Genomic DNA, 54,856 nt, shown 5'->3' with positions numbered 1-54,856 from the left:
ACCCTCCTGCCCTCACACCGTCCCGCTCCCGCCTGCGCGCGGCGCTGTGGCTGTCGGCCTCCGCCCTGACGCTGCTGGCCCCCGCCGCCCAGGCGCAGCAGCAGACCCAGCAGGCCGCCACCCAGACCGCGCAGGCGACCACCGCGCCGCCCCCGACCATCCTCGACGCGGTGACGGTCTATGGCGAGCGCGGCCTGCGCAGCGTGGGCGAGAACACGGGCACGGTGTCGGTCATCCCCGATTACGAGCTTGAGAAGCGCGGCGTCCACCGCCTCCAGGACCTGCCGCGCTACGAACCCGGCGTGACGGTCAGCAACTCCCCGTCCCGCGCCGGGGCGGGCGGCTTCACCATCCGCGGCATCAGCAACAACCGCATCCTGATGCAGGTCGACGGCACGCGGCTTCCGGAATCGCCGGCCTCCGCCGCCCCCTCCGCCGGCTACAACCGCGACGTGGTCGATTTGGACTCGGTCAAGCAGGTGGAGATCGTGCGCGGCCCGGCCTCGGCGCTCTACGGATCGGACGCGCTGGGCGGCGTGGTGACCTATGTGACCAAGGACCCGGCCGATTACCTGCGGCCCGGCCGCGACAGCTTCGTGTCGCTGAAGACGACCTACGACAGCGTCGATTCCAGCCTGTCGGAGACCGGCACGGGGGTGCTGCGCTCCGGCGACTTCTCCCTGCTCGGCATCTACACGCGCCGCGACGGGGAGGAGTACAAGTCCAAGGACAAGGCCTACCGCAACCCGCAGGACTATGAGGGCAACAACGGCCTCGCCAAGCTGGTCTGGGACCACGGGCCGGACAAGGTGACGCTGACCGGCGAGTATTTCCACCGCCAAACCGACACGACGCTGCGCAACGACGTCGGCGGCAGCGCCAGCTACATCTTCTCCATGGCGCCGATGCGCATGACGCGCGGCGCCTTCACCGGCTCCACCGCCGACGACACCGCGACCCGCTGGCGCGTCAGCCTGGAGCATTCGCACGACGCGCCCATCGGCTTCATCGACCACATCGACTGGCGCCTCTACGGCACCCAGTTCGAGCGCGAGGAGAAGCGCACCCGCAACGCCCGCGTCGCCACCTCCACCAGCCCGCTGTTCGCCGCCGGCACCGCCCTGCGGGAATCCACCAGCAACGAATCCAAGCAGACGATCGTCGGCGCCGCCGTCAACCTGCGCTCCGACACCCAACTGTTCGGGCGGCCCAACAGCATCTCCTACGGCTTCGGCCTCGATTCCATCCGCACCGAGCGGATGCGCGACGTGACCCTGACCAACCTTGCGACCGGGGCCACCGCGAAGAGCTACAACGGCGACACCTACCCCAGCCGCACCTTCCCCAACACCGACACGCTGATGGCCTCGGCCTATGTGCAGGACGAGATCACCATCGACCGGCTGCGGCTGGTGCCGGCGCTGCGGCTCGACTATTACCGGATGGACCCGGACAAGGACGCCGCCTACTTCGCCGCCCGGCCGTCCACCCAGCCGGAAAAGCTGGACAAGCTGGCCCTGTCGCCGAAGTTCGGCGCCACCTATGACCTGACGAAGCAGTACGCGCTGTTCGGCCAGTACGCGCACGGCTTCCGCGCGCCGCCCTACGACGACGCCAACCTCGGCTTCTCCAACCCGACCTACGGCTACGAGGTGCTGCCCAACGCCGACCTGAAACCGGAGAGCAGCGACGGCGTCGAGGCCGGCCTGCGCGGCAAGTTCGGCGACGGGTCGAGCTTCCAGGTGTCCAGCTTCTACAACCGCTACAGCGATTTCATCCTGCAGAAGGCGGTCGGCACCGGCGCCGGCGGCATCCTGCGCTATCAGGCGCAGAACGTCTCGAAGGTCGAGATCTTCGGCGCCGAGGGCAAGGGCGAGTGGCGGTTCCGGCCGGGCTGGGCGCTGTTCGGCGCGGCGGCCTTCGCCCGCGGCTTCGACATCGACGCCGGCACCGCCATCGACGAGGTGGCGCCCTTCACCGTCAACGCCGGCCTGTCCTACACCGCGCCGGATGATTTCTGGGGCGCGCAGGTCGCCGCCACCCATGTGACGGCGAAGAAAGCCGATGACGTGAGCAACCCGACCTACCTGAAGGCTCCGGCCTACACCACGGTGGATCTGGCCGCCTACGTCAACCCGACGGAGAACATCAGCCTCGGCACCTCGGTCAACAACCTGTTCAACCAGGGCTATTACAACTACGTCAACGTCGTCGGCGTCAGCGAGACCTCGGCCGACCGCCGCCGCTATCTGGAGGCCGGGCGTTCCTTCCTGGTGCACGCCACGCTGAAATGGTGACAGTCCGATCTTGACCTTGGCGAGCCGCTCCGGGATCGGCCGGCGCGGCTCACGACATCCGGCTGATGGCCTTGCGGAAGCGCGCCAGCGACAGGCTGAACAGGGCCGCGCCGATCCCGACCAGCGCCAGGAATTGCGGCCAGACCACGTCGAGGCCGGCGCCGCGGTACAGGATGGCCTGGGCCAGCGCGACGAAATGCGTCGTCGGCGCGGCGAGCATCACGTCCTGGACGAGGGCGGGCATGCTCTCGCGCGGCGTCATGCCCCCCGACAGCATTTGCAACGGCACCATCACCAGGATCAGCAGCATGCCGAACTGCGGCATGCTGCGCGCCACCGTCCCCAGGAAGACGCCCATCGAGGTGGTGGCGAACAGGTGCAGGGCGGCCCCGGCGAGGAACAGGGCGACGGAGCCACCGATGGGAACCGCCAGCAGCCCCTGGACGACGAAAACCAGGGAGAAAGCGCAGGCGGCGAGCACGACCAGCGCCATCGACCAGATCTTGCCCACCATGATCTCGGCGGGCGTGACCGGCATCACCAGCAGATGCTCGATGGTGCCATGCTCGCGTTCCCGGATCAGGGCGGCGCCGGTCAGGATGATCGACAGCATCGTCACTTGGTTGATGACCTCGATCACCGATCCGAACCAGCCCTTGTTCATCTCGGGATTGAAGCGGACCCGCAGGGCGAGGTCGACCGGGAGGGTTTGCTCCCCCCGGTAGCGCTGAACGAAGGCGCCGACCTCCCCGCTGACGATCTGCTGGATGTAGCCGCTCCCCGAAAAGGCCTGGGTCATCCGGGTCGCATCGACGTTGAGCTGGATCGCCGGCTGGCGCCCGGCGAGAACGTCCCGCTGGAAGTTGGGCGGAATGTCGAGCGCGAAGGTGTCGAGCCCGGCGTCCATGCGGGCGTCCATCTCGGCGGGGGTGATCAGCACCGGCGGCAGGAAGTAGGGCGGGTAGAAGGCGCCGGCGATGCGGGCCGACAGGGGCGAGCGGTCCTCGTCGACGATGGCGATCGCCGCCTTGTTCAGCGTCTCCGGGATGGCGGTCGCCGCCGTGTAGATCGCCAGGGTGAAGGAATAGACGATGAGGACCAGCAGCATCGGGTCGCGGACGAGGCTGCGCAGTTCCTTGATGCCGAGGTTCAGGACGTTGGACGCCTGCATGGTTCAGCGCTCCTGCTTCTTCAGCAGCAACGCGCTGGCGCCGATCAGGACCGGAGCGGCGATCAGCAGCGCGACGAAGGCGGCGTGCAGATCGCCGAAGCCCAGGGCCTTGGAGAAGACGCCCCGCGACATGGTCAGGAAATGGGTGGTCGGGTAGACCTCCCCGATGAGCGCCGCGGCGCCCCCCAGGGAGGAGACCGGATCGATCATGCCGGAATACTGGGTCGCCGGGATCAGCGTGGCGATGGCGGTGCCGAAGATGGCGGCGATCTGGCTGCGCATGAAGCTGGACATCAGCAGCCCCATGGCCGTCGCCGAAAAGCTGTAGAGAACGGCGCCGGTGGACAGGGCCAGCAGGTTCCCGGTCAGCGGCACGCCGAAGGCGGTGACCGCCAGCCCCACCATCAGGAGGAAGTTGAGCATGGCCAGCCCGACATAGGGCAGCTGCTTGCCGAGCAGGAACTCCAGCTTGGTGACCGGCGTGACGTAGAGGTTGATGATCGAGCCGAGTTCCTTCTCCCGCACGACGCTGAGCGCGGCCAGCATCGCCGGAATCAGCAGCAGCAGGATCGGGATGACCGCCGGCACGATGGCCTTCAGGCTCTCGACGTCCGGATTGTAGCGGAAGCGCGTCTCGATGGTGGCGAGGCCGGGTGTCTGGCTTCGCGAGGCCAGCCATTGGCTGTGCATGCCCTGGACGTATCCGTTGACCGTCTCAGCCCGCGTCGGCATGGCGCCGTCGATCCACGCCCCGATCTGGACCGGACGCCCGCGGGCGACGTCGCGCCCGAAGCCCGGCGGGATTTCCAGCGCCAGCGACAGCTCGCCCGCCCGCATCCGCCGGTCGAGATCCTCGTAGTCCCTGATCGGCGCCTGTTCGACGAAGTAGCGGGAGCCGGAGAGGTTGAGCGTGTAGTCGCGGCTCACCGTCGTCTGGTCCCGGTCGAGGACGGCGAAGGACAGGTCCTCGACGTCCATGTTGATGCCGTAGCCCATGATGACCATCAGCAGAAGGCTGCCGACGAGGGCCAGCGTCGCCCGGATCGGATCGCGCCGCAACTCCAGCCCTTCCAGCAGCGTGTAGCTCAGCATCCGCCGCGGGTTGAAGAAGCGGCCACTCGCGCGTTCGCCAGAAGGAGCGGCGGCGGACGGGGCGGCGGCGGGCGGCGGGGACGGCCGGCGATCGTCGGGCACCGCCGCCGCATCGCTGTCCCGGCTCTCCGCCACGGCCTCCTCCAGATAGCCGATGAAGGCCTCCTCCAACGTCGCGGCGCCGCGCGTCGCGACGAGAGCGGCCGGCGTGTCGCTGACCAGCACGCGACCGGCGTGCATCAGCGAGATGCGGTCGCAGCGCTCGGCCTCGTTCATGAAATGGGTCGAGATGAAGATCGTCACCCCGTCCCGGCGCGCCAGCCCGATCATGATCTCCCAGAACGCGTCGCGCGCGATCGGGTCGACGCCCGACGTCGGCTCGTCCAGGATCAGCAGGGCCGGCTCATGGACCATCGCGACGGCGAGGGACAGGCGCTGGCGCTGGCCGAGCGGCAGCCGGTCCGGCAACGCCTCCATCGCGTCGGTCAAGCCGAAGCGCTCCGCCACCGCCGCGACCCGGCCGGGCAGGACGTCCTCGGGCACCTGGAACAGGCGGGCGTGCAGTTCCAGGTTCTGCCGGATGGTCAGCTCCGAATAGAGCGAGAAAGCCTGCGACATGTAGCAGACACGCCGCCGCGTCGCGATGTTGCGGGCGTCCACCGGCTGCCCGAACAGCCGGGCCTCGCCCTCGCTCGGCGGGAGCAGGCCGGTCAGCATCTTCATCGTCGTCGTCTTGCCGCAGCCGTTGGAGCCGAGGAAGCCGAAGATCTCGCCGCGCGGGATGCGGAAGCTGACATGGTCGACCGCCACGAAATCGCCGAAGCGCATGGTCAGGCCCTTCGCCTCGATGGCGATGTCGCTTGCGTCCCCCGTGCGCGGCACGATCGCCACGGCCTTGTGGCCGCGGCGCTTCTCCTCGGGCATCAGCGCGACGAAGGCCGCCTCCAGCGTCGCGGTCGCGGTGCGCTCCAGCAGCTCCCGCGGGCGGCCGGTGGCCAGCACGCGCCCCTCGTCCATGGCGACGAGCCAGTCGAAGCGCGCCGCCTCCTCCATGTAGGCCGTGGCGACCACCACGCTCATGCCGGGCCGGTCCGCCCTTATGCGGTCGATCAGCTCCCAGAACTGCCGCCGCGACAGCGGGTCCACGCCGGTGGTCGGCTCGTCGAGGATCAGCAGGTCCGGGTCGTGGATGAGCGCGCAGCACAGGCCGAGCTTCTGCTTCATGCCGCCGGACAGCTTGCCGGCGGGCCGGTCGAGGAACGGCGCCAGACCGGTGCTGCGCGTCAGGTCGGCGATGCGCCTCCGGCGTTCGTCGCCGCCCTGCCCGAACAGCCGTCCGAAGAAGTCGAGATTCTCGGCGATCGACAGCGTCGGGTAGAGGTTCTTGCCGAGGCCCTGCGGCATGTAGGCGATGCGCGGGCAGACGGCGTGGCGGTGGCGCGCCTCGGCCATGCTGCCGCCCAGCACCTCGACCGTTCCCTCCTGCAGGGCGCGCGCGCCCGACATCAGCGACAGCAGGCTCGACTTGCCGACGCCGTCGGGACCGATCAGGCCCACGACACAGCCCCCCGGAACGTCCAGGCTGACCCCGTCGATGGCCCGGACCTTTCCGTACATCAGACGGACGTCGCGCAGACGGGCGACGGGCGATGCTACGGGCGGCGTGGCGGAGCGGTCGGCGCCGCCGCTCATGGCACGAGGTTTTGCAGGTTTGCCGGCCATTCGGCGTCCGGATCGATCCGCACATAGGCCACCCCCGGCAAGCCGGTCTTCACGTCGCGGATGTATTTCCTGAGCAACGGAGGGGGGACCTGGGCCTTGATCCGGAACATCAGCTTCTGGCGTTCGCTGGCCGTCTCCACCGTCTTCGGGGTGAACTGGGCGACGTCGGCCACGAAGGTGGCCTTGGCGGGAATGACGTATTGCGGGAAGGCGTCGAGGGCGATGCGCACCTCCGTCCCGATCCTCACCCGTCCGGCGGCCTCCGTCGGCAGGAAGAAGGTCATGTAGACGTCGCTGAGATCGACCATGTTCAGCACCCGGCCACCGGCGCCCAGCACCTCGCCCGGCTGCGCCACCCGGAACTGCACCCGCCCGTCGCGCGGCGAGCGGAGCGTGCTGTCCCGGATGTCGGCCTGGATGCGCTCGATGGTGGCCGCAGCGGCGTCGACCGCCGCTTCGGCGTTGACGACCTGGGCCTCGGCGGTGGCGATGGCGGCGTCGGCCGCGGCGACCTGCGCCTTGGCCGCGCTGACGGCGGCGTTCGCGCTTTCGAAGCGGGCGCGGTCGGTGTCGAGCACCTGCCGCGACGTCGTGCCCCGTGCCTCCAGCTCCTCGGACCGGGCGAGCTGCTTCTGGGCGACGTCCCGCTCGGCCTCGCGCTGGGCGACCAGGGACAGCGCCGACTGCCGCTCGGCCTGGCGCTGGAGCACCTGATGGCGGGCGGTCTCGACGCCGATCACCGCCTGCTGCTTCTGCGCCTCGGCCTGCTTGGCCTGGGCCTGGAGCACGTCGGTGTCCATGCGGGCGAGCACCTGCCCGGCGGTGACGAAATCGCCCTCGTCGACCAGGATGTCCTCGACCCGCCCGGCGGTTTTCGTGGCGATGTCGATCTCGACCGCCTCGATCCGGCCGTTGCCGCTGGCCAGACCGGCGGGCAGTCCCCTGGGCTGCAGGAACGACCACATGGCATAGAGGACCACGACGACGGACAGCGCGGCTGCGGCCTTGAGCGGCCACCGGCTTGGCTTCTTCATCATCCACCAATCCATTCGCTTGCAGGCGACGCCTTCAAGGTCCTTCAGCCTATCAGGCCACCCGCGACCCGCCACCGGCTTTTCCGGCCGGACGTGGAAGGCGCTGCTTTTCGCCGCATCGGGATGGTCACTCAGTCTTCCTTGGCCGGGACGCCGCGGATGTGCCCGGCGTTCCCCCAATCGCCCGACGACGCTCCTCCGGCCGGGGCTCCTCCGGCCGGGGCTCGGTCGGACGCCTCGGCGTTCGGGTTGGGATGCTGGTTGACGGCCAGCGGCCCGCTGAACAGGCCGCGGACCACCGTGTAGAACACCGGTGTGAAGATCAGTCCGAACAGCGTGACCCCCAGCATTCCCATGAACACCGCGGTGCCCAGCGACTGGCGCATCTCCGCCCCGGCGCCCTGCGCGATCATCAGCGGCACGACGCCCAGGATGAAGGCGAAGGACGTCATCAGGATCGGGCGGAGCCGGGTGCGCGCCGCCGCGACCGCCGCCGCGAAGCGGTCCTTGCCCTCGAACAGTTCGTTCTGGCGGGCGAACTCGACGATGAGGATGGCGTTCTTGGCGGCCAGACCGACCAGCACCACGAACCCCACCTGCGCCAGGATGTCCACCGCCAGCCCGCGCATCAGCAGGCCGGTCACCGACGCCAGCAGGCACATCGGCACGATCAGGATGACCGACAGCGGCATCGCCCAGCTCTCGTACTGCGCCGCCAGCACCAGGAAGACGAAGACGACGGACAGCCCGAACACCAGCAGGCCGGTGTTGCCCGCGGCCTTTTCCTGATAGGCCAGCTCGGTCCATTCGAAGCCGAAGCCATCCGGCAGGGTGTCGGCCGCCGCCTTCTCCATCGCCGCCAGCGCGTAGCCGGTGGAGAATCCCGGCAGCGTGTTGCCCTGCAGCTCCGCCGCCGGATAGAGGTTGTAGCGGGCGACGCGGTAGGGTCCGGTGATGTTCTGGAACTCCGCCACCGCGCCGATCGGGACCATGTCGCCCTGCGCGTTGCGGGTCTTCAGGTTGGCGATGTCGCGCGGGGTCTGGCGGAACCGCCCGTCGGCCTGCGCGGTCACCCGATAGGTGCGGCCCAGCAGGTTGAACTCGTTGACGAAGGAGGAGCCGACATAGATCTGCAGCGCCTCGAACACCTGATCGGCGGTGACGCCCAGCATCTCGGCGCGCTGGCGGTCGATGTCGGCGAAGACCTTCGGCGTCTTGGTGTTGAACAGCGAGAACACCCCGACGAGGCCGGGAATGCGGTTCGCCGCGGCGGACAGTTCGGTCACCGCCTCCTCCAGCGCGGGCAGGCCGCGACCCCGCTTGTCCTCGACCATCATCTTGAAGCCGCCGGAATTGCCGATGCCGCGCACCGGCGGCGGCGGGATGGTGATGATGAAGGCGTCCTCGATGGCGCCCAGCCGGCTCCTCAGCTCGCCCAGCACGGACTCCGCGGTCTGGCCCTTCGGGATGCGGTCCGCGAAGGGGGCGAGGGTGACGAAGATCGCCCCGGCGTTCGGCGCGTTGGTGAAGGTGGCGCCGTCGAAACCGGCGAAGGGCACGGCGTGGATCACCCCCGGCGTCTTCAGCAGCGTGTCCACCGCGGTGCGCACCACCTCGTCCGTGCGGGCCAGCGACGAGCCGGGCGGCAGTTGCACCACCGTGATGAGATAGCCCTGGTCCTGGTTCGGGATGAATCCGGTCGGCGCCCGGCTGAACTGCCACGCCGTCAAAGCGAGCAGCACCCCGTAGACCGCCAGCACGATCACCGGAAGCCGCACCAGCCGCCCGGTCAGCCCGGCGTAGCCGTTGGACAGCCGGTCGAAGCCCCGGTTGAAGCCGCCGAAGAAGGCGTTGACCGGGCGCATCAGCGGCGACGGCTTGGCCGGGTGCTCCTCGTGCGGCTTGAACAGCAGCGCGCACAGCGCCGGGCTGAGGGTCAGCGACACCAGGCAGGAGATCACCGTGGCGGTGGCGATGGTCACCGCGAACTGGCGGAAGAACTGGCCGGAGATGCCGCTGACCAGGGCCGCCGGGATGAACACGGCGGTGAGCACCAGGGCGATGGCGATCAGCGCGCCGCCGACCTCGTTCATCGTCTCGTGCGCGGCGTCCTTGGGCTTCATGCCCTGGCGGATGAACCGCTCCACATTCTCCACGACGACGATGGCGTCGTCCACGACGATGCCGATGGCCAGCACAAGCCCGAACAGCGACAGCGTGTTCAGCGAATAGCCCAGCGCCGCCAGCACCGTGAAGGTGCCGATCAGCGAGACCGGGATCGCGGCGATCGGCACGATGGAGGCGCGCCACGTCTGAAGGAACAGGATGACGACGACGACGACCAGCGCCACGGCCTCGAAGATCGTCTTGTAGACCTCCTCCACCGACTGCGCGATGAACTCCGTCGGGTTGTAGACCACGTCGTAGCGCATCCCGCTGGGGAAGCCCTTGGACAGGTCCGCCATGGTCGCCAGGATGCGGTCGGCGGTTTCAAGCGCGTTGGAGCCCGGCCGCTGGAAGATGACCAGCGGCACCGCCTGCTGGCGGTCCAGATAGGCGTTCAGATTGTAGTCCTGCGCGCCCAGCTCGACCCGCGCCACGTCGCGCAGGCGGGTGACCGCGGACCCGTCGGTCTTGACGATGATGTTGGCGAATTCGCGCGGGTCGGTCAGGCGGCCCAGCGTCTCGACGTTGAGCTGGAAGGCACCCGGCGTCGGCACCGGCGGCTGGTTGATGACGCCGCCCGAAACCTGGACGTTCTGCGCCTGGATCGCCCGTACCACGTCGCCGGCGGTAAGGCCGCGCGCCGCCACCCGGTCAGGGTCGAGCCAGACGCGCATGGCGTAGTCGCGGGCGCCGAACACCTGGATGTCGCCCACCCCGTCCAGGCGCGCCAGCACGTCCTTGATCTGCAAGAGCGCGTAGTTGGACATGTAAAGCTGGTCGCGCGTTCCATCCGGCGAGTTCAGATGGATCACCATCAGCATGTCGGGCGAGTTCTTGCGCACCGTCACACCGATGCGCCGCACATCCTCGGGCAGGCGGGGCTCGGCCACGGCGAGGCGGTTCTGCACCAGCACCTGCGCGGTGTCCAGATCGGTGCCCAGCTTGAAGGTGATGGTGAGTTGGAGCCGTCCGTCGCTGGTCGCCTGCGAGGCCATGTAGAGCATGTCCTCGACGCCGTTGACCTCCTGCTCGATGGGGGCGGACACGGTGTCGGCGACCACCTGCGCCGACGCGCCGGGGTAGGTGGCGTTGACCACGATGGTCGGCGGCGCGATCTCCGGATATTGCGCGACCGGCAGGGTCAGATAGGCGAAAACCCCGATCAGCGTGATGAAGATGGACAGGACCGCCGCGAAGATCGGCCGGTTGATGAAGAAATGCGAGAGGTTCATGGCCCCGGCTCCGCTCAACCGGCCGGCGGCTTGGGTGGCTCGATCCGTCCGTCCTGCGGGGTCACCTTGGCGCCCGGCCGGGCCCGGACGAGGCCGTTGATGATGACCTTGTCCGTTTCCTCCAGCCCGGAGCGCACGACGCGCAAGCCGTCCTCGATGGGGCCGAGGCGCACCGGCTTGGGCACCACCGTGCCGTCGTTGCCGACCGTCAGGACGATCTTGTTGGCCTGATCGCTGACCACCGCCTGATCGGGAATCAGCGTGGCGGTGTAGCGGTCCGACCCCGGCAGGCGCAGCCGCCCGAACTGGCCGGGCGTCAGCAGCAGCGACGGGTTGGGAAAGACGGCGCGGGCGCGGATGGTGCCGGCGCCGGGGCTCACCTGGTTGTCGATGAAGTTGAGCGTCCCCTTCAAGGTCCAGCTCTGCTCGTCGAACAGGCGGCCTTCGACCGCGACGCCGCCGTCGCGTTGCGACTTCAACGCGCCGCGCGCTGCCGCCCGCTGGTAAGCGAGGTAATCGGACTCGCTCATGTCGAAGGTGAAGTAGATGGGGTCGAGCGAGACGATGGTGGTCAGCAAGGTTGTCGTGCCGGTGTCCCCGCCGACGATGAGGTTGCCGACGCTGACCTCGCGCCGGCTGATGCGCCCGGCGATCGGGGCGGCGATGCGGGTGAAGTTCGCGTTCAACTCCGCGGTCCGGACGGCGGCCTTCGCCACCTCGACCCCGGCGGCGTCGACGCGGACCTGCTGCTGGCGCTCGTCGAACACGCTGGCCGCGACGTTGTCGCTGCGCCGCAACTCCGCCGCGCGGGCGAGTTGGCGGTTCGACAGGTCCAGCTTGGCCTCGGCCTGCTGCTGCTCCGCCCGCGCCGAGGCCAGCGCCGCCTCGAACGGGCGCGGGTCGATGACGAACAGCGGATCGCCCTGCTTGACGAGCTGGCCGTCCTGGAAGGCGATGGAGTCGAGATAGCCGCTGACCCGCGCCCGGATCTCCACGAAGTCCACCGCCTGGAACTGGCCGGTGAACTCGTCCCACTCGACGATCTCCTTGCGCAGCGGCGGGCTGACCGTCACCGGCGGCGGCGGCGCGCTCTGGGCGGTCTCGGCGGCGCGGGCGCCGTCGCCGGGCGGGCTGGCCATCGACAGGACGGCGACCGCAGTGAGGGCGGCAATCAACAGCGCCAATCCGGCCATCACCCGACGAACGGATGCAGCCCTGCCCGTCCCAACCGCCGTCATGACCGTCTCCGTGCCCGTCTCCGGAGCCTGGATGGTTGCATGGAACAGCAAAGTATCACACGACGCGAAGGTTGCAACGGCTAACCCCTAAAAGGGGGAGAATCCCCGAATCCGTTCGCAAAATCGGCGTAACGAAGCGAGAATGGACGGTGCGGCATGGCGGCGCAACCGCGCAATCGCGCCTCGGGGCGGCACCACTCCCCCGCCGATCTGTTCCTGACCCTGTGTCACAGGCAGGAGGCCACCATGGCATCGCGCGCCGAGCGCTCCGACCCCGGTTTGTGGGAAAAGGTCAAGACAAGCATTCAACACGGCGACAAAGGCGGCGAGCCCGGGCAATGGTCCGCCCGCAAGGCCCAGATGGCCGTCCAGGAATACAAGCGGCGCGGCGGCGGCTACGAAGGGCCGAAGAGCGCCGACAACAGCCTGACGCAATGGACCGAGGAGGAGTGGGGCACGCGCTCCGGCAAGCCGAGCGGGGAAACCGGCGAACGCTACCTCCCCCGGCAGGCCCGCGACCACCTGTCCAAAGCCGACTACCAGCGCACCAGCGACAAGAAGCGCGCCGACACGAAGACGGGCAAGCAATTCTCCAAACAGCCGGACGACGTGGCCCGCAAGACGGCCCCCTACCGCCACCACGACGGCGGGGAATCGACCCGCGCCGCCCTCTACGAGGAGGCGAAGCAGCGGAACCTGCCCGGCCGCTCCCGCATGAGCAAGGAAGAGCTGCGAAAGGCGCTGTCCTGACCTTAAGCCGCCTGTGGGCTTGTACTTTTTGTCGACACCCTTGCCGGAAATTGGCGTTTGAGGTGAATCGCGACGCTGCCTAGCCTGCCATCTGTCCACGACGCGACGTGACCGCTCCACACCACATTGCGGGCTTGAATGATGAAGGAACATCCGGTGGCAGGCACCGATTCGATCGCCGATCTCGTGATTCACGGGGGTGAAATCGTCACCTCCGCGGCGCGCTTCCCGGCCAGCATCGCCATCAGCAACGGCCGGATCGCCGCCATCGGCGCGCCGGAGACGATGCCGCCGGCGGCCGAAACGCTGGACGCGACCGGCCTCGCCATCCTGCCCGGCGGGATCGACGTCCATGTGCATTTCCGCGATCCCGGCTACACCCACAAGGAGGACTGGGCCAGCGGCACCAGCGCCGCGGCGTTCGGCGGCGTGACCACCGTCTTCGACATGCCCAACACCATCCCGACCGTGGCCACGCCGGAGATCCTGGCCGCCAAGCACGCCATCGCGGACGAGAAGGCCTTCGTCGATTACGGCCTCTACGCGGTGCTGGGCGAGGAGTCGCTCGACCACGTCGAAGCGCTGGCCGAGGGCGGCGTCATCGGCTTCAAGCTCTACATGGGCAACACCTTTGGCCGCATCCCGTCGCCGGACACCGGCGCCATGCTCGAACTGTTCGAGCGCGTCGCGCCGACCGGCAAGCGCGTCAGCCTGCACGCCGAAACCAACACCATCATGGAGCGGCGGGAGAAGCGCCTGCGCGAGGCCGGCCGCAACGACCCGCTCGCCCACCTCGACTCCCGCCCGGCCGTCGTGGCGGTGGAGGCGGTGGAGCGCGCCGCGACCCTGGCCGAATGGACCGGCGCGCGCATCCACATCCTGCACATCTCCTCCAAGGAGGAACTCCGGCCGCTCGCCGAGGCGAAGGCCCGCGGCGTCGACATCACCGGCGAGACCGGCCCGCACTACCTGATGCTGAGCACCGACGACTACGCGCGCTGCAAGGGCGTCATCCGCGTCAACCCGCCGGTGCGCGAGGCCGACTGCCACGAACCGCTGTGGAACGCCCTGAAGGACGGCACGATCGACATGATCGCCACCGACCACGCGCCCCACACGCCGGAGGAGAAGACCCGGTCGGTGATCTGGAACTGCGACTGCGGCTTCCCCGGGGTCGAGACGCAGATGCCGCTGATGCTGACCGCCGTCGCGGAAGGCCGCATGGACCTCCGCGACTATGTCCGCGCCAGCTCGGAAGCCCCGGCCAAGAGCTTCGGCCTCTACCCGCAGAAGGGCGCCATCCTGCCCGGCGCTGACGCCGACCTCGCGCTCTTCGACCTGTCCGAGGAATGGGTGATCGACGACTTCAAGCTGCACTCGCTGTCGCGCATCTCCCCCTGGCACGGGCGCAAGGTGAAGGGAAAGCTGAAGCACACGCTGGTCCGCGGGGCCTTCGTGGTGCGCGACGGCGCCCTGGTCGAGACCATGAGGGGCCACGGCCGCTCCGTCCACACCATCCAGCGCATGCCGCCGGCCGAGCCGCGCAACACCCACAAGACCATCGCGGCGGTCACCGCCGCCACGCCCGAGGCGTGACATGAGCGACCTCCTCATCACCGCCGGCCCCTTCCGTTTCGAAGCGCGCTTCGAGACGGACGGGGCGCCGAAGACGGTGGCCGCGCTCCGCGCGCGGCTTCCCTTCCGCAGCCGGATCGTCCATGTCCGCTGGAGCGGCGAGGGCGTGTGGGTGCCGCTGGGGGCGACGGACTTTGCCGTCCCCTATGAGAACCACACCAGCCATCCGGCGCCGGGGCAGATCATCCTGTACCCCGGCGGCCTCAGCGAGACGGAAATCCTGCTGGCCTACGGCGGCGTCAGCTTTTCCAGCAAGGTCGGCCAGCTCGCCGGCAACCACGTCATCACCCTGACCTCCGGGCTGGAAAACCTGCCGGAGCTGGGTCGCTTGGTCCTGTGGGAAGGGGCCAAGGACTTCGAGATCGCCCTGCGCTGACCGCGCCGCCCTCTCCTCCTCCGGCGGGGAGAGGGCGCGCCGGCGGGCTCAGGGCGCGCCGTGCAGCGCCCAGCGCGGCAGCAGGGCGTGGATGCCCTTGTGCCGGTTCACCAACTGCGTCACCCGCAGATCGGCGGCGACGCTGCACAGGCGATAGGCCTGCTCGGCGGACAGGCCGGTGCGGCCGGAAATCAGCGCGATCATGGCCCGAAGCGCGATCCGCGCCGCCTCGTCGAGGTCCGGGTCGAACCCCATGGTGATGACGTGGTCCGCCGTCTCCGCCCACGGGCCGGCCAGACCGGCCCTCTTCACAAGCTCAATGCGGAAGCGCCCGGTCAGGCCGGTTTCGACCGCCGTCAGGCAGACCTCGCCGTCGCCCTGCGCGGCGTGGCCGTCACCGACGGACAGCCGCGCGCCGGCGGTCCACACCGGCAGGTGAAGCACCGCGCCAGCCGTCAACTCCTTGTTGTCGATGTTGCCGCCGAAGGCGCCGGGCACGATGGACGTCAGCCGCCCGTCGGCGGTCGGCGGCGCCGTCCCGATGACGCCGAAGAAGGGGCGAGCGGGAATCTCCAGACCCCAGGGCATCCGGATCACGCCGCGCGCGCGGTCGATGGGCAGGTGGATGCGCCCTCCCCCTGGCGCCGGATCGGGCACCAGATCGGGCAGAGCGCCGGCGCCGGGACGGATCAGGTTGAAGCCCCAGTCGTCGCGCAGCGACACCTCCAGGATCTCCACCCGCAGCGCGTCCCCCGGCTCCGCGCCGCGGACGGCGATCGGCCCGGTCATGATGTGCGGTCCCGGCCCCGGCTCCACGGCGGCGAGGATGCGCCGGTGCTCGGGCCGGACGGTCATGCCGCTCCCCTCCGGCGGCAGATCCTCCGTCCCGCCGCTGACGGTGTGGATCGTCATGACGTCGCCGCTGGCGATCTCGGCGACCGGCGGCAGCGTTCCGTCGAAGAAGCCCCAATGCACGCAGTCGGGGGTCGGGACAAGGTCGAGCGGCATGGGAGCTTCCTGGAAGGGTGTGGTCAGCAGCAGGGTGCGGCGGCGTAGTAGCGCCGCATGGCGTCCTCCAGCGCCGGCAGGGCGGCCTGGAGCGCGGCGCTTCCGGCCATGCCGTGGCGCAGCCGGGCCAGCAGTTCCGCCTGCACCGCCGGGTGGTCGATGCCGGTGACGTGGCCCCGCCGCACGACGGTCCGCCCGGCCACCAGAAGCTCGGCGATGTGGCCGGCCCCGGCGCGGGCGAACAGCAGGTCGCGCAGGCACAGCCCATCAAGCAGCCGGTCGGAATCGAGCGCGCCGGCGTCGAGCAGAAGCAGGTCGGCCGGCTGGCCAGGAGCGATGACGCCACCCTCCTCCCGTCCGGTGACCGACGCGCGCCCGTTGGCCAGCGCGATGCGCAGCATTTGCGCCTCGTCGACCGCGCCGTCGAAGCCCCATCCACGGTGCAGCGCGTTGGCGAGCCGCATTTCGCCCAGCGCGTCGTCGTCCTCGTTCAAGGTCAGCCCGTCGAGGCCGAGCGCCACCCGGCAGCCCCGCGCCACCATCTCGGCCAGCGGCGCGATGCCCGACCGCAGGCCGAGGTTGGAGCCGGTGTTCACCGACACGGTCACGCCCGTCTCGGCGAGGATGTCCATCTCCTCCGGCCGGATCCAGGTGCAGTGGGCCAGCGTGAGGCGCGGCGACAGCAGGCCGATCCGCTTCAGATACGGGAACAGGCCGTCGGGAAACTGGCGGTCCGCCCACTCGCGCTGGTACCGCGTTTCCAGGCCGTGCATGTGGACGCGCCGTCCCGTGCGGGCGGAGGCGTCGGCCACCGCCCGCAACAGCTCCGGCGAGCACCACTGCACGCCGGTCGGGCCGTATTGCACGTCCACCAGTTCGCCCGCCGCCGCGGCCGCCACCTCCTCCACCAGCCGGATCTGCTCGGCGGGGGATGGCGGCGGCGCGGCGGTGCGGCGGGCGAACTCCCGCCGCGCCTCGTCGGGCAGCAGGGCCAGCAGCTCCTCGGACGGGCCGTAGACCAGCGGGTTGCGGTCCTTCAGCGCCACCGCGAAGGCGATCCGCAGCCCCACGTCGCGGGCGGCGCGGGCGACCTCCGCCGCTTCCTGCGGCAAGGCGGTCAGCCCCTGGGTGCGGGTGTAATGCACCATGACCGCTCCGGCGCCGCCGAGCGCGCTGCGCCCCAGCGACGCGGCGGCGGCCAGATAGGGATCGACCGCCGGCAGCAGGGCCAGATAGTGCAGCCAGACCTCCAGCGGCTTGCCCGCCGCCCCGAAGGAGCTGGAGCGGACCGGCCGGCCATGGTCGTGCGCGTTGACGGGCGCCGGCAGGACGAACAGCGGCTCCGCGGCCTCCCCGACCCCATCCAGCGCCTCCACCGCCGCGATCCGCCCGTCGCGGAGCGTCAGCCGCCCCGGTCCCCGCGGCGTGTAGCCGGGCCCGTCGAGCCAAGCGGTGCAGGCGATGGAACGGACCGTCATGGCAACCTCATCCGGCGTTGGGAACGATGCGCCGCTCCGTCTGGGGCGGCAGGAAGGAACGGTCGAAGATCCGGCCGGGCGCCGGCTGGTTGGGCAGCTTGTAGGCCGCGGCCATCACGTCGATGGAGCGCGCCAGCCGGTCGTCCGACAGGTCGCCCAGCCCGATCTCGCGCGATTCCGGGGTGATCATCATGGCGTCGAAGGCGAACCGCAAGCGGCGCTGCTCGCTGCCGGCGTCGATCAGCGGCTCGACCTTGACCAGCGTCTTCACGGCGGCGGCGGGATCGGCCATCACGTCCTGGACGGCGCGGTTGATGGCGCGCACCAGCCCCTTCACCGCCTGCGGCTTGTCGCGGGCCAGCGCCTGGGACACCATCACGCCGTTGGAATAGAGGTCGAGGCCGTGGTCGGCGTAGCTGATCCAGCGGAAGCCGGTGTCGGGATTCTGCCCCTGCTGGATCAGATTGACGTAGCTGGTGACGTTGAAGACCAGCGAGGCGGCGACCTCGCCGCGGATCAGCATCTGCTCCTGCAGGTTGGGCTGCATGTTCAGCACCTCGACGCCGGACGGGTCCAGGCCGTTGCGCTCCAGCAGGGCGGGCAGCAGGCGGGTGGCGGCGCTGCCCGCCGGGCCGCCGACCTTCTTGCCGACGAGGTCCTTCAGCCCGGTGATGCCGCTGTCCGCCTTGGTCAGCACCGCGAAAGGCGGCTTGTTGTAGATGTGGTAGACCATCACCGGCGCCTCGGCGGGCTTCTGGGCCGCCTGCTGGATCACCGCGTTGATGTCGCCGAAGCCGGCGTCGTAGGCGCCCGACATGATGCGCGTGACGGTGGCGGAGGAGCCTTCGCCCTGGTCGATGGTGACGTCCAGCCCCTCCTCGCGGAAGTAGCCCTTCTCCTGGGCGACGAAGTACCAGGCGTGGATGCCCTGATACTTCCAGTCCAGCGTGAAGCGGATCGGCGTGCGCTCCTGCGCGACGGCCGGGGCGAACGGAAGAGCCAGGGAGAGGCCGAGCCCGGCCAGAAGCGCGGCGCGGCGGGTGATGGTGAACATGCCTGTCTCCATACCGAGGATGTTTTTGGTTATGACCGGAAGCGGGCTGGACCGGTCACCCGCCCGCGAACTCCGTCTTGCGGTTGGCCCAGCCGGTGACGCGGCGCTCGATCAGCGAGAAGACCACGTAGAGGGCGACGCCCAGCCCGGCCAGGATGAACAGGCCGGCGAAGACCAGCGGGACGTTGAAGTTGGAGGAGGCGATCAGCATCATGTTGCCGACGCCGCGGTTGGAGGCCACCGTCTCCGAAATCACCGTCCCGACGAAGGACAGGGTGACCGCCACCTTCAGCGACGCGAAGAAGTAGGGCATGGCGCGGGGCAGCCCGACGTTCAGCAGGATGTCGCGCTTCGACGCCTTCAGGGTGCGCAGCACGTCCTCCAGCTCCGGCTCGGTCGTGGCGAGGCCGGTCGCCATGTTCACCACCACCGGGAAGACGCAGATGATCGCCGAGGTCAGCACCGCCGGCACCGTGCCCGAGCCGAACCACAGCACGAAGATCGGCACCACCGCCACCTTGGGGATGGAGGAGAAGCCGACCAGCAGCGGGAAGGCGACGTTGTAGGCGAGGCGGGAGGAGCCGATCAGCAGCCCGATCACCACCCCGGCCCCGACACCCAGCGCGAAGCCGACCAGCGTGGTGTAGAGCGTCTGCACGGCGTGCGGCATCAGCGCCGGCCAGCGGTCGATGAGCGTGGCGATGATCTGGCTGGGCCGCGGCAGGATGATCTCGCTGATGCCGAAGACCAGGCAGGAGACCTCCCACAGGACGAAGACGCCGACGATGAGGGCGGCGGAGGCGAGCTTTTCGCGGTTCACGGCTCTCATGACGGCGCTCCTGCGCCGCTCCGCGCGGCGACGATGAGGCTGCGCAGCGTGTGCGTCAGGCTGGTGAATTCCGGCTGGTAGGTGGTGTCGAGCGTGCGCGGCCGTGCGAAGTCCACCTGCTCGTCCACCAGGATGCGGCCGGGACGCGCGCTCATCACCATGATACGGTTGGCCAGAAAGGCGCTTTCCCGCAGGTCGTGGGTGACCAGGAGAACGGTCGGCCGGCGCTCCATCCACAGGGTCTGCAGGGTGGCCCACAGCTCCTCACGCGTGAACTGGTCGAGCGCGCCGAAGGGCTCGTCGAGCAGGAGCAGCGTCGGGTCGTGGATCAAGGCGCGGCACAGCGAGGCGCGCTGCTGCATGCCGCCGGACAGTTGCCAGGGGAACTTGTTGGCGAAATCCTGAAGCCCGACCTTGGCGAGCAGGGCGTCGGCGCGGTCGCGGTACTCGGTCTTGCGCTTCTGCCGCCACTCCTCGCGGAAGGGCCGCGCGATCTTCAGCGGCAGCATCACGTTGTCGCGGATGCTGAGCCAGGGCAGCAGCGTCGGATTCTGGAAGGCCATGCCGATGCGCACGTCCTCCGCCCCGACCTCGCGCCGGGCGACGAAGACATGGCCGCTGGACGCCGTCAACAGCCCGCCCACCAGCTTCAGGATCGTCGATTTGCCGCAGCCGGAGGGGCCGACCAGGGCGATGAAGTCGCCGTGGTCGATGCGGAAGGTGCTTTCGGCGAGCGCCTGTGTCGCCGCGGCGTCCCGCCCGTAGGAGACGGTGACGCGCTCGAACTCGATGATGGGCCGCGCCCCGCCCGGCGGCTTGAGGCCGGTCGGCGTGGTCAGCTCGGCCGTTTCGGCCGGTGTGGCGTTCTGCAGGAACATCGTTTGCCCTTCCGTCTTCGGACCCGCCGGCGGCGCGGTCACAGCGCCGCCCATCCGCCGTCGACCGGAAGGTCCACGCCGGTGATCTGCCGCGAGGCGTCGCTCGCCAGGAACAGGCAGGCGTTGGCCACGTCCTCGCCCGTGGAGACGCGGCGCAGGGCGTAGTCGGCGGCGTGGCGCTCGGCGGCGGCCTCCTCGCTGATGCCCAGGCGGCGGGCCATCTCCGGCACGACCTTGCCGCGGAAGCGCGGCCCCTCGACCATGCCGGGAGCGACGCAGTTGACGTTGACGTTGAAGGGGCCGGCCTCCAGCGCGAAGGACTTGGTGATGCCGCGCAACCCCCACTTGGACGCCGAATAGGCCATCCGGCCCGCCCGCCCGCGCATCCCGAAGGTGCCGCCGACGTTGACGATCTTGCCGTAGCGCTGGGCGGCGAAGGTCGGCATGACGGCGCGCATGGTGTTGAAGCAGCCGGTCATGTTGAGGGTGACGATCTCGTTGAACTCGTCCTGGCTGGTCTCCCACCCCGTCTTGCCGATGGGGCCGGAGCCGCCGGCGACGTTGACCAGCACGTCGATCCGGCCGTAGGCCGCCAGCGTGCGCTCCGCCGCGCCCTGGCACTGCCGCTCGTCGGTGATGTCGCAGGGGATGACGATGGCCTCGCCGCCCGCCGCGCGGACCCGCGCCGCGACCGGTTCGATGGCGGTGGTGTCGCGCCCGACCAGCGCCAGCCGGCAGCCCTCGTCAGCGAAGGCCATCGTCACCGCCTCGCCCATGCCCTTCGCCGGGCCGGTGATCAGGACGACCCGCCCCTTCAGTTCCAGATTCATCGTCATTGCTCGTCGTCTTGCTGTTGGGGCCGTGTTGCCTGTTGGAGCCGTGTTACGGGACGACCCGGCTCGGCCGGTCGGCGCGGGGCGGCAGGTAGGCGTCGGTGAAGACCTCCGACGCCTTCGGCGTCCGCTCCAGCCCGTTGGCCTTGACCACGATCTCGATGGAGCGCTGGAAGCGCTCCGGATCGACGTCGCCCAGGCCGATCCGCGCGATCTCGGGATGGTTCATCTCCTGCCGGAGGGTGGCCTCGGTCCGCTCGATCTCGACCGCCTCGTTCAGCAGCGGTTCGCGCTTCATCACCGAGCCCACCGACTTCGCCGGTTCGGCGATCATGTCCTTGGTGGCGCGGTTGATGGCGCGCAGCAGGCCCTTCACCGCCTCGCCGTTCTCCTTCGCGAAGGCGCGCGAGACGACGATGGCGTTGGAGTAGAGGTCCATGCCGTAGTCGCCGTACTTGATGAAGCGGAAATCCTTGTCGGGATTCATCCCGGCGGCCTTGGCGCCGAAGGTGATGGTGTTGACGTAGCCCAGCACGCCGTCCACCTGCCCGCGCATCAGCATCTGCTCGCGCAGGTTCGCCTGCATGTTGGTCAGCGTCACCTTGCCGGCGTCGATGCCGGCCATGGTGGCGAAGGCGGGGAACAGCTTCAGCGCGCCGTCGCTGGCCGGGCTGCCGATGGTCTTGCCCTCCAGGTCCTTGGGCGTGCGGATCGGTCCGTCCGCCTTCACGGCGACGGTGAAGGGCGGCGTGTTGTACATCATGTAGACGGCGATCGGCGCCTCGTCCGGCGACTTGGCGGCAAGCGTGATCAGCGAATTGATGTCCCCGAAGCCGACGTCGTAGGAGCCGGTCGCCACCTTGGTGATCGACGCGCCGGAGCCCTCGCCCTGGTCGATGGTGACCTTCAGCCCTTCCGCCTTGAAGTAGCCGTTGTCCTCGGCCAGCAGGATCAGCGCCTGGGGACCCTGATACTTCCAGTTCAGCACCAGCTTGACCGGGGTCTCGGCCATCGCGGCGGTGGAGCCGCCGGCCAGGCCGAGAAGAACGCCCGCCAACGCCGCGGACCAGGTGTGCAACCGCTTGTCCATGAGGCCGTCAACTCCCGTAAGGTGTGACAGGAAGCCCGTCGCCCCCGCCGGTCCGGCATGGCGCTTCCTGGTGACGGGAGGAGGCTAAGCGGGCGCGAACAGCACCTCAAACGCTGTTTTTCTGCTAGGGTGATGACGAAAAGTATACACCGGGGGATCGGCGGCATGCGGCACATGCGGATTTGGCGCTACGTGGACGAGGCGGCCCGCTTCGGGTCCCTGCGCAAGGCGGCGGAGCATCTGAACATCACGCCCTCCGCCCTGCAGCGGCGCATCCAGGACGTGGAGGAGGATCTGGGAGCGACGATCTTCGAGCGGTCGGCCCAGGGCATCCGCCTGACGGCGGCCGGCGAAAGCTTCATCCGCTGGGTGCGCGCCCAGTCCGCCGACCTGGAGCGCGTGCGGTCGCAGATCGAGGACCTGTCGGGCATGCGGCGCGGCCAGGTGCGGATCGCCTGCAGCCAGGCGCTGGTCAGCTCCTTCCTGGCGGAGGAGATCACGTCCTTCCGCGAGAGCTTCCCGCTGGTCAGCTTCGAGATCCTGGTGGTCGACCAGGGCACGGCGCTGAAGATGCTCGCCGACTTCGAGGCCGACATCGCCATCATCTTCAGCCCGCGCCGGACGGCGGAGTTCCAGCCCCTGATGACGCTCGGCCAACGGGTCGTCGCCATCATGGCCGCCGACCATCCCCTGGCGGGACGGCCGAGCCTGCGCCTGCGGGACTGCGCGCCCTACCCGATCGCCCTGCCGGACGCCAGTTTCGGGACCCGCAACATCCTGGACAAGGTGCTGGCGGTCAGCTCGACGAAACTGTCGGTCGAGCTGGAGTCGAACTCCTTCGAGATGCTGCGCAACCTCGCCCGCATGAGCCAGGTGGTGACCTTCCAGATCGAAATCGGGGCGCCCTCGCCGACCCTGGAGCCGGGCCTTGCGGTGATTGCCCTGAGCGACGTCGATCTCGCCCACGGCCCGCTGGTGCTTGGGCAGCAGAAGGGCCGCACCCTGCCGGTCGCCGCCGCCAAGTTCGCCGAGCAGATTTCCCGCCGCCTCGACGAGATGCGCCGGACGCCGCAGCTCGCCTGAATTCGCCTCGAGTCCGCTGGCCGTCCGGCCGGGAACGCGGCGCGCTCAGCCGCGCGCCGCCAGCTCCTCGTGGGTGATGCGCTGAAGCCCGCCCTCGGTGCCGACGACATAGACCTCGTCGGCGTTGCGGATGGTCGCCAGCCGGTGGGCGATGACCAGGGTGGTCCGCCCCTCCGCCAGCTCGGTCAGCGACTTCTGGATTTCCCGCTCGGTCTGGGTGTCGAGCGCCGAGGTCGCCTCGTCGAGGATCAGGATCGGCGGGTTCTTCAGGAACATGCGGGCGATGGTCAGGCGCTGCTTCTGCCCACCGGACAGCTTCACGCCGCGCTCCCCGATGATCGTGTCCAGCCCCTCCGGCAGGGAGGCGATCAGCCCGTCGAGATGGGCCCGCCGCGCCGCCTCCATGATCTCCGCGTCGCCGGCGCCGAGACGGCCATAGGCGATGTTTTCGCGGATCGTGCCGCCGAACAGGAACACGTCCTGCTGGACGATGCCGATCTGCCGGCGCAGCGAGGCCAGTGTCATGGACCGGATGTCCAGCCCGTCGATCGTGATCCGCCCGGCCATGACCTCGTAGAAGCGCGGCAGCAGCGAGCAGATCGTCGTCTTGCCGGCGCCCGACGGCCCGACGAAGGCGACGGTGGAGCCAGCCTTGATCGACAGGTCGATGCCCTTTAGCACCGGGCGCGCCGGGTCGTAGCCGAAGGACACGCCCTCGTAGCGGATGTCGCCCTTCAGCGCCGGCGCCGCGATGGCGCCGGGCGCGTCGGCGATGTCCGGCTGGGTGTCGAGGAGCTGGGTGTAGCGGCGGAAGCCGGCGATGCCGCGGGGGTAGGTCTCGATGACCGCGTTGATCTTCTCGATCGGGCGGAAGAAGGTGTTGACCAGCAGCAGGAAGGCGAAGAACCCGCCCTGGGTCAGCTCGCCCACCAGCACGAAATGGGCGCCGGTCAGCATGACCACGATCAGGATCAGCCGCATGCTCATGTAGCTGAGCGTCGTCGAGGCCGCCATGATCTTGTAGGCGGCGAGCTTGGTCGTGCGGTAGCGGTCGTTGTCCTCGGCGAACAGCTTGCGCTCGTGATCCTCGTTGGTGAAGGCCTGGACCACGCGCATGCCGCCGACATTCTCCTCGATGCGGACGTTGAAGTCGCCGACGCGGGAATAGAGCGACTGCCAGTTCTTCGTCATCCGCCCGCCGTAGCGGCTGGTCACGAAGGCGATCACCGGCACGATGGCGGCGGTGATCAGCGCCAGCGGCAGATGCACGACGGCCATGAGTGTGAAGGCGCCGACGAAGGTCATCACCGCGATCAGCAGATCCTCGGGGCCGTGGTGCGCCACCTCGCCGATCTCGTCCAGGTCGCGGGTGACCCGCCCGACGAGATGGCCCGTCTTGTTGTTGTCGTAGAAGCTGAAGGAGAGCTTCTGCAGATGGTCGAAGCTCTTGCGGCGCATCTCCGTCTCGATGTTCACGCCGAGCATGTGGCCCCAGTAGGTCACGATGGCCATCAGACCGCCGTTCGCCATGTAGATCGCCAGCAGCCCCACCGTGGCGGCGACGATCAGCGGCCAGTCCTGGGTCGGCAGGAGCTGGTCCACGAAGGCGCGCACGGCCATCGGGAACCCCAGCTCCAGCAGGCCCGACAGGACGGCGCAGACGATGTCGAGGACCAGCAGGCCGGTGAAGGGGCGGTAGTAGGAGAGGAAACGGCGGAGCATGGCTCTTCTCATTGCGGAACGGCAGAGGGGTGAACGGCAGAGGGGTGAACGGGATGGATCACCGGCTGCGCGCTTCGGACCGGCCGAGCAGCCAGACCAGATAGGGGCCGGCGAGCAGAGCGGCGAACAGGCCCAGCGGCAATTGATAGGGGAAAGCGACGGTGCGGGCCAGCCAGTCCGACACCACCATCAGGCCGGCGCCGATCAGAACGGCCCCGATCCCCTGCTGAAGCGGGCGGCCCAGCCCGGCCAGCCGGGCGAGGTGCGGGGCGATCAGCCCGATGAAGCTCAGCGGCCCGACGAACAGCGCCGCCGCCGCGGTCAGCAGCCCGGCCAGCAGCACCAGCAGGACACGGCAGCGCCGCACCGGCAACCCGACGGCCCGCGCCGTCACGTCGCCCAGCGGCAGGATCTCCAGCCACTTGGCGGTCAGCGGCAGGGTTGCCAATAGGAGCATCGCCACACCGATACAGAACCAGGCGTCGCCCGGACCGGCCTCGTTGGTCGAACCGCTCAACCAGCGCAGCAGGGCGAAGGCCTGCGGTGAACCGGTGGCGATGACCGCGGTCAGCACGGCGCTGCACAGGGCGCTCATGGCGATCCCCGCCAGCAGAAGCCGCTCCGGCCCAAAGCCGGCGCGCAGCGACAGGGCGAGCATGGCGGCCAGCGTCAGCACAGCCCCCGCCGCCGACGCGGCAAGCTGCACGCCGAAGCCGGGGGCCGTGACGAGGAACAGCGCGGCGGTCAGGCCGACCCCGGCCCCGGTGCCGACGCCAAGGATCTCCGGGCTGGCCAGCGGGTTGGCGGTCACCCTCTGCAACAGCATCCCGGCGGCGGCCAGCATCGCCCCCGCCGCCGCCGCGACCGCCACACGCGGCCCGCGCCAGCCCAGCAGCGTGTCGAGCAGCGGGCCGGTGGACAGCGTCCAGCCGCCCGGCCCGGTGCCGACCGTGAGCGCGAGGCCCACGGCAACGGCGCCGAGGACGGCGAACAGGGCGATCAGCCGGTAAGGGTGCGGGCTGCGGCGCGACGGCGCGGGACGGCTGTTCAGCGACGGCCATTCGAACATGCGCAGGCGCGGCAGCAGCCAGAGCAGAAGCGGGCCGCCGAGCAGCGCCGTCGCCGCCCCGGTCGGCACCCGCTCCCCGTCCACCCCGGCCAGGAGTTGCACCAGCCCGTCGGTCAGCCAGAGCAGGAGCGCGCCGATCAGCGGGGCGGCGACCAGCCTCTGGCCCTGGGTCCGCGCACCGCTCAGATGCGCCAGCGCCGGGGCGGCCAGACCGACGAAGCCGATCACCCCGACCTCCGCCGTCACGCTGGCCGCCAGCCAGACCGCGACCCCGATGACCCCGAAGCGCGTGGCGTTGAGGGCGACGCCGAGGCTGCGGGCGCTGGCGTCGTCCAGCCCGAGGATGGCCAGCGGGCGCATCAGCAGGAACGCGGCGCCGGCGCCGATCAGCAGCCGGAGGGCGATGGTCAGGGTCGGCCCCCAGCTCTGCTGGGCCAGCGCGCCGCCGCCCCAGAGGAAGATGGAGAAGAGGTATTCGCCGTTGGCGAGGATCAGCGCGGCGCTGCCCATGGTCGCGGTCAGGGCGACCATCATCCCGGCCAGCACGACGGCCACCGGCTCCAACCCGCGCCGCCACGTCATGGCGAGGATCAGCCCGACCGCCGCCAGCCCGCCGGCCAGCGCCATCCCCTCCCGCGCGTGATCCATCAGGGCGGGGGCGTAGAGCATCCCCAGCGTCAGGGCGAGCTGGGCGCCCGCCGACACGCCGAGCGTCGAGGGCTCGGCCAGCGGGTTGCGCAGCACGCGCTGGAGCAGCAGCCCCGACAGGCCGAGCGCCGCCCCGGCGACCAGCGCCACCGCGATGCGCGGCAACACGCTGTGATAGAGGATGACGCCGTCCAGCGCCGCCACGTCCGGCGGCAGGGGTATGGCGGGGGCGGCGTGCCCGGCGATCTGCCGGATCGACAAGAGGGCAGCGGCCAGCGCCAGCCCGCTCCACAGCAGGATGCGGTTGACTCCCACGCGCTCAGCCATGGCGGACACTCTCCGGCCGCAGCAGGGCGGCGGTGACGAGGCGGGCGAAGCGCAGGGCGGCCGGAAGCCCGCCGAAATGGTTGACCGGCTCGATCACGCTCACCCGCTTTTCCCGCACCATCGGCAGGGCCTGCCACAGGGCGCTGTCGTCCAGTCCCCGCACCACGTCGGACGGCAGCGGCGGAACGACGATGGCGATGGCGTCCGGCATGCGCGCCAGCGCCTCGATCCCCAGCGGCGCCGCGGCGCTGTAGCTCGATTGCGACGCCCAGGCGTTGCGCAGCCCCAACCGCTGGAGCACCGCGCCGAACATGCTGTCGTCGCCAAAGGCGCGGACATGGCGGGCGTCGCCGAAGTTGATCGCCAGCACCGGGCGGCGGACGGCGCCGCTCAGGGACTCGCCCAGCCGGGCGATCTCCGCGCCGGCCCCGGCGACGACGGCGCGGGCCTCCGCCTCCCGGTCCAGCGCCCGGCCGAGGGTCAGCGCGGCTTCCGCCGCCAACCTGTAAGGCGGCACGCCCGGCCGGTAGATCGGCAGGGACAGGGTGTCCGCCACCCGCTCCAGGCTGGCCCGCTGCCCCTCGTAATAGTTGGAGGTGAGGATGAGGTCGGGCTCGGCCAGCGTCAGCGCCTCGTAATTGGGGGAGCCGCGCAGGCCGAGGTCGATCACCGAGTCCGGAACCTCCGGCTCGACGACGGTCTTGCGGAACTGGATCAGTTCGGTCGCGGCGACCGGCACGATGCCCAGCGCCAGCGCCGTCTCCAGCCCAGCCCAGTCGATGGCGGCGACCCGCCGCCCGGACTCGGCGCGCCCGAGGCGGGGCAGCAGCGCCGAGCCGGCGGCCAGCCCCAGCACGCGGCGGCGGGTGATCGTCGCCCGCCCCGTCACAGCACGCAACCGATCGGCTTGCCGGTCACCGGGTGCGGGACGGTCGTCATGGCGAGGCGGTAGATGGCCCCCAGCGTCTCGCCGGTCATGATGGCGTCCGGCGTGCCCTGGGCGATCAGCGCGCCGTTGCGCATCGCCAGGATCTCGTCGCAGACACTAGCCGCCATGTTGATGTCGTGCAGCACGATGACCGCGCCGATGCCGCGCGCCCGGCTCAGCCGGCGCACCAGCCCCAGCAGCTCCACCTGGCTGGCGATGTCCAGCGCCGAGGTCGGCTCGTCGAGCAGCAGGCAGCGCGTGTCCTGGGCCAGCATCATCGCCAGCCAGACGCGCTGCCGCTCGCCGCCCGACAGGCTGTCGACCAGCCGGTCGGCGAAGGCGTCCAGGTGGGTTTCGGCGATGGCCTCCGCCACCTTGGCGGCGTCTTCCGCCCCGAAGCGGCCGAGCGCGCCGTGCCAGGGAAAGCGGCCGAGCGCCACCAGCTCCCGCACCGTCATGCCCTCGGCGGGCGGGGTGAATTGTGGCATGTAGGCGACGGAGCGCGCGAAGTCGCGGTCGCCGATCCGCGCGAGGTCCGTCCCCAGGCAGCGGATGGCGCCACCGCTTGGCGGCTGCTGGCGGGCCAGCAGGCGGATCAGCGTGCTCTTGCCCGATCCGTTGGGGCCGACCAGCCCATAGATCCGCCCCGGATCCAGCCGGAGCGACAGTCCCGACAGGATCGCCCGTCCGGCAACGGAGAAACTCACGCCGTCAAGGTCGTAGAGGGGTTGGGTCTGGTCCGGGCTGGTCATCGGTCTTCACACGTGTATCCCTCTCCCCTCCGGGGAGAGGGAGGGGACCCGCGCCGCAGGCGTGGGGAGGGTGAGGGGGATGTCCGTAGCGGCACGTTCGGCAAAAGCGCAACCCCCTCACCCTAACCCTCTCCCCAGAGGGGAGAGGGGATTAAACTTAGTCACCACGTCATGTTGACGGTCAGCAAAGCCGTCCGACCCTCGGCGTAGCCGCAGGAGAACTGGGTCTGGCAGCTCGCCACATACTCCTTGTCGAACAGGTTGGTGACGGCGAGATTCACGCCCCAGGCGGCGGGCTTGTAGCCGATCCGCGCGTCGAAGACGGTGGCGGCGGGGACCTTCAGCGTGTTCTCGTTGTCGGCCCAGGACGAGCCGACGTAGCGCACGCCGCCGCCCACCGACACGCCGTCCAGCGCGCTCTCCCGGAAGGTGTAGTCGAGGAAGGCCGAGCCCTGGACCTGCGGCACGATGTAGGGGGTCTTGCCGATCAGCGCCGGGTTGGCGTCCTTCTTGATGTCGAGGTCGAGCGCCGTGAAGGAGGCGACCGCCTTCAGGTTCGGCGTGATGTTGGCCTTGGCCTCGAGCTCGATGCCGCGCGAGTTGACCTCGCCCAGCTGCGTCTCGGCGTTGAAGGCGCCGGTCACCACGTTGGTGCGCGTCAGGTCGAACAGGGCCGCGGTGAAGATGGCGTCCATCCAGGCCGGGCGGTACTTCACGCCGACCTCGTATTGCTGGCCGGTCTCCGGCTTGAACACGCCGGCCACCGCCGACGATCCCAGCACCGGGTTGAAGAAGGTGGAGGCGCTGACATAAGGCGTCACGCCGTTGGCGAACTCGTAGGCCAAGCCGGCGCGCCCGCTGAACTTCCCGTCCTTGCCGTCGTAGGCGGGCGTGCCGTCGGCGTCGGTCGAGGCGATGTCGTAGCGCCCGTTCAACGTCACCAGGAAACCCTGGCCAAACCGCATCTGGTCCTGCAGATAGACGCCGAGCTGACCCATCGTCAGCTTCTGGTCGATGTAGGAGAAGCGCTGGCCCTGAGCGGCGCCGTAGACCGGGTTGGTGGCGCTGATCGGCGTGGCCGAGCCGGACGCCTGCACCTGATCCATCTTGAAATACTTGTAGTCGACGCCGACCAGCGCCGTGTGGGCGACCGGCCCGGTCTGCCACTTGGATTCGAGCTGGTTGTCGATCAGGAAGGTGTTGACCTTGGTCGTGTGCTCGAAATTGATGCGCGACAGACGGTTGTCCGGGTCGGTCGGCACCGCCGAGAAGCCGTTGTAGCCGAAGGGATAGACCGAGACCTCGTGGACCCGGCTGTAGCCGTAGCGGGCGTTCTGGCGGAAGGTCAGGTCGTTGTCGAAGCGGTGCTCGAACTCGTAGCCGATGGAGGCCTGACGGCGCCGGTAGGTGTCGATGTCCGGCTCGGTGAAGTTGGACTTGCGGTCGATGCGCCCGAAGGCGGCCGGCTTCACCGTGCCGACATAGGGCAGGAAGGCGCCGCCGTTGTGCGTCTCGTCGATGTCGGTGTAGTTGCTCAGCACCGTCAGCGTGCTGCGCTCGTTCGGCGACCACTTGACGCTGGGAGAGATGGTGCCGCGGAAGCCGTCGGCGAAGTCGGTGTAGCTGTCGCCACCGGCGATCCGGCCGGTCAGCCGGTAGCTCAGCGTCGGGTCGATGGCGCCGCCGACGTCCAGCCCGAGATGGGCGGTGCCGTGCTGGTTGATTCCCGCCTCGACCGAACGCACCGGCGTGTCGCCGGGCCGCTTGGTGACGTAATTCACCAGACCGCCGGGGTTGCTGCCGCCGTAGAGGACGGAGGAGGCGCCGCGCAGCACCTCGATCCGCTCCAGCGTGTAGCTGTCCACGAACTGGCCGCCGAAGCCGTAGCTGTAAAGCTGGAGCCCGTCCTGGTAGACGCCGGTCTGCGTCGCCTGGAAGCCGCGGATGAAGATCCAGTCGGTGTCGCTGTCCGAGCCGAAAGGCTGGCTGAAGACGCCGGCGGTGTAGCGCAGCGCCTCGTCCACCTTCTGCGCGCCGCGGTCGTCCATCTCCTCGCGCCCGATCACCGAGACGGACTGCGGAACCGCCTCCAGCGGGATATCGGTCTTGGACCCCGTGGCCGAGCGGCCGGGCACATAGCCGCGGACCGGGCTGGTCGCGGTGTCGGCGCCCCGGCTGCCCTCCACGGTCACCGGAGCCAGAACCGCCGGGGCGGTCGCGTCCTGCGCCTGGGCGAGCGCCGGCACCAGCAGGGCGGCGAGCGCCGTGCCGTTCAAGAGGAAGCGGGTCCGTCGCTTGTCGGACAGTCGCTTGTTGGAAATATCACTCATCGCAATCGGCCTCGGACTGTATGCGGCATCCGCGAAACGCCTTCGTTGTTGCGAATGATTAGCATGCGCATGCAGGGTGCGATTGAACGGTCTTTGGACGGGTTGGACGATCTTCCGGCATTCGTCGGTCCCAGGATGCGTTGGGCGATGCGGGCTCAGCCGCACTGGTTGCGCAGCCACGCGGCGGGCGTGGTGCCGACGATCTGGCGGAAGACGCGCGTCAGGTGCGCCTGATCGGAGAAGCCCGCCATCACCGCCGCCGCCGCCAGCGTCGTGTCCGATCCGGTCAGCAGGCTCTTGGCCCGTTCCACGCGGACCCGCATCTGCCATTTGTGGGGCGGCAGGCCGGTCGATGCCTTGAAGGCGGTGCAGAAATGGGTGGTGGACAGGCCGGTCAGCTCGGCCAGCTCCTGCAAACGGATGGGACGGCCGCAATGCTCCTCGATGTAGTCGGTGACGCGCTTCAACTGGCGCGGCGGCAGCTGCCCCCGCTTGCGCTCGGCGACGGGTTCCGCCTGCGCGAGGCCGACGAACAGCGCGGCCATCAGGCTCTCGCCGTAGAGGTCGTGCAGATTCGCCGATGTCCGGCATTCCGCCGCGATCAGGCGGGCCAGCGCGAACAGGCGGTCGTCCGCGAAATTCAACCGCGGCCGGTCCATGCCGCGGAGGTCCAGCCCCTCCGCGACGCGGCTCCCCAGCACGGACATGTCGAAATGGAGGTCGAGATGGGTGAGCCGGCGCACGTTGAGCGTGCGCGACCACACCCGCAGCCCGGCGGGCACATAACTCAGCGGCTCGCGCCGGCCGAGCCGGCCGGACTCGCCGCGGCCGGGCGCGGCCGTGACCTGCAATCCGCCCTCACCCACCTGATCGAGGACCACCACCAGCCGCGGCGCCTCGGACACATACTCGCCCTGCCCGTTCCGGTCGCAGGCGACGTTCCAGATGTCGGCGATCATCCCGTTCCAGGCGCGCCACTGAAGGTCGCCGAGAATGGTGATCCCTTCCGTGCTGCTTTGCATTCTGGGATGGAACGGCATGGATCGGCCTCCCAGCCACCGGATTGAACGGACCCCCGGAATCCTTCCCCGAGCCGCCAGACCTATAGGGCAAAAGGCAATTGCGAACAAGTCGCATTCTTATTTGCCGACCGCCCGACCAGCTGGGCGGTCTTGCGCTGGAGCACAGCGCGTCGGTGCTGCCCAGAACGATGCCGTTGACGATCGGCCGCGCGACCGGAGTCACGCTGTTCCCATTGTCGATGTGGATTTCCGATCCGGTTCGACGGGCTGGACATCCGGATCGTCGAGTTCACCGAATGCATCCAGCCGAACACCGCGCTGGCCGCCGGCGGCCTGACGCCAACTCCTACCGGCATCTGCCCTTCCTGAAGGCGCGGATCGACACCCGCAACTCACACCAGCCGGTGGAGCAGATCACCGGGAGACCGCCGCGATATTGAACAAACAAGAAATGCTGTTTGTCCGAGAATCACACTTATTGTGGAAGAGTCGAGTGGGATCGCCTATCCTTGCGGCACAGCCTTCCGTTCCCATCGCCAGCCGGGTGTATCCATCATGCTCGACATCGGAAGAAAGTTGCAGGATCTGCGCGAGGCGCACGGCCTGTCGCAGCGCGCCCTGGCGCGCCGGGCGGGCATCAGCAACGCCTTGATCTCGCTGATCGAAAAGGAGAAGACCAGCCCGTCCGTCGCGTCGCTGAAGAAAATCCTCGACAGCTTCCCCGTCGAACTGTCCGACTTCTTCGCGCCGCGCAAGGAAGGCCCGTCCCACCGCAAGGCCGGGACGGGCCGGAGCAATTCCTGCGGCCAATGACGAAAACGATCGGTCGCTCTGGTGGGCTGCTCTGGGGGACACCGCCCAGGCCGCGCGGACCGTCGGCGCGGTGGGAGCCGGTCCAGGAGACGGCTCAGCGGGCGGCGGCCGGCGGCGAGCGTCCCGCCCCGTGCAGGAACAGGGTCCAGGCCCGATCGAAGAACCGGTCCCGGGCCTCTGGGGACGCGTAGGTCTCGCGACCCAGCATGGCGTCGTTCGACGGTCCCAGCACGATGGAGTGCAGCAGGTGGGCGGCGATCATGCGGGGGTCGTCGCCGCCCAGCATGCCGTCCCACTGCGCGGCGGCGACCAGGGCGACCAGCCGGTCGGTGATCGGGTCGCTCTCCCACGGGTCACGCCGGCCCTCGCCGAGGAGGATCGCCTCGCTCAGGGCGATCCGGTTCAGCGCGATCCTGTCCGGTTCGAAGGCGACGGCAAGAAACCAGCGGGCGACCCGTTTCAACCGCGACAGCGCGTCGCCGTCGCCGCCGCCGTCGATCTCGGCCTGGAGGCCGTCCAAGGTCCGCGTGCGCATGCGCTCGACCACCGCGGCGAAGAGCGCGCCCTTCGACGGAAAGCGCCGATGGATCGTGTCCTTCCCCACGCCGCAGGCGGACGCGACCTGCTCGATCGAGGTCGCCGCGAAGCCCTGGGCCGCGAAAAGCCGCGCCGCCGTGTCGATGATCCGGTTGAAGGCAGGCGATTCCGTCATCATGACTGTGCCTGCACCGCCCGACCATGGACAGGCCGATCACGGACCGGCCGACCATCAACACATGAAAGGCCTTGGTCTTTCGTGAGGTTACCTGAGGACACGCGCTCCCCGCCCTTCGCATTCCCGTCAACCGCGACCGGTGGCCGCGCCCGCCTTCCTTAGCAGACGGGCGCCGCCCCGCCCACACCCAAAGCGGGCAGAACCAAACTGCCGCAGCGCGGCGCGAGCCGCCGGCCGACCCGCACAGGACAACTGGGCGGACCGTCGCGCTTTCGGCAAGGGCGTTGGCGTTTTCATCAACGCCACACCGCTGTTTGGCGCCGGACGCCGTGCCGGCGCGACGACGGGCGGGCCCCCTGTCCGGCGCGGCATCCCCGGAATCGCTCATGAAAGAATAAAATTTCATAAAACCATCATGACAACGTTGTCATCCAACCAAAACGACGATATGATAACGTTGTCATTAGCGATCACGTTCATCGCCTTGCCCTCATCTGGCCGGTCAGGATTGCCCCATGAGCCTGTTTCTCGATGCCCTGCTCGACAGCCCTTTGGACGACAGCATCCGGGGGGTACCGCCCGGAAGGGCGCCGCTGCGGCTGCGCGATGTCGGCGCCCTGGGCTGGAGGCCGGCCGCCGGTGACATGGCGCTCCCGGTGCTGACGCTCGACGAGGAGGCCTTCGCCGCCAACCGCGACCTGATCTTTGCCTACGCGCGCCGTCACGGTGTGGCTCTGGCCCCGCATGCCAAGACGCCGATGGCCCCGCAGATCGCCTCCGCCCTGGTGGAGGCCGGGGCCTGGGGCGCCACCGTCGCCAACCTGCAACAGGCCGCCGTTCTGCTGCGCGCCGGCGTGACCCGGCTGATCCTCGCCAACGAGATCGGCGGCCGGGCCAGCGGCGAGCGGCTGGGCGCGCTGCTCGCCGCCCACCCCGACGCCGACCTGCGCGCCTTCGCCGACTCCCCCGCCGCGGTCGAGACGCTCGCCGCCGCGGCGCGGGCCGCCGGGCGGCGGCTGCCGGTCCTGGTCGAGGTCGGCGCCGGCCGCGCCGGTGCCCGCGACCGGGCGGCGGTGGACGCGATCCTCGCCGCGGTCGTCCGCCATCCCGGCCTTCTCGTCCTCGACGGCGTCGCCACCTACGAAGGGGCGGTCGCCACCGCCGATCCGGCCGAGACCGCCGCCAACATCGCCGCCCTGATGGACCGGACGGCGGAGACCTTCGCCCTGGTACGCGCGCTGGCCCCGGAGCGGCCGCTGCTGCTCACCGCCGGCGGCTCCGCCTTCTTCGACATGGTGGTGACCGGTCTGGCACCGGTCGCCGAAGCCGATGGCAACGCCACGCTGGTGCTGCGCAGCGGCGCCATCTTCTTCCACGACCACGGCGTCTACGAACGCGCGCTCGGCGCGCTCGACGCCCGGCAAGGGTTCGCCTGCGGCGGCGCCACGGCGGCCGATTTCCGCCCGGCCCTGCGCCTGTGGGCGGAGGTGCTGACCCGGCCGGAGCCGGAACTGGCCATCTGCGGCTTCGGCATGCGCGACGCCTCCTTCGACCAGGGCCTGCCCCGCCCCCTGCGGGTCCACCGCGACGGCGCCGCGCTCTCCGCGGAGGGCCTGCGGGTGACCCGGCTGAACGACCAGCACGCCTTCGTCGCCGTGCCGGGCGGCCACGGTCTCACGGTCGGCGACATCGTCGAATTCGGAATCTCCCACCCCTGCACCTGCATCGACCGCTGGCGGGTGCTGTTCGGCCTCGGCGCCGATGGGCGGGTCCGCAGCGCCTACCGCACCTTCTTCGGCTGATCCAAGGCGGTCCGACACGCCATGCAGACATTGAATTTCCAGCAGCTCCTGCGCTACCAGGACCAGCTGATCGACGGCACGCTGCACACGCTGCTGCTGACCCTGGTCGCCGCGCTGATCGGCACCGCCATCGGCGTCGCCGGGGCGGCGGCGGTGCGCGGCGGGCCGCGCCCGGTGCGCTGGGCGATCCGCGGCTACGTCGAGCTGATCCGCAACACGCCGTCGCTGATCCAGCTCTTCGTGGTCTTCTTCGTGCTGCCCGGCTTCGGCCTGCGGATGGGCGCCTTCGAGGCGGCGGCGATCGCGCTCGGCCTCTATTTCGGCGCCTACTGCACCGAGATCGTCCGGGCCGGGCTCGACGCCATTCCCGGCAGCCAGGTCGAGGCCGGGCAGTGCCTGGGGCTCACCCGCTGGCAGGTGTTCCGCCACGTCGTGCTGCCGCCCGCCCTGCGCAGCGTCTATCCCGCCTTCACCAGCCAGTTCGTCCTGCTGCTGCTCGGCACCTCGCTGGCCTCGCAGATCTCGGCGGAGGAGCTGTTCCACACCGGCGGCTTCATCGAGACGCGCACCTACCGCAGCTTCGAGGTCTATGCCGTGATCTGCGGCATCTACTTCGCCCTGGTGATGATCTTCAAACTGCTGTTCGCCGCGGTGGGGCACCTCGCCTTCCGCTGGCCGGTGCGGCGCTGACGGAGACACCGGCCATGCGTTCCTTTTCCCTCGCCGACTTCCTGTCGCTGCTCAGCGCGCTGCAATGGACGGGCGTCCTCGTCCTCATCGCGCTCGCCTTCGGCGCTCCGCTGGCGTTGGGGCTGGCCCTGATGCGGACCAGCGCCCGCCGCGCGCTGCGCTGGACCGCCACCGCCTTTCTCCAGCTTGTCCAGGGCGTCCCGCTGCTCGGCCTGCTGATGTTCTTCTACTTCGGCATGCCGGTCTTCCTCGGGGTGGAGATGCCGCCGCTGGTCGCCGTCGGCATCGCCATGACCGTCTACACCGCCTCCTTCCTCGGCGAGATCTGGCGCGGCGGCATCGAGGCGGTGAAGCACGAGCAATGGGAGGCCGCCGCCTGCCTCGGCCTGTCGACCTGGCACCAGTTCCGCTACGTCATCGCCCCGCAGGCCTTCCGCATGGCGCTGCCGCCGACCGTCGGCTTCCTGGTCCAGCTCATCAAGGGCACGTCGCTGGCCTCCATCGTCGGCTTCGTCGAACTCGCCCGCGCCGGCCAGCTGGTCAGCGCCGCCACCTTCCAGCCCCTGCTGGTCTACTCGATCGTCGCGGCGATCTACTTCGCCGCCTGCCTGCCGCTCACCCTGTGGGCGCGTTCCCTGGAGGCCCGTCTCAATGGCGCTCGTTGACATCAAGAACGTTACCAAGAGCTACGGTTCCATCGAGGTGCTCAAGGGGGTTTCGCTCAGCATCGACGAGGGCGAGATCGTAACCATCATCGGCAAGTCGGGCTCCGGCAAATCGACCCTGCTGCGCTGCATCAACGCGCTGGAGCGCATCGACGGCGGCGAGATCACGGTGGAGGGCCAGCCGGTGCGCACCGACATGCCGAACCTGCGCGGCTTCCGCCAGCGCGTCGGCATCGTCTTCCAGGCCTTCAACCTGTTCCCGCACATGACGGTGGAGCGCAACATCACGCTCGCCCCGATCCTCAACAAGCGGATCGCCAAGGCGGAGGGCCGGGCGCTGGCGCTGGACGTGCTGGCCCGCGTCGGGCTGGCCGACAAGATCGACGCCTATCCGGCCCAGCTCTCGGGCGGGCAGCAGCAGCGCGTCGCCATCGCCCGCTGCCTCGCCATGGGGCCGCAGCTGATGCTGTTCGACGAGGTGACCTCGGCCCTCGACCCGGAGCTGGTCGGCGAGGTTCTGAAGGTGATGGAGGACATGGCGCGCCAGGGCATGACGATGGTCCTGGTCACCCACGAGATGGGCTTCGCCCGCAACGTCGCCTCCAAGATCGTCTTCATGCACCAGGGCCGCGTCTGGGAGGAGGGGCCGCCGGCGGACCTCTTCGCCAACCCCCGCACCCCCGAACTGCGGAGCTTCATCGCCTCCGCGCGCTGAGGCGCGCCGAACCGACCACCGGTTCCTCCCGAAAACCGGACAACCACCAGAACAGAGGAGCAATGTCGTGAGACTCTTCCGGACCCTTGCCGCCGCCGTGGCGGTCTGCGCCACCGTCGCCCTGTCCGCCGCCCTGCCGTCCGCCGCGAAGGCGGATGCCCTGCAGAACGCGCTGTCGGCCGGCAAGCTGCGCGTCGGCGTGCTGATGGACGCCGCCCCCTGGGGCTTCAAGGACGCCAAGGGCGAGGCCGCCGGCCTCGACATCGACCTCGCCAAGCTGATGGCCGCCGACATGGGCGTGAAGCTGGAGCTGGTCCAGGTGACCGGCGCCAACCGCATCCCCAGCCTGCTCGCCAACAAGGTGGACGTGCTGATCGCCGCCGCCGGCGCGACGCCGGAGCGCGCCCAGCAGGTGACATTCTCCCAGCCCTACGCGGCGGTCAATCTCGGCGTCTACGGGCCGAAGTCGATGGCCACCGCCACCGACCCGGAGGGTCTGAAGGGCCGCAGCATCGGCGTCGCCAAGGGCTCGACGCTCGACATCTGGCTGACCGACAACGTCCCCGGCGCCAAGCTGGTCCGCTTCGAGGACACCCCCGGCGCCATCGCCGCCTATCTGGCCGGGCAGGTCGAGACCTTCGCCGAGAACAGCGCCATCGCACTGAAGGTCGCGCAGGACAATCCCGGCAAGGAGGTCGAGCAGAAGTTCCTGATCCGCCAGTCGCCGGCCCATGTGGCCGTCCGCCACGGCGAGCAGGACTTGGTCAACTGGATCAACACCTTCCTGTTCTACAACCGCCTGAACGGCAAGCTGGGCGCCCTGCAGATGACGTGGTTCAAGGAAAAGCAGACGCTCCCGCAGATGTAACCCGCCGTTCGGCACCGCAAGAGAGGTTTCATTCGATGATCACGAGGTTCCAGGTCGGCTCGCGCATGAGCCAGGCCGTCGTCTGCCAGGGCATGGTCCACATCGCGGGTCAGGTCGCCAACAACCGCAAGGGTTCGATCGGGGAGCAGACCCGGGACGTGCTGGCGAAGATCGACGCCCTGCTGGAGGAGGCCGGCACCGACAAGTCGAAGCTGGTCGCCGTCAACGTCTTCCTGCCGCACATCACCGACTTTGACGCCATGAACGAGGTCTACGACGCCTGGATCGACCCGGCCAACCCGCCGGCCCGCGCCTGCACCGAGGCGCGGCTGGCCGACCCGGACCTGCGCGTCGAGATGACGGCGCTGGCCTCGCTGTAAGCGGGCTTTTTCGGCGAACCGGAGAAGGCGCCCGGCAAACGCTGCCAGGGCGCCCCTCCGCCAGAAGGTTTTTGGAATGCACACTGGCCTCTACCACGCGCTCGATTTCGCCGCCGACGGCAAGTCGCTGGATTTCCTCAGCATCCCGTTCTCGGTGGACCGCTCCCCCTATTATCAGGTGAAGGTCCCGGTCTGCCGCGTGCGCAACGGGGCTGGTCCGCGCGTGCTGCTGATGGCGGGCAACCATGGCGACGAGTACGAAGGCGAATTGCTGCTGGGCCGCCTGTTCCGCCGGCTCGACCCCGCGCGCATCCGCGGCGAGGTGACGATCCTGCCGGCCACCAACGCGCCGGCCGTGATGGCGGCGCGGCGCCGCTCGCCGCTGGACGAGGGCAACCTCAATCGCGCCTTCCCCGGCGATCCCGCCGGGTCTCCGACCTTCCGGCTGGCGCATTTCCTGGAGCACGAGCTGTTTCCGCGCCACGACGTGGTGTTCGACCTCCATTCCGGTGGCACCTCGATGGCCCACCTGCCGTGCGCCCTGATCGAGCGGCAGGGCACGCCCGAGCGGTTGGGCCGCGCCCTGGATCTGATGCGGGCGCTCGGCATGCCCTACGGCTTCGTGGCGGAGAACGGCGCGACGGCGCCGACCTCGATGGCGGCGGCGGCGCGGGCCGGGGTCATCGGCATCAGCGGCGAGTTCGGCGGCGGCGGCACGGTGACGCCGGAGACCATGGCCTACACCGCCCGCGCCATCGACAACCTGCTGATCGCCGTCGGCGTGACCGATGCGCCGGTCCTCGCGGCGTCCGGGCCTGCCCCGGCCTCCATGCAGTTGCCCATGCAACTGCTTCAGCTTGACAGCCACCGGCAGGCCATCTACGCGCTGCGGCGCGGCTGGTTCGAGCCGGCGGTCGATGTCGGGGCGCGGGTCGCCGCCGGCGACCTCGCCGGCTGGTTCCACGACCTGACGCGGCTCGACCAGCCGGAGGAGGAACTGCGCTTCCAGGAGGCGGGCATCGTCATCTCGCGGCGCCTGCACAGCGACAGCGAGGCCGGCGACTGCCTGATCCAGGTGGCGCGTCCGGTCGAGGAGGCGGGCATCCTGACGCGGGCGGCCTGACCGCGGATTCACAACCGCGGACCAACAGACGGGAGACGGGCGGCATGAGTGACACCGGTGCGGCAAAGCGGCCGCCGACCATCGACGACGTCCTCCGCCTGCGGGCAGCGGAACCGCTTCCTTCACGCGACGGGAACCCGGTCGAAGGGGTGCCCCGCGACGGGGCGGCTCCGCCGCGCATCGTCGAGATCGCCCGGCTTGCCGGGGTCTCGCCGATCACCGTCTCGCGCGCCCTGCGCCATCCGGAAAAGGTTGCCGAGGCCAAGCGCCGCAAGATCCTGGAGATCGTGGAGCGCACCGGCTACGCCACCAACCCCCACGCCCGCGCGCTGAGGTCCGGCCAGTCGAACATCGTCGCCGCCTTCGTCTCGAACCTGCAGAGCGAGCAGTTCTGCCTCGCGGTTCAGGGCTGCGGCGAGGTCCTGGAGCCGCAGGGCTACCAGCTGATGATCGGGCAGACCTCCTACTCCTACGCCAAGGAGACGACGATGATCCAGTCGCTGCGCGAGATGCGCCCGGCGGCGGTCATGTTCACCGGCGTCATCGAGATCGAGGAGAACCGGCGGGCTCTGCGGGCGCTGGGAATCCCGATCATGGAGACTTGGGCCTATCCCCGCGACCCGATCGACATGCTGGTCGGCTTCTCGAACATCGACAGCGGCCGCCAGGCGGCCGAGCATTTCGCCGAGCGCGGCTACCGCCGCGTCGGCTTCATCGGCCGCCGCAGCGGCCGCGGCGCCCTTCGCCTCACCGGTTTCCGCGAGGGCGCCCGCGCCGCCGGGCTCGACATCGTCGCCGAACTGTCGGTCGACGGGGTCAGCAGCATGGTCGACGGCCGCCGCGCGCTCGGCGACCTTCTGTCGCGCAACGCGGCGGTCGAGGCGGTGTTCTGCGCCAACGACCTGCTGGCCACCGGCGCGCTGCTGGAGGCGCGCCGGCTGGGCATGCGTCTGCCCGACGACATCGCCATTCTCGGCTTCGGCCACAACGACGTCGCCGAAGAGCTGCCGCCCGGCCTGACCACCATCGGGATCGACAGCCGCGACCTCGGCCGCCAGGCCGGATCGATGATCCTGCAGCGGATGCGCGGCGAGATGCCGTCGGAACCGATCTGCGCCGTCGAACTGACCCTGACCCGGCGCGGCAGCAGCTGAGGGGCCGTCCCCCGGTTGGACCTCGCCTTACGCGCGGCCGATACGCCCCGGATTCCCGCTTTCGCGGGAATGACGGAACTGGCGGGTATTCCCGGCACGAAAGCGTTTCCGGACGGCTCTCACAATCTCACCCCTCTGGTGGGTCACGACGTTTGCAACTCGTTTGCGTCCACGCGACGGCGCGTCACGCAAAACTCAGGCCCGTCTATTTCACGGAGAGTGCCTTCAGCGACGGCAAACCACGAACCGTCTTGCCGAAAAGGAGGCTTGGCCGAAAAAGAAGCTTGGATCGGCTGCGATGATGGCCGCAGTCAATGCGAAGAGAAGCCCCGTCTGGATCACCTTGGTGTCCGGATGGGTTTGAAAAACTTCGTTGAACAGACCGGCGCTCAGATGAAATACAATGGCGACAAGGATGCTGCGGTTGGAACGGTAATAGAGCCAGTTCATGATCAGCACGAACGGAAACAGGCTCAGCGCGAAATTCAGCGTGTGGATCCATCCACTTTCAGCGACTTGCGCCTGATAATAATGAGCGACCATGCCGAGTGGCGCATGCCAGACCGTCCAATAGAGGGCAAAGACGATCGAGGTCCAGAACAGCGTCATGTGACGCCTCAGGCAGTCGGTCCCATAGGAATGCCAGCTCAGCTCCTCGATGATCGGCGCCAGAACCAACGGGAACCAGCCCGGCAGGATGCCGGCGGAAAAGGAGGCATGGGCCGCAAAGCGGAATTGTTCGGTGCTGTAGCCGAGCAGCAGGGACAGGGCCTGCGCCAGAAGGATGCTGCCGAGCATGATGCCCGCGCCCAGAGTCGCAAGGCCCAGTTGCCGCCGGTCGGGCCGGGCCAGACGGCGGTGCAGGTCGTCGCGCAGAACCGGGTCGCGTCGCGTCAACCGCCAAGCGGTGAGGAAGGGAAAAAGCAGCCCCAGCAACAGAAGCGCGGCCACGATCGTCAGGCCGGCAGGCCCGATTCCGTCCCGATGGCTCAGCCATACCGCGCCTCCCCAGGCCATCCATGAGCCCAGCGTGGCAAGGGCGTAGAACGTCCAAGGACGGTCGTAGCGTTGAATGATCCGATCCTCGGTCATGATTGCGGCCGCCCCGCTTCGGCGGACCCCGGCGCCGCTCCGGCCAGAACGGCCAGAAATGCCGAGACGAGACTGCCCGGGCGCGCGCCGAGGGCGCGTTCGGTCAGGCGCAGCGTCGCCATCAGCCGCGCGCCCTGCTCGTCCTGCGACCAGCCGAACCGGGGATTCCCGAGCAGGAAGGCCTGTCCGGCGAGAATGAACTGAATGGTCGACAGCGGGTCCTCGACGGCGAAGTCCCCGGTTTCGCGGCCGCGCTCGATCACGTTGGCGAACAGGGGGCCGATCTTGAGGACCAGCGCAATGTTGGCCCGTTCCTGCAGTTCGACATTGTCCGGGTGATCGAGCGCCTGGGTCAGCGGCGCATGATCCGATTCCACCGCCTTCAGCGCGGTCAAAGCGAGGACCAGCGTTTCGTATGGCGCGCCTTCGGACGTTGCGATGACCCGCTCCACGTTCTCGGCCATGGCAGTCACCGTCGCCTCCGCCATGCGCGCCAGCAGGTCCCGCATGGACTGGAAGTAAAGATAGAAGGTGCCCTTTGCGATACCGGCCTCGCGAGCGATCTGATCGATCGACACGGCGCTGGCGCCGTGCTGGCGGAACAGCCGTGCGGCTGCGCTCAGGATTTCGGCGGATCGGACATCGGCAGGTTTGCTGGTGCGTGGCATGACATGCGCCCCAAATATGACTGACCGTCAGTCATTACACCGGGTGCGTTCCGTCCGGCAAGCTGTTGTTGAGGACTTTGGGGCAAAAAATTGGCAATGGGGGTGTCGCGGGGATGGCCGAACGCCAAGCGCAGCATCAGCCCGCTCTCAATGGCAACCGTCGCGCAGCGTCGCGGACCGCGCCTCGTCGCATTGTCGGCGGCGGTGTCCACGACGCGGTCGCCACCGGTTCACCCTTTCTCCACCAACGTCCCGCAGAGGTGATCGAGGAAGGCTTCGGCCAGCGGCGGGAGGGACCGCCCCGTCTTGCGGATGACCCTGAGGGGACGGGAAAATGCGAGCATGTCGATGGGGCGCGAGCGCAAGGTCGGCTCCGCGGCGATCTCGCGGGCGGAGCCCGGCAGGATCGTCAGGCCCAGCCCCGCCCGCACCATGGCGATCGCCGTCATCATGTAGGTCGCCTCGCAAACCGGCTTGGCGATCCGTCCGGCGGACAGGAACGCCTCGTCGACGATCTCGCGGACGCTGGTCGCCGGGTCCATCAGCACCAGCGGCACCTCGGCCAGCGTCTCGATGGTCACCCGCGGAAGATCGCCGACGGCATGGCCCTGCGGGAAGACGATGTGCATCCGGTCGCGCACCTCCAGCACCGTGTCGATGTCCTGTCCCTTCACCTCGCCCCCCGTAACCCCGAGATCCACCTCCTCCGACCGGACGAGCCCGAGCACGCGGCTGGCGATGACGTCCTTCAGAACGAAGGTCACGCCGGGGTGACGCTCGCGGAAGGACTGGATGGCGTCGGGCAGCACGCCCGCCGCGATGGTCGGCAGCGCCGCCACGCGCACCACCCCGCGCCGCATCGCGGCGATCTCATGGGTGTCGACCACCACGGCGTCCAGGTCGTGGACCATGCGCTGGAACACCGGCAGCAGTTCCCTGCCGATGCGGGTCAGCTCGACGGATCGCGTGTTGCGGTCGAACAGCTTGACCGCCAGGGCCTCCTCCAGCCGCCGGATCTGCACGGTCAGGGTCGGCTGGGCGACGTGCAGCGACTCCGCCGCCCGCGTGAAGCTGCGGGTCTGCGCGGCGGCGAGGAAGGCGCGTATCTGGCGGAGGCTGAGATCCATAGCTCAACTCTATTACTGGCATTGAATCAATTCAATTGTTTGCGCGAACAATCTCGATAAGGATGATCTGCATACAGCGGAATTCATCCCCGTCGGCGCGACGCGCCGCGGCGGAGGAACCGGAACGAAGAAGAACGCAAGGGGGGAGACCATGCCAGCCTCGATCACCGGCGGCGCCCAGACCGCCATGGGAGTCGCCATGGGCGCCGCCATCGGCGCCGCCGCGCCCCACCCCGTCCCGTCGCCGCGCTGAGGACCGTCGATGCAGCGCATCAGGATCGGGTCCGGCGCCGGCTATTCCGGCGACCGCATCGAGCCGGCCATCGATCTCGCCGAACGGGGCGGCCTCGACTACCTCGTCTTCGAATGCCTGGCCGAGCGGACGATCGCCCTGGCCCAGCAGGCGCGGCAGCGCGACCCGGCCGGGGGCTACGACCCGCTGCTGACGGTCCGCATGGCCGCCGTGCTCGGCGCCTGCCGGCGCCACGGGGTGCGGCTGATCACCAACATGGGGGCGGCCAACCCGCTCGGCGCCGCCGAGGCGACGCGGGCCGTCGCCCGCTCCCTGGGGCTGGACGGGCTGCGGATCGCCGCCGTGACCGGGGACGACGTGCTGGCGGTCGCCCGCGAACTCGACGTCGCCCTGGAGGACGGCGGCACCCTGCGCGGGCTCGGCGACCGCGTGATTTCGGCCAACGCCTACATCGGCGCCGGCCCCATCGTCGAGGCGCTGGCCGCTGGCGCCGACGTGGTCATCACCGGACGGGCCGCCGACCCGGCGCTGTTCCTCGCTCCGATGGTCCATGAATTCGGCTGGCGGATGGACGATTGGGACGCGCTGGGGCGCGGCACCATGGCCGGCCATCTGCTGGAATGCGCCGGGCAGGTGACCGGCGGCTATTTCGCGGACCCCGGTGTCAAGGACGTGCCGGCGCTCGCCCGGCTGGGCTTTCCCATCGGCGAAATCCACGCGGACGGCACCCTGGAGGTGACCAAGCTGCCCGGCACCGGCGGCTGCGTCACGCCGGCCACCGTGAAGGAGCAACTCCTCTACGAGATTCACGACCCGGCGCGCTATTACCAACCGGACGTGGTCGCCGACTTCTCCGCCGCCCGCGTCGAAGGCGACGGGCCGGACCGGGTGCGCGTCCATGGCGGGCGCGGCGCCGCGCGGACCGGGCTTCTGAAGCTGTCCATCGGCTACATCGACAGCTGCATCGGCGAGGGGCAGATCTCCTACGCCGGACCGGGAGCGGTCGAGCGCGGGCGGCTCGCGCTGGAGATCGTCCGCGAGCGGCTGGCCCTGACCGGCGTGCGGACCCAGGAATTGCGGTTCGACCTGATCGGCCTCGACGCGCTGCACGGCGACCGGCTGTCGCGCGGCCACGCGCCCTACGAGGTCCGCCTGCGGGTGGCCGGGCGGACGGCCACGCTGGAGGAGGCCGCCCGGATCGGGAACGAGGTCGAAACCCTCTACACCAACGGCCCGGCGGGCGGCGGCGGCGCCTGGAAATCGGCGCGTGAGATCGTCGCCGTCGCCTCCGCCCTGCTGCCGGAAAGCGCGGTGCGCACCACGGTCACCCTGCTGGAGGCGTAAGCCATGAAACTCCGGGACATCGCGCACGCCCGCTCCGGCGACAAGGGCAACATCTCCAACATCTCGGTCATCGCGCTGGACGAGACCGACTACCCGTTCCTGGCGGAGCATCTGACGGCCCAGAGCGTCGCCACGCATTTCCAGGGAATCGTGACCGGAACGGTGACCCGCTACGAGCTGCCGACCCTGGGGGCGCTCAACTTCGTGCTGACCGGGGCGCTCGGCGGCGGGGTCACCCGCTCGCTCGCCCTGGACGCCCACGGCAAGGCGCTGAGTTCCGCCCTGCTCGATCTCGAACTGCCGAGCCGCAACCGGCAGAACAACAACCAATATGGAGGGGAACGCCCATGACCAAGACGAAGACAGCGTCCACGAATACGGCGCCCGCGCGCCCGCGCCTGACGGCGCTCCTGGGCGCCGCCGCCGCCGTCCTGATGACCGCGTCGGTCCAGGCCCAGGCCGCCGATCCGATCAAGATCGCCTACAACGGCGACATCTCCGGCTCGCCGTCGGCGGAATCGGGGCAGATCGGCGTGCTCGGCATCGGCGCCGCCGTGGAGGACATCAACAAGCGCGGCGGCGTTCTCGGCCGCCCCCTGGAATTCCTGGTGCGCGACGACCTGGGCCAACCGCCCAAGGCGATCCAGAACATGACCGACCTGATCGACCGCGAGAAGGTCTCGGTCGTCTTCGGCCCGACCAATTCCGGCAACGCCCTGGCCTGGAAGCACATCGCCAACCAGAAGCGCATGCCGGTGCTGGTCTCCAGCGCGTCGAGCACGGCGATCACCGAGGGGCCGTCCAGCGGCAACTACCTGTTCCGCGTCTCCATGGTGGACCGCGAGCAGGCCGCCGCCCTGCTGGCCTATGTGAAGAAGAATCCGGAGGCGAAGGCGGTCGGCTTCTTCGTGGAGACGACCGGCTACGGACAGGCAGGGCTGAAGGATCTGGAGCAGATCGCGGCGCTGCACGGCATGAAGCCGGTCTCCATCGAAAAGTTCGACGCCCGCGACACCGACATGACCTCGCAGCTCAGCAAGGCCAAGGCGGCGGGTGCGGACACGCTGGTGGTCTGGGCGCAGGCGGCCCCGCTCGGTCATCTCGTGCGCAGCATGGAGAAGCTGGACTATTTCCCGAAGGTCTTCACCACCTGGGCGGCGTCCTTCAGCGGCTTCCCCGAGGTGGCCGGGCCGAAGCTGATGGAATGGCCGGTCTTCCTGACCACCTCCAGCGAGCGCAAGTCGGCGGAGGCGGACTCGCTGTTCGCGCGGATCGGGCCGAAGCTGGCCAACCCCTCGATGTTCTGGGCGGCCTCGCAGGCCTACGACACGGTCCTGCTGTGGGCCGCGGCGGCCGAGCAGGCCGGCGACACCAAGGGCGAGGCGGTGCGCGCCGCGCTGGAATCCCTGAACAAGCCGGTCGCCGGCATGGTCAAGACCTACGACAAGCCCTTCTCCGCGACCCAGCACGAGGGGCTGACGGCGGCGGACTACCACTGGTCGCGCTGGAAGGACGGCAAGGTCGTCGATTTCAACGACCCGGTGCTGGCCGGGCTGCAACCGGCGGACTTCAAGAAGTGACGCGGCCCGCCAACCGTCACGGAGGGTGACCCCATGCTGCAAGCCATCATCGGCGGGCTGACGCTGGGCAGCGTCTACGCCCTGATCGCCCTCGGCTTCAACCTGACCTACACCACCACGCGGACGCTGAACTTCGCGCAGGGTGACTTCGTGTCGGTCGGCGCCTTCGTCGGGCTGGGAACGGTGGGGGTGCTCACCGCGGCGCTGGGGGCCGACGCGGTCGGCTATGTCTGGCTCTACGCGCTGGCGGCGGTCGCCGCGGCGCTGGTGATGGGGGTGCTGGGCCTGCCGCTGTATCTGGCGGCGATCCGGCCCTTCGCCGGCAAGCCGGGCATGTCCTGGGTGGTCAGCACGATCGGCTTCGGCATCGTCCTGCAAAGCGCCGCCCTGTCGGTGTGGGGGCTGGGGGCGCGGATGCTGCCCGCCCCCTTCGGCGACGAGGTGTTCCGCATCGGCGAGGCCGGCTTCCGCTCGCAGGAGCTGGTGGTGCTGGTCCTCGCCGTCGCGATCCTGGGGGCGTTCGACGTCGCCATGCGGCGCACGGCCATCGGCCGCTGCATGCGGGCGGTGGCGCTGAACCGCGACGCCGCCGCCCTGATGGGCATCGACGTGCCCCGCGTCATGGCGATGGCCTTCCTCGCCAGCTCGGCGCTGGCCGGGCTGAGCGGCGTGCTGGTCGCGCCGATCCTGTCGGCCTCCCTCTTCATGGGGGTCATCATCGCCCTGAAGGGCTTCTCCGCGGCGATCATCGGCGGCCTGACCAACCCGCGCGGCTGCATGGCCGGCGGCCTGCTGATCGGCCTCGTGGAGTCCCTGACGGCCCTGTGGAGCGCGCAATGGCGGGAAATCATGGTCTTTCTCCTGGTCATCCTGGTGCTGGCCATGGCGCCCAACGGCCTGTTCGGCCGGAAGCTGGTGGAAAAGGTATGATGGAGGCCTCCGTACTCCGGCCGGCGGTCCGCCGTTCCGCCCTGCTGCGGGCGGCCCCGGCCCTGGGCATCGGCGCGGCGCTGGTGGCGCTCGCCCTGACGCTGAGCAACGATTTCTACCTCTACGTCGCCTTCATGGCCGGCGTTTACTACATCTGCGCCTCCGGCATGAACGTGCTGGCCGGCTATGCCGGGCAGAAGTCGCTCGGGCAGGCCGGGCTGTTCGCGGCGGGGGCCTACACGGTGGCCCTGCTGACGACCCGGCTGGAGGTCCCGCCGGCGCTGGCGCTGGCCGCAGCACCGCTGGTGGCCGCCGCGGTGGGCGTGCTGATCGCCCTGCCCTCGCTGCGGGTGAAGGGACCCAGCCTCGCCCTGGTCACGCTGGCCTTCGGGCTGGTGGTGGAGAAGCTGGTCACCGAATGGACCGACCTGTTCGGCGGCGCCCAGGGCGTCTACGGCATCGCCCCGTTGACGTGGGGCGACGAGCCCTTCGCGCTGAAGCACTGGGTGGTCCTGGTGATCGTTCTGGGCGTGGCGGTCCATCTCGCCCTGTCGCATCTGCTGAACGGGCGGTTCGGGCGGGCGCTGCTGGCTTTGCAGAGCGACGAGATCGCCGCGGAGTGCGCGGGCATCTCGGTCTACCGCTACAAGACGCTGGCCTTCGTGCTGGCCGCCGCGCTGTGCGGGCTGGGCGGCGCGCTGGTGGCGCAGCAGAACCAGTATTTCAATTCCGATTTCGTGACCTTCCACCTGTCGGTCTTCATCCTTCTGCTGGTGCTGCTGGGCGGGGCCGGCAACATCTACGGCCCCATCGCGGGGGCGGCGATCCTCACGATGACCGAGGTGTTCCTGGCGCAATGGCCGTCGGTGCAGCACTTCATCTACGGCGCGATGCTGCTGTTCGCGCTCTACCTGATGCCGACGGGCGTCGCCGGCGCCATCGCGCGCGTCCTGCCCCGCCGGACGGCCGCGCTGGACGGTCTGGAAGCTCCCCCCTTGGTGGCGATGGAGCGCGGCCGGGCGGAACCGTCGGGCGGCCCCCTGCTGGAGGTGACCGACGTCAGCAAGGCGTTTGGCGGCGTGGTGACCGCCGACAAGGTCGGGCTGCGGCTGCACGCCCACCGGGTCCACGCCCTGATCGGTCCCAACGGCGCCGGCAAGAGCACGCTCATCAACATCCTGACCGGCGTGATCTCCGCGGACTCCGGAACGATCCGGCTGGCCGGACAGGACATCACCCGCGGCACGGCCCACGCCCGCGCCGCCCGCGGCATCGCCCGCACCTTCCAGAACCTGCGCCTGTTCGGCTCCATGACGGTGCTGGACAACGTGCTGATCGGCGCCCACGCGCGGATCGGCGTGACCGGGCGGGAGGAGGACGCCGTCGCCAAGGCGAAGGCCGTCCTGGACTTCGTGGGGCTGGGCGAGCATGCCGGGGCGCTGGCCGGCAGCCTGCCCTACGGCCTGCAACGCCGCGTCGAGCTGGCCCGCGCGCTGGCCGGAGACCCGGTCCTGCTGCTGCTGGACGAGCCCGCCGCCGGCCTGAACCCGCGGGAGACCGCCGAGCTTGGGCAGCTCATCACGCGCATCGGCCAGCTCGGCGTCGCGGTGCTGATGGTGGAGCACGACATGGGCCTGGTGATGAGGATCTCCGACGAGATCGTCGTCCTCGACCGGGGCGTGGTGATCGCCGAGGGCGCGCCCCGCGACATCCAGACCAACCCCCGCGTCATCGAGGCCTATCTGGGCCGCGAGGACAACCAGGACCAGGAGGAGCGCCCATGCTGACCGTCGCCGACCTGAGCGTCTCCTATGGGCCGATCCGCGCCTTGCGCGGGGTGTCCATCCGGGTCGGGGCCGGCGAGATCGTCGCCCTGATCGGCGCCAACGGCGCCGGAAAGAGCAGCCTTCTGCGCGGCATCACCGGCCTCGTCCCGGCAACCGGCCGGGTGACCTTCGACGGCCGGCCGATCGACGGGCTGAGCACCCCGCAGCGCGTCGCGCTGGGCGTCGCCATGGCCCCGGAGGGGCGGCAGATCTTCACCGACCAGACGGTCCACGAGAATCTGCTGCTCGGCGGGCATCTGCTGCGCGGCCGGCCGCAGCGCGTCGCCGCCAACATCGACCGCTTCTACGCGCTGTTCCCTCGCCTGTTGGAACGGCGCGACCAGATCGCCGGCACGCTGAGCGGCGGCGAGCAGCAGATGCTCGCCATCGCCCGCGCCCTGATGACGGAACCCAAGCTGCTGATCCTCGACGAACCCTCGCTCGGGCTCGCGCCGATCATCACCGCCGACATCTTCCGGACGCTCGTCGGTCTGCGCCGGGACGGCATGACCATCCTGCTGGTCGAGCAGATGGCCAACCAGGCGCTGGCCATCGCCGACCGCGCCTATGTGCTGGAGGGCGGGTCGATCGTGCTGGAGGGCGCCGCCGCGACGCTGCGCCGCGACCCCCGCATCCGCGAAGCCTATCTCGGCGGCGACCTCGCCCACCACGCGGCCTGACCGGCGGCGCTTATCCCAATCGGCCGCCGAGCGGCGGCCCTGCCACACTCCAAATTCGGATGCCCCCATGTCCCTGCCTTCCTACGACTGCTTCATCGACGGCCAATGGCGCCCGGCCCATTCGCGCGAGACGCTGGAGATCCTCGATCCCGCCGACGGCGCCGTCCTCGCCCACATCGCCCGCGGCGGCGCGTCGGACATCGACGAGGCCGTGCGGGCGGCGCAGGCGGCGCTGCCCGGCTGGGCCGATTGCGTGCCGGTGCAGCGCGGCCGCGTCCTTTACGCCATCGCCCGCCGCATCCTGGAGGAGCAGGACCGCCTCGCCCGCCTCGAAAGCCAGGACACCGGCAAGCCGCTGGCCCAGGCCCAGGCCGACGCCATCGCCGCGGCGCGCTTCTTCGAGTATTACGCCGGCGTCGCCGACAAGGTGCTGGGCAGCTCCATCCCGCTCGGCCCCGACTACGCCGACTTCACGGTGCGCGAGCCGCTGGGCGTGACGGCGCAGATCGTGCCCTGGAACTACCCGCTGCAGATCGCCTCCCGCGGGCTGGCGCCGGCGCTGGCGACCGGCAACACGGTGGTCCTGAAGCCCGCCGAGCTGGCCTGCCTCAGCGTGCTGGAGCTGACCCGCATCTGCCACGAGGAGGGGCTGCCCCCCGGCGTGCTGAACGTCGTTCCGGGCCTGGGGCAGGAGGCGGGATACGCCCTCGCCGCGCACCCCGGCGTCAATCTGGTCGTCTTCACCGGGTCGGTCGCGACCGGCGCCCAGGTGATGCGCACGGCGGCGGACAACATCGTCCCGGTGCTGCTGGAGCTGGGCGGCAAGTCGCCGAACATCGTGCTGGCCGACGCCGACCTCGACGACGCGCTGCCGGTGCTCCTGAAGGCGGCCTTCCCCAACTCGGGCCAGACCTGCTCGGCCGGGTCGCGCGTTCTCGTGCAGCGCGCCCGGCACCGCGAGCTGGTCGACCGGCTGGCGGCGCTCTGCCACGGCCTGAAGGTTGGCCCCGGCCTGCAAAACCCCGACATCGGCCCGCTGGTCAGCCGCGCGCAGCAAGGCAAGGTGATGGATTACATCGGGATCGCCCGCGACGAGGGGGCGGAGGTCATCACCGGCGGGACGCCCCTGCCCGGCGCCGACCTCGGCCGGGGGAACTTCGTGTCGCCGACGCTGCTGGACGGCGCGCGCCCGGAGATGCGCGTCCATCGGGAGGAGATCTTCGGCCCGGTGCTGACCATCCTGCCCTTCGACGAGATCGAGGAGGCGGCGGCGCTCGCCAACGCGACCGACTACGGGCTGGTCGCCGGCATCTGGGGCCGCGACGTCGGCGCCACCAACTGGCTGGCCCGCACCGTCAAGGCGGGGCAGATCTTCATCAACTGCTACGGCGCCGGCGGCGGCGTGGAGCTTCCCTTCGGCGGGTACCGCAAGTCCGGCTTCGGGCGCGAGAAGGGCCTCGACGCGCTGCTGTCCTACACGCAGGTGAAGAACATCTGCACCCGCATCGCCCTGCCCCGCCGTTCCTGAGCCCCTCCGCATCACGAGGCCTTCACCATGTCCGCCTTCCCCGTTTCCTCCTTCTCCTGCCCGACGAAGATCCTCTTCGGCGTCGGGGCGCACGAGCAGCTTCCCGACGTCCTGCGCGAATGGAACGCCACGCGCCTGTTCGTCCTGCTGGACCCGGCCCTGGCCGACAGCGCCATCTTCCGCCGGATCGAGGCGCTTCTGACCGGCAACGGCGTCGCCCTGTCCGTCTTCACCGGCATCGAGCCGGAACCGGGCGACCGGACGGTGCAGGCCGCTTTCGAACGCTGCCGGGAACAGGACGCCCAGGCGCTGCTGGCCATCGGCGGGGGAAGCACCATCGACGTGGCGAAGGCGGTGGGCATCCTGATGACCAACGGCGGCCGGATCGCCGACTATGAGGGGATCGAGAAATTCGCGATCCGCCCCCTGCCGCTGATCGCCGTGCCGACGACCGCCGGCACCGGGTCGGAGGTGTCGGGGGCCTGCGTCATCACCGACACCGAACGCAAGACCAAGATGGCCATCCGCCACGCGGCCTTCAGCCCGGCGCAGGTCGCCATCCTCGATCCCCTCGCGGTCGGCTCCATGCCGGCCCACGTCGCCGCGCACGCCGGGGTCGACGCCTTCGTGCACGCCTTCGAATCCTACCTGTCCAAGCGGGCGACGGTCTTTTCCGACGCCGTGAACCTGCACGCGATGACCCTGATCGCCGGAAGCATCCGCCCCTTCGTCGCCGACCGGACCAACGTTCCGGCGGCGCTGGACATGCTGTGCGGGTCGGCGCTGGCGGCGATGTCCTTCGGCGTCACCGGCCTCGGCAACGTGCACTGCATGGCGATGTCGGTCGGCGCCCTCTTCCCCGTCCCGCACGGGTTGGCCAACGCGGTCTGCCTGCCCTACGCGGCGGCCTTCAACGTGCCGGCCAAGCCGGAGCGCTTGGCCCGGGTCGCCGGGATCCTGGGAATGGAGACCGCCGGTCTTCCCCAGGACCAGGCCGCGGCGGCCGCCGTGGATGGCCTGCGGACGCTGTGCGCCGATCTCGGTATTCCGCAGCGCCTGCGCGATGTGGGCGTGACCGAGGACCGGCTGGACGAGATGGCCCGGCGCAGCTATGCGGCCGATTACAACCGCTGGAATCCGCGCCACACCAGCGAGGCGGATTTCCAGGACCTGTTCCGCGCGGCCTTCTGATCCGAAGCGAGCGGCCCCTCGCGACGTCGGTGCGAAACGCGCAGCGACGTCGTGGGGGTCCGCCTTGTCAGCCGAACCAGGCGGCGACGTTTCCGGTCTGGCCGACGATGGTGATGCGGTTGCCCCCGCCGACGTCGAGCGTGGTGTTGCCGCCCTCCACCCGCGCCGAGCGGATCACCGCGCCGAGGTCGATGGTGGCGTCGTAGAGCGCCAGCCGGTCCACCCCGACCTCGAAGTCCATCACCACCGACCCGCCCGAGCCGCGTCCGAAGGCGAAGACGTCCGCCCCGGCGCCGCCCCACAGCGTGTCCGCACCGCCGTCGGCGAACAGCAGGTCGTTGCCCGAACCGCCGTGCAGCAGGTCGTTGCCCGCCCCGCCGAACAGCGTGTCGTCGCCCTCCTCCCCGAACAGCGTGTCGTCGCCGTCGCCGCCAACCCCGAGGTCGTTGCCCGCCCCGAGCCCGATCAGGTCGTTGCCCGACCCGCCCAGCGCCGTGTCGTTGCCCGACCCGCCGCTGATCGTGTCGTCGCCCTCGTCGCCGGACAGAAGGTCGTCGCCGTCCTCACCGAACAGCAGGTCGTTGCCCGACCCGCCGCTCAGCGTGTCGTTGCCCTCCTCGCCGGTCAGCGTGTCGTCGCCCTCCTCGCCGAACAGGATGTCGTTCCCCGTCCCGCCGAACAGCCGGTCGTTGCCCGTCCCGCCGCCGATCAGGTCGTTGCCCGCCCCGCCGAGCAGCCAGTCGTCGTCCTCGCCGCCGTGCACCACGTCGTCGCCGTCGTCGCCGTACAGCGTGTCGTTGCCGCCGGCGCTGGTGATCGTGTCGTTGCCGCCGCCGCCGTGCAGGATGTCGTCGCCGGCGCCCAGATGCATGTACTGCTCGTGGTCGTCGCCGTAGACGATCTGCTCGCCGTCGCCGCCGACCAGCGTCGCGTTGCCGACCACCGCCGCGAACTCGATGTTGTCGAGCTGGATGGTCACCGGCCCGGCCAGGGCCGTGGTGTTGAGCACCACCGCGGTCGGCGCCGTGCTGGCGATCCCGGTGCCGCCCAGCGTGGTGCCGGTCACCTTGGTCTGCACCGCCTCGCCGGCGGCCACGCCGGGCGCGGTGAAGTCGATGGCCCGCACCAGAAGCTGGGCCTGGGTCGACAGAACCGACAGGAAGCCCGAGCCGCCGCCGGTCAGCCCGCTGCGCGAGGCCGTGCCCTCGTCGGTGCGCGCCTCGATGGCGGCGATCAGCCCGGTCAGCCCGGTCAGCGCCTGGCTGGCCGTCTGCCGCTCGGCGGCCCCCGTGGCGGTCACCGCCACGCCGGTGGAGACGCTGACCGTCAGGGTGGTCTGGGTGGAGACCTGGCCGGTCTGGCGGTCGACCACCTGCTCGCGCACCACCGGCACGTCGGCGAGGTCGGGGTTGGCGGTGCTGCTGTCCTCGACGCGGGTGCCGGTGCTGGCCGCGATGGTCACGGTGGTGGTGCGGCTGCCGTCGCCGTTGGTGGTGATCGAACCGTTGACGGTGGCGCCGTCCACGGTGGCGACCGGCGGCGGGGCGACCGGGGCGGGCTTCTCCACGGTGGCGGTGAGCTTCTCCGTCGTCGCGGTGAAGGGCGCCGACGCGTTGCCCGCCGGGTCGGTCAGGGTCAGCGTCAGCGTCAGCGTGCCGTCGCCCAGCCCGGAGAGGTCGAGCCCGCCCACCTGGGCGGTCGGTCCGCTCATCACGCCGCTGCCGGTGACCTGGCCGCCGCCGGCGGAGGTGATCGTCCAGGCGAAGGCGGCCCCGGCCTCGCCGCCGCTGATGGTGAAGGCGGTGCTGGACTGCTCGATGGCGTCGATGCTGTCGTCGTCGAACAGCACGGTGGCGGTCGGCGGGGTGGTGTCGACGGTCAGCGAGCGGGTGCCCGGCGCCGAGACGTTGCCCGAGGCGTCGGTGGCGGTGGCCGAGACCGGGTTGGC

Annotated in this window: 45 protein-coding genes; 22 read left to right on the top strand and 23 right to left on the bottom strand. The window is 69.9% G+C overall.

From position 1 onward, the window contains the following. Positions 1 to 2,297, top strand: a 2,297-nt coding sequence (locus DXK32_RS20815; protein WP_114860249.1) for a TonB-dependent hemoglobin/transferrin/lactoferrin family receptor, incomplete at its 5' end; no start/stop codon positions are given. Positions 2,298 to 2,346: 49 nt separating this feature from the next. Here the strand turns inward: DXK32_RS20815 and DXK32_RS20810 are convergent. The 5 genes from DXK32_RS20810 to DXK32_RS20790 all read right to left on the bottom strand — a co-directional run bounded on the left by DXK32_RS20810 (position 2,347) and on the right by DXK32_RS20790 (position 11,907). Next, positions 2,347 to 3,468: an ABC transporter permease gene (locus DXK32_RS20810; RefSeq protein WP_114860248.1), complete on the bottom strand. Its 1,122-nt coding sequence runs from the start codon at positions 3,466 to 3,468 to the stop codon at positions 2,347 to 2,349. Positions 3,469 to 3,471: 3 nt separating this feature from the next. Beyond that, positions 3,472 to 6,252: a ribosome-associated ATPase/putative transporter RbbA gene (gene rbbA / locus DXK32_RS20805; RefSeq protein ID WP_114860247.1), complete on the bottom strand. Its 2,781-nt coding sequence runs from the start codon at positions 6,250 to 6,252 to the stop codon at positions 3,472 to 3,474. Further along, on the bottom strand, positions 6,249 to 7,319 hold the full coding sequence (locus DXK32_RS20800) for an HlyD family efflux transporter periplasmic adaptor subunit (protein WP_114860255.1): 1,071 nt from the start codon (positions 7,317 to 7,319) through the stop codon (positions 6,249 to 6,251). The genes rbbA and DXK32_RS20800 overlap by 4 nt, the downstream gene beginning before the upstream one ends. Positions 7,320 to 7,447: 128 nt before the next feature. Then, positions 7,448 to 10,714: an efflux RND transporter permease subunit gene (locus tag DXK32_RS20795; RefSeq protein ID WP_162801287.1), complete on the bottom strand. Its 3,267-nt coding sequence runs from the start codon at positions 10,712 to 10,714 to the stop codon at positions 7,448 to 7,450. Between the two features lie 14 nt (positions 10,715 to 10,728). Then, positions 10,729 to 11,907 carry an efflux RND transporter periplasmic adaptor subunit gene (locus tag DXK32_RS20790; protein WP_247877257.1) on the bottom strand — a complete coding sequence of 393 codons (1,179 nt, stop codon included), beginning with the start codon at positions 11,905 to 11,907 and terminating at the stop codon, positions 10,729 to 10,731. Positions 11,908 to 12,198: 291 nt separating this feature from the next. On the opposite strand from DXK32_RS20790, the gene DXK32_RS20785 reads away from it, so the two are divergent. From DXK32_RS20785 to DXK32_RS20775, 3 genes are all read left to right on the top strand, one after another. Further along, entirely contained in the window at positions 12,199 to 12,702 is a 504-nt protein-coding gene (locus DXK32_RS20785) for a hypothetical protein (RefSeq protein WP_114860253.1), read from the top strand. A gap of 156 nt (positions 12,703 to 12,858) precedes the next feature. Continuing rightward, positions 12,859 to 14,298, top strand: a complete 1,440-nt coding sequence (locus DXK32_RS20780) for a dihydroorotase (protein WP_247877256.1) — start codon at positions 12,859 to 12,861, stop codon at positions 14,296 to 14,298. A gap of 1 nt (position 14,299) precedes the next feature. Further along, the gene (locus DXK32_RS20775; protein ID WP_114860246.1) at positions 14,300 to 14,713 is read left to right on the top strand and encodes a DUF3830 family protein; all 414 of its coding nucleotides are present in this window, start codon (positions 14,300 to 14,302) and stop codon (positions 14,711 to 14,713) included. A 48-nt stretch (positions 14,714 to 14,761) separates the two neighbouring features. Here DXK32_RS20775 and DXK32_RS20770 read toward each other — a convergent pair whose 3' ends face one another. From DXK32_RS20770 to DXK32_RS20740, 7 genes are read right to left on the bottom strand one after another with little or no spacing between them, the layout of a single operon-like run. Then, entirely contained in the window at positions 14,762 to 15,721 is a 960-nt protein-coding gene (locus DXK32_RS20770) for an acetamidase/formamidase family protein (RefSeq protein ID WP_114860245.1), read from the bottom strand. A gap of 23 nt (positions 15,722 to 15,744) precedes the next feature. Then, positions 15,745 to 17,199, bottom strand: coding sequence for an amidohydrolase family protein (locus DXK32_RS20765; RefSeq protein ID WP_114860244.1), 1,455 nt, complete (start codon positions 17,197 to 17,199; stop codon positions 15,745 to 15,747). A gap of 7 nt (positions 17,200 to 17,206) precedes the next feature. Next, complete coding sequence (locus tag DXK32_RS20760) at positions 17,207 to 18,253, bottom strand: ABC transporter substrate-binding protein (RefSeq protein ID WP_114860243.1); 1,047 nt, start codon at positions 18,251 to 18,253, stop codon at positions 17,207 to 17,209. Between the two features lie 55 nt (positions 18,254 to 18,308). Beyond that, positions 18,309 to 19,082 carry an ABC transporter permease gene (locus tag DXK32_RS20755; protein ID WP_114860242.1) on the bottom strand — a complete coding sequence of 258 codons (774 nt, stop codon included), beginning with the start codon at positions 19,080 to 19,082 and terminating at the stop codon, positions 18,309 to 18,311. Then, positions 19,079 to 19,960, bottom strand: coding sequence for an ABC transporter ATP-binding protein (locus tag DXK32_RS20750; RefSeq protein WP_114860251.1), 882 nt, complete (start codon positions 19,958 to 19,960; stop codon positions 19,079 to 19,081). The genes DXK32_RS20755 and DXK32_RS20750 overlap by 4 nt, the downstream gene beginning before the upstream one ends. 38 nt (positions 19,961 to 19,998) lie before the next feature. Beyond that, positions 19,999 to 20,796 carry an SDR family NAD(P)-dependent oxidoreductase gene (locus DXK32_RS20745; RefSeq protein ID WP_247877255.1) on the bottom strand — a complete coding sequence of 266 codons (798 nt, stop codon included), beginning with the start codon at positions 20,794 to 20,796 and terminating at the stop codon, positions 19,999 to 20,001. A gap of 46 nt (positions 20,797 to 20,842) precedes the next feature. Beyond that, positions 20,843 to 21,883 (bottom strand): ABC transporter substrate-binding protein, encoded by a 1,041-nt coding sequence (locus tag DXK32_RS20740; RefSeq protein WP_114860241.1) that lies wholly within the window; start codon positions 21,881 to 21,883, stop codon positions 20,843 to 20,845. A 165-nt stretch (positions 21,884 to 22,048) separates the two neighbouring features. Between DXK32_RS20740 and DXK32_RS20735 the strand changes: the two genes are divergently transcribed. Continuing rightward, positions 22,049 to 22,966, top strand: coding sequence for a LysR family transcriptional regulator (locus tag DXK32_RS20735; RefSeq protein ID WP_114860240.1), 918 nt, complete (start codon positions 22,049 to 22,051; stop codon positions 22,964 to 22,966). Positions 22,967 to 23,011: 45 nt separating this feature from the next. Here the strand turns inward: DXK32_RS20735 and DXK32_RS20730 are convergent, their stop codons facing one another. From DXK32_RS20730 to DXK32_RS20705, 6 genes are all read right to left on the bottom strand, one after another. Continuing rightward, a complete protein-coding gene (locus tag DXK32_RS20730) occupies positions 23,012 to 24,688 on the bottom strand; it encodes an ABC transporter ATP-binding protein (protein WP_114860239.1) in 1,677 nt (558 codons plus the stop codon). Positions 24,689 to 24,746: 58 nt separating this feature from the next. After that, entirely contained in the window at positions 24,747 to 26,732 is a 1,986-nt protein-coding gene (fhuB, locus tag DXK32_RS20725; RefSeq protein WP_114860238.1) for a Fe(3+)-hydroxamate ABC transporter permease FhuB, read from the bottom strand. Beyond that, on the bottom strand, positions 26,725 to 27,621 hold the full coding sequence (locus tag DXK32_RS20720; protein ID WP_114860237.1) for an iron-siderophore ABC transporter substrate-binding protein: 897 nt from the start codon (positions 27,619 to 27,621) through the stop codon (positions 26,725 to 26,727). Before DXK32_RS20720 ends, fhuB begins: the two co-directional genes overlap by 8 nt. Beyond that, positions 27,618 to 28,412 carry an ABC transporter ATP-binding protein gene (locus DXK32_RS20715; RefSeq protein ID WP_114860236.1) on the bottom strand — a complete coding sequence of 265 codons (795 nt, stop codon included), beginning with the start codon at positions 28,410 to 28,412 and terminating at the stop codon, positions 27,618 to 27,620. Before DXK32_RS20715 ends, DXK32_RS20720 begins: the two co-directional genes overlap by 4 nt. A 161-nt stretch (positions 28,413 to 28,573) precedes the next feature. Further along, positions 28,574 to 30,742 carry a TonB-dependent siderophore receptor gene (locus DXK32_RS20710; protein ID WP_114860235.1) on the bottom strand — a complete coding sequence of 723 codons (2,169 nt, stop codon included), beginning with the start codon at positions 30,740 to 30,742 and terminating at the stop codon, positions 28,574 to 28,576. 155 nt (positions 30,743 to 30,897) lie between these two features. Then, positions 30,898 to 31,782, bottom strand: a complete 885-nt coding sequence (locus tag DXK32_RS20705) for an AraC family transcriptional regulator (protein ID WP_114860234.1) — start codon at positions 31,780 to 31,782, stop codon at positions 30,898 to 30,900. 537 nt (positions 31,783 to 32,319) lie between these two features. Here DXK32_RS20705 and DXK32_RS20695 point away from each other — a divergent pair. Beyond that, a complete protein-coding gene (locus tag DXK32_RS20695; RefSeq protein WP_114860233.1) occupies positions 32,320 to 32,577 on the top strand; it encodes a helix-turn-helix domain-containing protein in 258 nt (85 codons plus the stop codon). A 94-nt stretch (positions 32,578 to 32,671) separates the two neighbouring features. Here DXK32_RS20695 and DXK32_RS20690 read toward each other — a convergent pair whose 3' ends face one another. Next, the gene (locus DXK32_RS20690) at positions 32,672 to 33,292 is read right to left on the bottom strand and encodes a TetR/AcrR family transcriptional regulator (RefSeq protein ID WP_114860232.1); all 621 of its coding nucleotides are present in this window, start codon (positions 33,290 to 33,292) and stop codon (positions 32,672 to 32,674) included. 515 nt (positions 33,293 to 33,807) lie between these two features. Between DXK32_RS20690 and DXK32_RS20685 the strand changes: the two genes are divergently transcribed. The 8 genes from DXK32_RS20685 to DXK32_RS20650 all read left to right on the top strand — a co-directional run bounded on the left by DXK32_RS20685 (position 33,808) and on the right by DXK32_RS20650 (position 40,689). Beyond that, complete coding sequence (locus tag DXK32_RS20685) at positions 33,808 to 35,094, top strand: alanine racemase (RefSeq protein ID WP_114860231.1); 1,287 nt, start codon at positions 33,808 to 33,810, stop codon at positions 35,092 to 35,094. 21 nt (positions 35,095 to 35,115) lie between these two features. Beyond that, entirely contained in the window at positions 35,116 to 35,784 is a 669-nt protein-coding gene (locus tag DXK32_RS20680; protein WP_114860230.1) for an amino acid ABC transporter permease, read from the top strand. Between the two features lie 14 nt (positions 35,785 to 35,798). Further along, the gene (locus DXK32_RS20675; protein ID WP_014198859.1) at positions 35,799 to 36,449 is read left to right on the top strand and encodes an amino acid ABC transporter permease; all 651 of its coding nucleotides are present in this window, start codon (positions 35,799 to 35,801) and stop codon (positions 36,447 to 36,449) included. Then, positions 36,436 to 37,164, top strand: a complete 729-nt coding sequence (locus tag DXK32_RS20670) for an amino acid ABC transporter ATP-binding protein (protein ID WP_114860229.1) — start codon at positions 36,436 to 36,438, stop codon at positions 37,162 to 37,164. Before DXK32_RS20675 ends, DXK32_RS20670 begins: the two co-directional genes overlap by 14 nt. Before the next feature lie 67 nt (positions 37,165 to 37,231). Beyond that, entirely contained in the window at positions 37,232 to 38,032 is an 801-nt protein-coding gene (locus DXK32_RS20665) for a transporter substrate-binding domain-containing protein (RefSeq protein ID WP_114860228.1), read from the top strand. Positions 38,033 to 38,067: 35 nt separating this feature from the next. Then, positions 38,068 to 38,412, top strand: a complete 345-nt coding sequence (locus DXK32_RS20660) for a RidA family protein (RefSeq protein ID WP_040137383.1) — start codon at positions 38,068 to 38,070, stop codon at positions 38,410 to 38,412. Between the two features lie 76 nt (positions 38,413 to 38,488). Further along, positions 38,489 to 39,535 (top strand): succinylglutamate desuccinylase/aspartoacylase family protein, encoded by a 1,047-nt coding sequence (locus DXK32_RS20655; RefSeq protein WP_114860227.1) that lies wholly within the window; start codon positions 38,489 to 38,491, stop codon positions 39,533 to 39,535. Positions 39,536 to 39,579: 44 nt separating this feature from the next. Next, positions 39,580 to 40,689, top strand: a complete 1,110-nt coding sequence (locus DXK32_RS20650; protein ID WP_114860226.1) for a LacI family DNA-binding transcriptional regulator — start codon at positions 39,580 to 39,582, stop codon at positions 40,687 to 40,689. 225 nt (positions 40,690 to 40,914) lie between these two features. On the opposite strand, the gene DXK32_RS20645 is transcribed toward DXK32_RS20650, so the two are convergent. The 3 genes from DXK32_RS20645 to DXK32_RS20635 all read right to left on the bottom strand — a co-directional run bounded on the left by DXK32_RS20645 (position 40,915) and on the right by DXK32_RS20635 (position 43,576). Beyond that, positions 40,915 to 41,781 (bottom strand): CPBP family intramembrane glutamic endopeptidase, encoded by an 867-nt coding sequence (locus tag DXK32_RS20645; RefSeq protein WP_114860225.1) that lies wholly within the window; start codon positions 41,779 to 41,781, stop codon positions 40,915 to 40,917. Beyond that, the gene (locus DXK32_RS20640) at positions 41,778 to 42,449 is read right to left on the bottom strand and encodes a TetR/AcrR family transcriptional regulator (RefSeq protein WP_114860224.1); all 672 of its coding nucleotides are present in this window, start codon (positions 42,447 to 42,449) and stop codon (positions 41,778 to 41,780) included. The genes DXK32_RS20645 and DXK32_RS20640 overlap by 4 nt, the downstream gene beginning before the upstream one ends. A 230-nt stretch (positions 42,450 to 42,679) precedes the next feature. Then, positions 42,680 to 43,576, bottom strand: coding sequence for a LysR family transcriptional regulator (locus tag DXK32_RS20635; RefSeq protein WP_114860223.1), 897 nt, complete (start codon positions 43,574 to 43,576; stop codon positions 42,680 to 42,682). A gap of 262 nt (positions 43,577 to 43,838) precedes the next feature. Here DXK32_RS20635 and DXK32_RS20630 point away from each other — a divergent pair, with 262 nt between their 5' ends. The 8 genes from DXK32_RS20630 (at position 43,839) to DXK32_RS20595 (ending at position 52,908) form a co-directional block, all read left to right on the top strand. Further along, positions 43,839 to 45,173, top strand: coding sequence for an acyclic terpene utilization AtuA family protein (locus DXK32_RS20630; protein ID WP_114860222.1), 1,335 nt, complete (start codon positions 43,839 to 43,841; stop codon positions 45,171 to 45,173). Between the two features lie 3 nt (positions 45,174 to 45,176). Beyond that, on the top strand, positions 45,177 to 45,524 hold the full coding sequence (locus DXK32_RS20625; RefSeq protein ID WP_114860221.1) for an AtuA-related protein: 348 nt from the start codon (positions 45,177 to 45,179) through the stop codon (positions 45,522 to 45,524). Next, positions 45,521 to 46,753 (top strand): ABC transporter substrate-binding protein, encoded by a 1,233-nt coding sequence (locus DXK32_RS20620; protein ID WP_114860220.1) that lies wholly within the window; start codon positions 45,521 to 45,523, stop codon positions 46,751 to 46,753. The genes DXK32_RS20625 and DXK32_RS20620 overlap by 4 nt, the downstream gene beginning before the upstream one ends. A 33-nt stretch (positions 46,754 to 46,786) precedes the next feature. After that, the gene (locus DXK32_RS20615) at positions 46,787 to 47,683 is read left to right on the top strand and encodes a branched-chain amino acid ABC transporter permease (RefSeq protein ID WP_114860219.1); all 897 of its coding nucleotides are present in this window, start codon (positions 46,787 to 46,789) and stop codon (positions 47,681 to 47,683) included. Continuing rightward, positions 47,680 to 49,470 carry a branched-chain amino acid ABC transporter ATP-binding protein/permease gene (locus DXK32_RS20610; protein ID WP_114860218.1) on the top strand — a complete coding sequence of 597 codons (1,791 nt, stop codon included), beginning with the start codon at positions 47,680 to 47,682 and terminating at the stop codon, positions 49,468 to 49,470. Before DXK32_RS20615 ends, DXK32_RS20610 begins: the two co-directional genes overlap by 4 nt. After that, positions 49,464 to 50,189, top strand: a complete 726-nt coding sequence (locus tag DXK32_RS20605) for an ABC transporter ATP-binding protein (protein WP_114860217.1) — start codon at positions 49,464 to 49,466, stop codon at positions 50,187 to 50,189. The genes DXK32_RS20610 and DXK32_RS20605 overlap by 7 nt, the downstream gene beginning before the upstream one ends. Positions 50,190 to 50,256: 67 nt before the next feature. After that, positions 50,257 to 51,717, top strand: a complete 1,461-nt coding sequence (locus DXK32_RS20600; RefSeq protein WP_114860216.1) for an aldehyde dehydrogenase family protein — start codon at positions 50,257 to 50,259, stop codon at positions 51,715 to 51,717. A 27-nt stretch (positions 51,718 to 51,744) separates the two neighbouring features. After that, positions 51,745 to 52,908 (top strand): iron-containing alcohol dehydrogenase, encoded by a 1,164-nt coding sequence (locus tag DXK32_RS20595; RefSeq protein ID WP_114860215.1) that lies wholly within the window; start codon positions 51,745 to 51,747, stop codon positions 52,906 to 52,908. A gap of 67 nt (positions 52,909 to 52,975) precedes the next feature. Here the strand turns inward: DXK32_RS20595 and DXK32_RS33205 are convergent. Continuing rightward, the coding region (locus tag DXK32_RS33205) for a calcium-binding protein (protein WP_282184596.1) at positions 52,976 to 54,856 on the bottom strand (1,881 nt) is incomplete at its 5' end.

The organism is Azospirillum brasilense, from assembly GCF_003349955.1.
GTDB lineage: Bacteria > Pseudomonadota > Alphaproteobacteria > Azospirillales > Azospirillaceae > Azospirillum > Azospirillum brasilense_B.
The sequence above is the reverse complement of the archived record's forward strand: the minus strand, read 5'-3'. Positions and strand labels throughout refer to the sequence as shown.

Excerpts from the sequence above, each read along its gene's own strand:
- DXK32_RS20740 (WP_114860241.1), bottom strand. The coding sequence starts at position 21,883 with ATGGACAAGCGGTTGCACACCTGGTCCGCGGCGTTGGCGGGCGTTCTT.
- DXK32_RS20695 (WP_114860233.1), top strand. The coding sequence starts at position 32,320 with ATGCTCGACATCGGAAGAAAGTTGCAGGATCTGCGCGAGGCGCACGGC.
- DXK32_RS20620 (WP_114860220.1), top strand. The coding sequence starts at position 45,521 with ATGACCAAGACGAAGACAGCGTCCACGAATACGGCGCCCGCGCGCCCG.
- DXK32_RS20610 (WP_114860218.1), top strand. The coding sequence starts at position 47,680 with ATGATGGAGGCCTCCGTACTCCGGCCGGCGGTCCGCCGTTCCGCCCTG.
- DXK32_RS20785 (WP_114860253.1), top strand. The coding sequence starts at position 12,199 with ATGGCATCGCGCGCCGAGCGCTCCGACCCCGGTTTGTGGGAAAAGGTC.
- DXK32_RS20800 (WP_114860255.1), bottom strand. The coding sequence starts at position 7,319 with ATGATGAAGAAGCCAAGCCGGTGGCCGCTCAAGGCCGCAGCCGCGCTG.
- DXK32_RS20645 (WP_114860225.1), bottom strand. The coding sequence starts at position 41,781 with ATGACCGAGGATCGGATCATTCAACGCTACGACCGTCCTTGGACGTTC.
- DXK32_RS20730 (WP_114860239.1), bottom strand. The coding sequence starts at position 24,688 with ATGCTCCGCCGTTTCCTCTCCTACTACCGCCCCTTCACCGGCCTGCTG.
- DXK32_RS20630 (WP_114860222.1), top strand. The coding sequence starts at position 43,839 with ATGCAGCGCATCAGGATCGGGTCCGGCGCCGGCTATTCCGGCGACCGC.
- DXK32_RS20745 (WP_247877255.1), bottom strand. The coding sequence starts at position 20,796 with ATGACGATGAATCTGGAACTGAAGGGGCGGGTCGTCCTGATCACCGGC.
- DXK32_RS20790 (WP_247877257.1), bottom strand. The coding sequence starts at position 11,907 with ATGGCCGGATTGGCGCTGTTGATTGCCGCCCTCACTGCGGTCGCCGTC.
- DXK32_RS20650 (WP_114860226.1), top strand. The coding sequence starts at position 39,580 with ATGAGTGACACCGGTGCGGCAAAGCGGCCGCCGACCATCGACGACGTC.
- DXK32_RS20715 (WP_114860236.1), bottom strand. The coding sequence starts at position 28,412 with ATGACCAGCCCGGACCAGACCCAACCCCTCTACGACCTTGACGGCGTG.
- DXK32_RS20635 (WP_114860223.1), bottom strand. The coding sequence starts at position 43,576 with ATGGATCTCAGCCTCCGCCAGATACGCGCCTTCCTCGCCGCCGCGCAG.
- DXK32_RS20640 (WP_114860224.1), bottom strand. The coding sequence starts at position 42,449 with ATGCCACGCACCAGCAAACCTGCCGATGTCCGATCCGCCGAAATCCTG.
- DXK32_RS20705 (WP_114860234.1), bottom strand. The coding sequence starts at position 31,782 with ATGCCGTTCCATCCCAGAATGCAAAGCAGCACGGAAGGGATCACCATT.
- DXK32_RS20765 (WP_114860244.1), bottom strand. The coding sequence starts at position 17,199 with ATGACGGTCCGTTCCATCGCCTGCACCGCTTGGCTCGACGGGCCCGGC.
- DXK32_RS20775 (WP_114860246.1), top strand. The coding sequence starts at position 14,300 with ATGAGCGACCTCCTCATCACCGCCGGCCCCTTCCGTTTCGAAGCGCGC.
- DXK32_RS20675 (WP_014198859.1), top strand. The coding sequence starts at position 35,799 with ATGCGTTCCTTTTCCCTCGCCGACTTCCTGTCGCTGCTCAGCGCGCTG.
- DXK32_RS20760 (WP_114860243.1), bottom strand. The coding sequence starts at position 18,253 with ATGTTCACCATCACCCGCCGCGCCGCGCTTCTGGCCGGGCTCGGCCTC.
- DXK32_RS20810 (WP_114860248.1), bottom strand. The coding sequence starts at position 3,468 with ATGCAGGCGTCCAACGTCCTGAACCTCGGCATCAAGGAACTGCGCAGC.
- rbbA (WP_114860247.1), bottom strand. The coding sequence starts at position 6,252 with ATGAGCGGCGGCGCCGACCGCTCCGCCACGCCGCCCGTAGCATCGCCC.
- DXK32_RS20615 (WP_114860219.1), top strand. The coding sequence starts at position 46,787 with ATGCTGCAAGCCATCATCGGCGGGCTGACGCTGGGCAGCGTCTACGCC.
- DXK32_RS20795 (WP_162801287.1), bottom strand. The coding sequence starts at position 10,714 with ATGAACCTCTCGCATTTCTTCATCAACCGGCCGATCTTCGCGGCGGTC.
- DXK32_RS20600 (WP_114860216.1), top strand. The coding sequence starts at position 50,257 with ATGTCCCTGCCTTCCTACGACTGCTTCATCGACGGCCAATGGCGCCCG.
- DXK32_RS20770 (WP_114860245.1), bottom strand. The coding sequence starts at position 15,721 with ATGCCGCTCGACCTTGTCCCGACCCCCGACTGCGTGCATTGGGGCTTC.
- DXK32_RS20605 (WP_114860217.1), top strand. The coding sequence starts at position 49,464 with ATGCTGACCGTCGCCGACCTGAGCGTCTCCTATGGGCCGATCCGCGCC.
- DXK32_RS20655 (WP_114860227.1), top strand. The coding sequence starts at position 38,489 with ATGCACACTGGCCTCTACCACGCGCTCGATTTCGCCGCCGACGGCAAG.
- DXK32_RS20755 (WP_114860242.1), bottom strand. The coding sequence starts at position 19,082 with ATGAGAGCCGTGAACCGCGAAAAGCTCGCCTCCGCCGCCCTCATCGTC.
- DXK32_RS20660 (WP_040137383.1), top strand. The coding sequence starts at position 38,068 with ATGATCACGAGGTTCCAGGTCGGCTCGCGCATGAGCCAGGCCGTCGTC.
- DXK32_RS20750 (WP_114860251.1), bottom strand. The coding sequence starts at position 19,960 with ATGTTCCTGCAGAACGCCACACCGGCCGAAACGGCCGAGCTGACCACG.
- DXK32_RS20625 (WP_114860221.1), top strand. The coding sequence starts at position 45,177 with ATGAAACTCCGGGACATCGCGCACGCCCGCTCCGGCGACAAGGGCAAC.
- DXK32_RS20595 (WP_114860215.1), top strand. The coding sequence starts at position 51,745 with ATGTCCGCCTTCCCCGTTTCCTCCTTCTCCTGCCCGACGAAGATCCTC.
- fhuB (WP_114860238.1), bottom strand. The coding sequence starts at position 26,732 with ATGGCTGAGCGCGTGGGAGTCAACCGCATCCTGCTGTGGAGCGGGCTG.
- DXK32_RS20685 (WP_114860231.1), top strand. The coding sequence starts at position 33,808 with ATGAGCCTGTTTCTCGATGCCCTGCTCGACAGCCCTTTGGACGACAGC.
- DXK32_RS20690 (WP_114860232.1), bottom strand. The coding sequence starts at position 33,292 with ATGATGACGGAATCGCCTGCCTTCAACCGGATCATCGACACGGCGGCG.
- DXK32_RS20710 (WP_114860235.1), bottom strand. The coding sequence starts at position 30,742 with ATGAGTGATATTTCCAACAAGCGACTGTCCGACAAGCGACGGACCCGC.
- DXK32_RS20735 (WP_114860240.1), top strand. The coding sequence starts at position 22,049 with ATGCGGCACATGCGGATTTGGCGCTACGTGGACGAGGCGGCCCGCTTC.
- DXK32_RS20670 (WP_114860229.1), top strand. The coding sequence starts at position 36,436 with ATGGCGCTCGTTGACATCAAGAACGTTACCAAGAGCTACGGTTCCATC.
- DXK32_RS20680 (WP_114860230.1), top strand. The coding sequence starts at position 35,116 with ATGCAGACATTGAATTTCCAGCAGCTCCTGCGCTACCAGGACCAGCTG.